The organism is Psychrobacillus sp. BL-248-WT-3, assembly GCF_012843435.1.
GTDB lineage: Bacteria > Bacillota > Bacilli > Bacillales_A > Planococcaceae > Psychrobacillus.
Genome location: NZ_JABAFC010000020.1, coordinates 1 through 57,671 on the forward strand (window position 1 = coordinate 1; position 57,671 = coordinate 57,671).

Below are 57,671 nucleotides of genomic sequence, written 5' to 3' on the forward strand. Positions count from 1 at the left end.
AATCAGAAAAGCGCAGGCGCCTATCTCTGCCCCGACAGGCAAATGGGGAAAAGCGAGGAGGCAGCTCCTCAGCCACCACAGCTTTTATCCATTTGACCCCGAGGGGCAAGGCGCCGGAGCTAGACAATCAGAAAAGCGCAGGCGCCTATCTCTGCCCCGACAGGCAAATGGGGAAAAGCGAGGAGGCAGCTCCTCAGCCACCGGAGCTTTTATCCATTTGACCCCGAGGATAGTTACAATCCAAATTAGTATAAAAAAAACAAGACCAATGAAACATATTAGTCTTGTTTTTTCATGGCTTTATCGATTAAGAAGACTTCCTACATAACGTAATAATTCATTGGCTGAAGTAGAATTATATCCGTGTTCATCAATCAATCTAGCAACTACTTCGTTTATCTTTTTCAAATGAGCTTCATCTGGCGTTTTCGTAGATGTAGTAATTTTCACTACATCTTTTAAATCAGCAAATAGTTTCTTTTGAATTGCTTCTCTTAGGCGTTCATGGGAATTATATTCGAAACGCTTCCCTTTTCTTGCATAGGCTGAAAGGCGAATTAATATCTCTTCTCGGAATCCTTTTTTTGCATTTTCAGATATGCCTATTTGTTCTTCTATGGAGCGCATTAATTTTTCATCTGGGTTCATCTCTTCGCCAGTTAATGGATCTCTCATTTTGTTCTTGTTACAAAATGCTTCAACATTGTCCAAATAATTATTCATTAGCGTTATTGCCGACTCCTCATATGAGTAAACAAAAGCCTTCTGAACTTCTTTTTTAGCAATCTCATCGTATTCTTTTCGTGCAATAGCAATATAGTTTAAATACTTTTCTCGATCCTCTTCAGAAATAGAAGCATGCTGATCAAGACCTTCTTTTAACGCACGTAAAACGTCTAATGCATTTATAGAAGGGATTTCTTTTCTTATAATGGCGGAGGAAATGCGATTAATCACATATCGCGGATCAATTCCATGCATTCCTTCCGTAGTAAATTCTTTTTTAAGCTCTTCAACATCAATTTCATTAAAACCTTCAATGTTTTCCCCATCATACAACTTCATTTTCTTCACTATATCGATTCCTTGTTTCTTTGGATCCTCTAATCTTGTGAGTATAGAGAATATAGCTGCCGCCCTTAAGGCATGGGGAGCGATATGGACATGGTTCATATCACTTTCTTTAATCATCTTTTCATAAATTCTTTCTTCCTGGCTAACCTTCAAGTTATAAGGAATTGGCATTACAATAATACGTGAATGTAGCGCCTCATTCTTTTTATTAGAGATAAACGAACGATATTCCGTTTCATTGGTATGGGCTACAATCAGCTCATCTGCACTGATAAGCGCGAAACGACCAGCTTTGAAATTACCCTCCTGTGTTAGAGATAGTAGATGCCACAGGAATTTTTCATCCAGCTTCAGCATCTCCTGAAATTCCATCATTCCTCTATTAGCCTTATTTAGCTCCCCATCAAATCTATATGCTCTTGGATCAGATTCAGACCCAAACTCAGCAATTGTTGAAAAGTCAATGCTTCCAGTTAAATCAGCGATATCTTGAGATTTTGGATCAGATGGAGTAAAAGTACCTATCCCTACCCTTTTGTCCTCTGAAAAGAAAATCCTCTCCACTAAGACATCTTCTACTTTACCGCCATACTCCTGCTCCAGCCTCATCGAGTTCAGAGGTGATAGACTACCTTCTATTCGAATTCCGTATTCCTCAAAAAAGTCTTCTCGAAGATGAGTTGGGATTAAATGAAGCGGATCCTCATGCATAGGGCACCCTTTAATAGCATAGACAGCACCCTTATCAGTTCTTGAATATTCCTCAAAACCTCTCTTCAACAATGTAACAATAGTAGATTTACCACCACTCACGGGACCCATCAACAATAAAATTCTTTTCCGAACATCTAAACGCTTTGCTGCCGGATGGAAATACTCTTCTACCAGACGCTCTAACGCTTCGTCTAAACCAAACATTTCCTGTTCAAAAAACTTATAGCTTTTCTTTCCATTTTCATCCGAATGCCCCGCACTTTTAATCATGCTGTATACTCTTGCATGTGCAGTTTGAGCAACTTCTGGTCTTTCTTTCAGAATCTCCAAGTATTCCCTGAACGTACCTTCCCATTTCAGCTGGTTTTCCGCTTCTCGATAACCTTTAACCTTACTTAAGATATCCATGTTTCCCTCCATTCAGGGGCATCTTTTATACATAATATGACGGGAAGGAATTAATGATACATATAACTTTGTAGTTGTCTCTTATTTGTTTATACCTATCGCTATTTCATCTCCTTAAATTTTTTCTATTGAATGAAGGTCATTCTTTATCTTTCCTTCTTTTTCTTATAAACCAAATACTCAAAAAGGAAACAATACCTATCACTAATAAGACTGGTAAATTGCCTAATAGAAACACTATAATCCAAGATCCAATCATTAATAGCGCATTCACACTTTGAACAAATTGCTTCTTTGTCTTCTCCCATGTGTTTAATTCCTTATTTTCAATACTTGGTACGATTACGCGATCCTCATAAAAGTTCAGCTCTATTGTGGAAAAGGAAGTTTGATTATCCAAATATTTAATCTTCCCAACTATTACTTCTATTTCTTCTTGTACTTTTGCCAAGTCAGCTGAAATCTTTAAAAGATCCTCCGTTTTTTCTGCACTTTCCATAAATACTAGCAATCGAGCTTCTACTGCTCTTTTTGATTTTAATCGGGACTCTAAGTCTACATACTGCTCTGTTACGTCTTCCCCCGTTATATTCCTCTCTAATACCTTAGTTACCTGTCCTTCAGCTTCTGATAAAAAAGTCTCAAAATGCTCCTCAGGTACTCTGACAACCATACGTCCATGACTACGAGAATCACTTTCTTGAAAATTATTAGATTCTACAATATATCCGTTATATTTACTTACTTTTTCTGTGATTTTTTCTTGAGCTACCGTTAGTTCTTTGACGTTTGCACTAATATTAGCCTTATGAATAATTTTCCTTTGAGAAATAGTTGGGTTCGTTGTACTTTCCTCTGCTTCAGTAATACTCTCTTCCTTTGAAGAGTCCTCTGCCTCACCGATATCATTTGAATACTCTACATCCTTCATAGACTCTGTTACAGCTGCCTTTTCCTCGTCTTGTGCACTGCAGCCAGCTAAAAATATAATAGCTATAAATACTAGAATAATATTAAGTCTAGACACTTCTAAAAACCCCCTTTGTTTTAAATAATAGACGTTTGTGAAGAAACTTCGTTACAACCCTCCCGTTTAGCACACTATCAAGACACTCTACTAGCATGTGAGAAATTTTTACTTTTCTTCTAAAAAAGCTTAATAAAATGGAATATTCCGATAGAATATAAGAAAAGCGCAGGCGCCTATTCCTGCCCCGACAGGCAAATGGGGAAAAGCGAGGAGGCAGCTCCTCAGCCACCGCAGCTTTTTTCCATTTGACCCCGAGGGGCAAGGCGCCGGAGCTAGACACCAAGAAAAGCGCAGGCGCCTATTCCTGCCCCGAAAGGCAAATGGGGAAAGCGAGGAGGCAGCTCCTCAGCCACCGGAGCTTTTTTCCATTTGACCCCGACGGAGCTAGACATCAAGAAAAGCGCAGGCGCCTATTTCTGACCCGACAGGCAAATGAGTAAAATACATCAAATAATTGATTTGAAAGCTATAAAAAAAGTAGGAGTGGAAAATATGATTCACTTAAAAGGATATGGCCTTACATTGGAACAAATGAGAGCCATTCTTTATAAAGACGAGAAAATAACATTAGATAAAGAAGCTATAAAAGCTGTACAAAACAGTAGAAGAGCCGTAGAGAAAATTGTTAGTAGCGGAGAAATCGTGTATGGAATTAATACGGGCTTTGGAAAATTTAGCGATGTAAGTATAAACGAGAAGGATGTTCATGCACTTCAATTACATTTGATACGTTCTCATGCTTGTGGAGTTGGAACTCCTTTTGAAGAGTTAGTTTCAAGAGCTATGGTCATTCTACGTTTGAATGCTCTGATGAAGGGTTTTTCAGGCATACGTCTCGAGGTATTAGAAAGACTGGCCTATATGATAAACCATCATATCCATCCCGTAATACCTTCCCAAGGCTCTCTAGGTGCATCTGGAGATTTAGCACCTCTATCACACTTAGCCCTTGTATTAATTGGCGAAGGATTTGTTTGGGAAGCTAACAAGCATATTCCTGCTGCAAATGTATGGAGTGAACATGGACTACAGCCAATTGTACTTGAAGCTAAGGAAGGGTTAGCCTTAATAAATGGAACTCAGGCAATGACTGCTCAAGGAGTGATTAACTGGCTAGAAGCTGAGACTCTTGCGTATCAAAGCGAGTGGATTGCTGCAATGACAATGGAAGCCCTCCATGGGATTACAGACGCCTTTCACCCTTCTATCCATGAAGCACGAGGTTACCTGGAGCAAATAGACGTCGCTAAACGAATGCTGTACTGGTTGGAAGGAAGTCAACTAGTCACTAAACAAGGGGAACAGCGAGTGCAGGATGCCTATTCCATAAGATGCATACCTCAAATACACGGAGCCACATGGCAAGTGCTTTCCTATGTAAAAGAAAAACTTGAGATAGAAATGAATGCAGCCACGGATAATCCATTAATCGTAGAAGACGGAAATATAGTTGTTTCCGGGGGAAACTTTCACGGTCAACCAATAGCCTTTGCGATGGATTTCTTAAAGGTGGGAATGGCCGAGCTTGCTAACGTTTCCGAACGTCGGGTAGAAAGACTCGTGAACCCACAATTAAATGTTGGTCTCCCGCCATTTTTAAGCCCAGAGCCTGGCCTACAATCAGGAGCAATGATTTTACAATACACTGCCGCTAGTTTAGTATCTGAAAATAAAACACTGGCTCACCCAGCATCTGTCGACTCTATCCCATCCTCCGGAAACCAAGAGGACCATGTCAGCATGGGAACCATTGGGGCTAGACATGCCTATCAAATCATTCAAAATGCCCGTGGGGTAATCGCTATCGAGGCTATTTGTGCAGTACAAGGAGTCGAGTATCGTAATGAGTTGCTGATGGCTCCAAAACTGCTTAAAAAGTGGCAGGAGATCCGTACATTTATTCCCTCCATAACTGAAGATCGGGTCTTTAGCAAGGATATCGAGTTAATGCAAAATTATTTGAGGACTTGAATATCTCTTAAGTGCGCTCTTCCTTTGTTTTAACAGTTTGCTTCTACTTGGAGGAGTGTATAGGCTACACCAAGGGAGCCCCTGCTTCCTCTATACACTTTTTCATAATGTATATAACCATTCATTTTTGGTTATCCATCTTACGAATCAACTCATATAATAAGAAATAATATATCGGGAGTTGATTTTTTGACACTTTGGATTGATGTATCAGTCACAAAACGTCAGTTGAAGCTTTATGACGGAAGCAAACTGTTAAAAACATACCCTATTGCAGTAGGAAAAGTCTTAACCCCTACTCCAACAGGTAATTATATGATTATAAATAAGGAGGTAGATCCAGGAGGTCCATATGGGGCATTGTGGATGGGATTATCTAAGCCTCATTATGGTATACACGGGACAAACGATCCAAGCTCAATAGGAAAAGAAGTATCACTTGGTTGTATAAGAATGTACAACAATGACGTTATAGAATTATCCTCCCAGGTACCTTTGCAGACAAATGTTTACATCCACAAGTAATGGTTCTTATAGCTCTCGCTAATAATTCTAAATTTGTTAGATTGCCTCTGTATAACTGAAATCACACACTATAGAATAGATTTAAAATTCTCCACACCAAGTATCCCATTTCACCTGCATATATCACTCTCCAAACTCGTGATCAACTCCATACAACCGCTCTTTCTACTTTCTAACCTTATAGTCAATATCATTTCTTCTTATAATTATTTCTATCTTATACACTATGGTTCCTATTCCTCTTTATAAATTTTAATTATAAGATGATGCTTACCCATCCTACTTACAATAGCTTTCAACTACATTTTAGATGTTTATTTCCTTCTACCAGAGGTATGTATTATTAAGATAAATTCTTTAATGAAAAATTATAAGGCACGGAGGTAACAAATATGTTTACTGAAAAAAATAAAGCAAAAATCGGAGCAGCTACATTCATCTCTTTAGGTCTACTTGGAGACGCCAATTATGCTGTAGACCACGATGACAATCAAGTTGACGACAAGGAAGAACAAGAAAAAGAAGAATTTTAATTAAATTTTTAAAAAATTTAATTATTTTATGTTTAAGCACATATTTTAACGGGTATTGATAAAAGGAAATATTTTGTTTTTCCATGTAATTAAGTAAAAAGAAAACTAAAAATTTATTAGATAGTAGGAAAAAAAATTATCATATAACATATGCGTTAAAGGAGCAGCTTAGATGTTAAAAATGATTTTTATTCCAAAAAGGTTTCGACAAAATTCGCCTTTTTCATTCTTTGTGGATAAGTTTACACACAGAATTCACACTAGATAAATATGATTTTGACAAACATGTAAACAACTTATTAACATCTTATACCCATATACTGTGGATAAAAAGAACGATTGTTCTTAATAGTACTTTTTGGTAAAGTAATGTTAATAACAATTATTTAATCTTAAAGCCCTTTCACATATAAGAACATTTAACTATTAGGAGGAAATGAAATGAGTAAAATGTCGGATGATCTATTATTAGAATCATATTTTACTGCTAAGGAACTTAACCTTTGCCCTGACTTTTTAGCTTTATTGAAAAGTGAGATTCAACGTCGCTCTCTTCAAGTTGAACTATAATCTTTTATATAAATGAAACTTTCTTTCCATTCTTTCGTAAATAGTATAAGGTAATACTGTAAGTCTAATCTAATAACTATTTTACGGAGGGTTTTAAATTTTGAAGAAAATTCTAGTCGCACTACTTACTATCACGCTTGTTTTTTCTTCAGTGGGCAATTTTGTCTTTCAAGACGATATAACTGCTGAAGCTAAGAAATACAAGTCAGGAAAAAAAGGTTTTAATTCTAATAATAATTCAAATGACAATACGAATAATTCCAATACGAATTCTAATATTCAAAAAGATAACGATAATTCTACAACAGCTACAAATAAATCATCTAACACAAACTCCAAAGGTGGATTTACGGCTGGTGGATTGATGAAAGGTCTTTTCATAGGTGGTCTCGCTGGATTACTCTTTGGTAGTCTTTTTGCAAACATGGGTATACTTGGTTCCATATTAGGTTTCTTAATTAATGCTGCTGCTATCGCAGTAATTGTTATTCTTATCCTTAAGATCATCAACATCTTTAAAGACAAGAAAAAGAAAGAGGAACCACATACATGGAAAAACTAGTAGTACCGGAACAAAATATTATTAATGCTATTTGCGTTCACTTTGGTCGTAAAGTAAATGCTAACCCGGAAGCAGTTGAAGTGGAGTTAATGTATGATGACGAAACTGGTTTTTCCGCTGAGGCATATGTAAATAATCAACAGTATAATTTAAGTACTCTAGACATTATTGAATCTTTACGCCAAACAATGAGAGAATTTTTAAACCTAGATCCTATCTCTACCGGTATAGAGCTTGTATTAGATGAAAAAGAAGGAATAATTGCAGTGGTAAGTTAAAAAAAGGTAACGAAGAATTTTCTTCGTTACCTTTTTTCTTACTTTTTTAGGCTATGTTAAAGGGTAGGGTTGATTTATAATGCAAAGAAATCTTTAAATCAGAGAGTAGAATTGATTTTTCGCACCAGCCGGACGCTTTTTCGCGGGGTGAGCTATAAGCCATCACCCATCGCTTACGCGCGTGGTTGTGATGTCTTATCTGTCTCACTCATCCCTGCTTATGTCGTCTGGGGCTCCAATTCAATACATGGAAACAGCTTGAGCATCTAAAGCGCAAATAATTTACTCGTATCAACAAAGCTTAAAACTGTCCCCAACCTCGATTTTATAATCTATTTATGTTCTTAATAGCCATTTGAATGTTCCTAAAGAATTATTAGTCAAAATCCACCAATAACTTTAACAAAGCTTTTTTTATGAGAAAGTATTCGGTATTACAAAACATAATTCAAAAACAAAAAACCGATGGCATAAAGCCACCGGTCTCAATTTAATTATTTTTGAAAACCGCTCATTTGTCCTTGAGCTTGAGCTACTAAACGCTTAGTAATTTCTCCGCCAACGGATCCGTTAGCACGCGCTGTAGATTCTCCTCCAAGTTGTACTCCAAATTCTTGAGCGATTTCATATTTCATTTGGTCAAGAGCTTGTTTAACACCTGGTACAAGTAGTTTGTTGTTGTTGTTTGACATTTCTCTCACCTCCTTGTGAGATTATATTGTGCCAAATCTTTTGATATATACAAGAAATAAAATTTTAGACAAAAAACTTTTTCAAACCTTTTAACTGCATTGTTCTAATGATTATGGTTATCCTTTATATCAAAACTAAAATTTTAAATGCAATATTTTAGGGATCCTTAAACTTTAGCTCGTTAATATTCACCTATTTCCTACTTCTTACATAATCTGAAGGGAAAGCTTAAAGGAGTGAATATTTATTGATTAAAGTGCACCCAGTTGACATCGATGGAAACACATTTATAGCTGTTTCAGTTGAGCTTCCAAAAACGACTTTGCTAACCGTTTCCAATGACAAAGGTTACATTATGTGTGGAGCATTAGATGTTGGCTTGCTCAATGAAAAGTTAAAAGATAGGAACATAATTGCAGGCAGAGCTGTAGGAGTAAAAACAATTGAACAGCTTATAAATGCTCCGCTGGAATCAGTTACTTTAGAGGCAGAGAAATTAGGTATTGAGACTGGAATGATTGGAAGAGAAGCATTACTAAGAATGCTTTAAAGCTGCCCTTCCAGCAAAAAGTAAAAGCCATATATTAAACTTCTCCTTAATTTCAGCACTCTTTAGGACATCATATCTAATACATGTACTTGTAAGAGGATGACCGTGTTTTTATGATCATCCTCCTTTTAGTTAGTATGTAGTTAAATTATATAAGTATTTATTTTTCCAGGTTTTTGATAAAAGGAAAACATCGATAACAAATAATCATAATTCCATAAGCGCTATTATTCATTCCAAGTTTCTACATGCTCAATAGGAACCTCAGCTGCCTTTACCCTCCACCTGATGCTTGATGCTACATCTAATACATGAGTGTTCTCTTTAATCGTAAACTTTTCTCCATTATTAAAGTAAAAGCTGTAATAAGGAAGTTCCTCAGATTTTTCGTCTACCATATAATAGGAAACCTTATTTAACTCTTCCCACTGATAAATTTCTTTTTCTGTTGAAAACATTTTTCTATAAGAAATTTGGTCCTCATTAAGTGAAATATATGACAAGGAAGCATAATAAAACGTTACCACGCTTAAAGCAAAAGCAATTAATGCAGTTGGAATAGAGATCTTCCAACTTTTTAATAATCCCAGAAGAACAAAGCACAAAGCAAACGTAAAAACACTTATCCCCAATACCCAATAATTAATAGATGGTACATAAGTAAGCCACGAGTTTCTATCATAATAGATAGTATCGGCTACAATATTTGGCATTAATAAAATATAAATTGGTGAAAATAAAACCACGCATGCAGCAATTACTAAAAAAATATGTTTTATATTATATTCTCTTCTCATACCTATCCCCTTTGTTTACATAATTTTCTATTATTCTAATATTATCATATTTTACCGAATGTTATGAATATTTTTAAAAACAAAAAAGTCAGCGAGGATATCTCACTGACTTTTTGTGTTAAATATTTCTTAGTTCTCTTCTGTTTCTTTTACAGGCTCTTCTAATTCAGCCGGTTTATCTACTGCTGGCTGTGAAGAGGTTGGAGCATCAACATTAATAAACAATTTACCTGCTGCTTTTTGACGTGTTTCATTTCCAAAGCCATCAATTGCTATTACTTCGATTACTGCTCCATTTGCTACTGTATCTGCTGGCACTGTCCAATAACCAACATAATGGCCATTACCAGTTTCCATCATTGGTAATTCTGTAGCATTTTGTACATCTCCAACATTTGTAAGTGGCATATGAATAACAAATGTAGGTTTTAAACCAGGCTCACTGTCAAATTCAATTTTAACACTACGGCCAGTTTTAAGATTTAAATCTGTTGCTGGTTTTAGGTTAGAGATTTCTGGAGCAATGGAGTCAGTAGTAACCTTAATTGTCTTAGTTTCTACATTTCCTGCTGCATCCTTCGCCTCTACAGTAATTTCATTTAATCCTTCTTCTAAAAGGATACGTTTAGAGAATTTGCCGTTAGTTACTGTTGCTGGTTGTCCATTTACATGAACATATTCCAAATTAGCATCTGCAATAGTACCTTCTACAGTAACACTTTCACGATTTGTTTTTTCTCCATCAACTGGTTTTGTAATAGTTAATTCAGGCTTTTGAGTGTCTAAAGTAACTGTTACTGGTGCAGACTCTCCAGTTTCACGACCATCTAAAGTAGATACAACTGTAAATTCATTTTCACCTTCAGTTAATACTGCATCAAGTGCGAATTTACCGTCATTACCAACCTCAGTAGATCCTACTACTTCACCATTTTGCTTCAACTCTATAGTTGTAGTTGGTGACGCAGATCCTTCTATTGTAATGTTTTCTTCGTTAGTCACTAAACCTTGTTCAGGTGAAGTGATAACTGGACCTACAACCTCGTAGCTTACACGAGCTCGGATCATATAGTTACCCTCAGCAGCAGGTGCAGGAGTCCATGCACCTGAAACTCCTTGGTAGCTTCTACCAGCATTTGGTCCATCTTCATCTGTAGCTAGACCTGGAGTGTTAGGGTTTGCAAATGTTTGGCGATACACCATATGGAAGTCTCCATTTACAACGATGTTGTGTTCCGTTAAGTCAACAACCGTCCAATCACCATTACGTAATGCTGTTGCATTAACAGGACCAGCAATCATTTTCCCTGGTGCTCCATCAATACCACTTGCATCCCAAACTTCTACTGCGAATGCTGTTCCACCTGGTACTGGCCATTCTGTTGTCCAGAATTTAAATACTCCATCTGTTACAATTCCACTTTCCTTACCTTCAGGAAGTGACATTTTTACAGACCATGCATTTCCAGCTGCGTTAAATGCTCTTGCATTTTCTGCAGTTCCATCATCGTAACCAATTTCCCCACCTGGATAAGTGTAAAAAGGTTCTAAAGCGATATCTTTTGTAATTGGCTCACCGTCAATTGTTACAGAAACTTCTTGACCATGGTAGCCACGAGCGATAACTTTTAACGTGTACTCTCCTACATATGCAGTAATCTCATAGTTACCATTTTCATCAGTAACGACTGGTGAGATATTTGCATCCTCTACTAGAAGAATAGTTGCTCCAGCAATTCCTTCTCCTGTAGAAGCATCTGTAATTGTACCGCTAATCGTATTTTGTTCAACTTCATCTAAAGTAAAGTTTGCAGTTGCTGTTTCATCTGCTTCAATCACTACTGATTTTTCTTCAGACTCGAAACCATAAGCTTCTGCTTTTACTGTAAATGTACCTGCAGCATGGGTCATTGAGTAAGAACCATCTGCTGGGTTTGTGTAAACAGAGCGATTTGTTTCAAGTACGCTAACTTGTGCACCAAGTGGTAGTAATGCAGGAGCATTTGTATCTTCCACTACTGGTGGCGCTGCCTTTACTTCAGGTAAAACAGGTTTAATTTTATTTGGATCTACTGCCGGTTTTTTCACGTCAATATCTTTTTGATTGTTATTTCCTTTACCGCCTGTGATAGCTGAATTTCCATTGTTGCTATTTCCATTGTTATTACCTTTTCCTTTTGAAACAGTACCAGTTTGAGAAACATCCGTTAAAGCTACGTCATCAATATACCAACCGTCTCTTTGTACACTTCCATCAGAAAATGCATTAAATCCAAGATAGATACGTTGACCCGCATATTCAGAAAGGTCTACCTCTACATCTCCCCATGCTGTAGATATTCCTGTAACCCTTAATAACTGTGTCCAGTTTACTTGGTCAGTAGAAACAACTATATGTCCATAATCCCAAGCTGTACCAGATGAAGCTTGTTCAAAATTATGCCACTGCTTGAACTGAAGATATGAATTTCCTTCTGGCAAATCAATTGGAGGTGCCACAAGTGTTGCGTTCATATTATTTGCATACTGACCAGCTAGATTAGTAGCATATACCTTTTCTCCAGATGCTGCATTTCCAGGACCAGATGTTGGTACGCCCCACTCCCAGCTGTTTTGGTTCCCAAAAGAGTACCATCCAGTTGGTTGTGCTTCAAAATCTTCTGAGTATCCTACAGTAACGCCAGGTTTTACTTCTATTGTATACTCTTCACTTGTTACTTCGTTGTTACCAAAATCTGTTGCAGTCCAAGTGTATTTAAAGGAAGTGCCTGTGATTAGATCTCCAGGGACCACTACTGTGTATACTCCAGACTTAAAATCACCAGATGAGCGCCCAGCTTCGATTTCTTGCCAAGCTCCGTTTTCATCTTGATATTTTAATACTACAGAAGAAACACTAATATCATCTGTAACATTTGCAGTTAAAGTTAAAGCCATACCTTCATATGTTTCAGAAGGAGCAGAGTGTTCAAGAACTGGCGCTTCATTATCCTCGCCCTCTTTAGTAACTTGTCCTTTTAAAGTACCAAGTCCAGTAAGAATAGAAGACACTGCAGCTTCAGCATCTACTAAACCATATCCATAGCCATGGTTTGGCACTGTTGTATATTGGGTATCTGTTAAAGGAATAGCTGTATTTAATAAAATCTCTTCCATTTGATCTACTGTAAGATTTGCATTTACCTGTCTAAGTAATGCAGCAACACCAGATACAGCTGGTCCTGCCATAGAAGTTCCATTCCAACCACCTTCATATCCGCCACCAGGGATAGAAGATCGAATGTTGACTCCTGGAGCTGAAATGTCAGGTTTAATCTCAGCATATGGAGATGGACCGCGAAGAGAGAAACTTCCAACTATATTGTTAATATCCGTTGCGCCAGTTGCGAAAGACTCAGGATAGTTAGATGGTGCCGCTACTGAACCAGGCCCACCTGGGTTAGAAAAAGTAGTATTTCCTGCAGAGAATTCTGGGAATATTTCAGCAGCACGCCAGTTGATTACAACATCGCGGTACCACTCATCTAGTCCTGCTCCGCCACCCCATGAGTTGTTGACAACATCTGGAGCTAAATCTACTCGTGTATTTCCACTTGCATCAGTAGGAGCTAATATCCACTGTGCAGCTTCTAATAAATCAACGTCAGAACCACCGGAAGCTGTAAATGCTTTAACAGCAATAAATTTAGCACCTGGAGCAACACCAATTTGATTAGAACCGTTTGGCTCACTACCTACCATCGTTCCAGTTACGTGCGTTCCATGATCTTGATCATCGAAAGGTGTTGGACTTGCTGAAGAAGTCGCATCAAACCAGTTAAAGTCATGTGATACTTGACCTGTTGCTTTGTTGTACCCACGGTATTTTTCTTTAAGGGCTGGATGATCCCATTGAACACCCGTATCAATACTTGCGACTACAGTACCAGATCCATCAATGCCCATTTCCCAGACTTGTGGTGCCTTAACTCGGTCGATATTCCATTCCACATTTGCAACCTCAGCTTTAGGTGCTACTGCGTCTTTAGTTTTAGTAACAAACAGCTGACGTGTTTCATTTGGAAGGATTTTTTCTACCTCAGGAAAGGTAGCAATTTTTTCAGCAATTTCTTTTGTCGTTGTTACAGACATTCCATTTACGATATAATAAGATTCTAAATCACTAGCATTTCCTTTGGAAACTTCTTGTTCAAGAAACTCCATCACAGTTTCTTGTGATTCCATGGAAGTGGTTTTTAGTTCTGACACAACTGCTGACCTCTGAATCAGCTTTGTGTTATGAGCTGAAAGATTTTTCGACTCGGCATTTTTTCTAGCCTCTGAAGCTACTTTTGCCGAGTCAGCCTTTTCTTTGAACTTTATCAAGAAAGTAACCTTTTCATCTTCTTTAAAGTCTTCTAGTAATCTACTGCTCATTTTATCCTTGACAGAAATACTGTTCGGACTTGAATCTCGCAATGACTGGTGCAATTTGCTGTTCGCTTCTGCACTAACTACATTGGGAGCGATCAGTGAAAATGTCATAAGTAAAGTTGCTGCGATACTGACGGCCTTGTTTCGTTTAGTTCGTCTACTGCTCCTACTCAACTTTCATTCCTCCTCTGATTTTAGCTGGATCTTTTACTCCTACTAATCTAGGTTCTTTACCACATAGGAAACACAAAAACACCCTTTCCCCCTTTCCTAATTGTAAGTTTAGGTAAACAGATTCCATGGTGTCTGAACAAAAGCTCTTGATGTATTTACAACTATATACTATAATCCAAAGGATTTTTGTCGAATTTTGACGCTAACTAGTTCAAATATTCCAATTTGATTGTATACGCCTACTTTACGCTTATTTTTTGTAGGTATTTAGATCTTTTCGGGAGAGACAAAATTTTAAAAATAATTCTTAAACCCTTTATTCTCAAAGGACAAGGTTATTTTAAAATTTTAGTAAGAATTAGTTTATTCTGAAAAATGAATAAATTAACCTAAATAGAGATCTTTTTTATTGCTTAATCACTCCATTTAATACCTTCTAGGTATATATACTTTTCATTATTAAATTAAAAAAGGGCATATATGAAAGGTTTCTTATGCGTTTTAATTATTTACAACGATTATTAAGAACCATTTTTTAATCATTACTTAATACCCAACACAAATTAATGTTTAACTATTTTTCTAAACAACTCTTTTTGCGTGAATAGTGCCTTTTAAACATTTCCACTATTTTGCAGAGAATCCGACATTTTAAAAAAACACAAAAAAGGAAGCAAATGGAGTTATTTGCTTCCTTACACATTATTCCTTCTAGGGATTTACAAGTGACCATATACGGACCTTCTTCCTCTTAGAAAAATGAAGAATAGGTGTATTGTTTTCTACAAAAATAGATTGATGAGATAACATTGTATTCAAATTAAAATTTGCTTCAGCTTTTTGCAATTGCCATGGCTCATGCAAAATGTCACACCGTTTGACTTCTTCACTTCCATTTACCGTGTATAGACAATAGCGTTCAGCCATCCATTCGTCAAATGAACCTTTTTGTGGATAATAAGGATCTGAAATTGGCTTATAGCTACAATTTAAAAGAGCTCCACTATCATCTAATCTTTTACTATCATAATTTACAAATTCCTCTTTATAACTGACATTCATATCAGCTACTACGTAAGGCAAATGATATAAGGTTCTTGCTCCACTCACCGCCAGTAAATTGGTGGTATCCATGCTTATGAAATACACACCTGGCTTACCATCTACTGAGACGTACGTTCTTACATTAAGTTCAGGAAAAGCTGATATTCCAGGAATCGGGGGTACTGCCTTCATCCTGCTTTTGGTAATTTGGAAAGGAACAATGCCAATCCATCCGACATCATCAAAAGAATCAATTGTTAAGGCCTCTGGGACTAAGCTTCGTAGTTTATCCATTTTAATCGGGTAGTGTGCAAATAAGAGATCGTTCCAAGTTTGTTGCATTACCCAGGGCAGGCTTGGAAGCGGCCACTGACGGTGACTGTCATCCCAACCACCTTCTTCTATTTTTGAGTGATATTTCATACTTTTATCACCTCATTAACATTTATTATTCTGTATAAGTACCCTGCTGAGTTTAAATTATTCGTGAGTTAGGGTATCGATTTATTTAATACCTAATTACTCCAATCAATATACTTATCTTGTTTAATTTTTAATATAAAAAAAGCCCCACTTCTTCAACAGTGGGGCCCGATTTTTTATATAAAATCGGATGAGAAAGACGAAGGGAGATCTTCTTCAGCTATCAACTGTTTCTCATACCAATATTATACCCATTATGAGCATTTTTATTTACTAGTAATTAATTACATTTAGTAATTAATATGGAATAAAAGGGTTTGAAATTACTTTATGTGTAATTATTATCCTTTGAATAACAAATACCTACCTATAATATTCCTCTTTTAACCAATAAAATAATATTTTTGTTTATCTTTAAAACTTTAGTCAAGTATTTTAACTTTCACCGATTGACGACCCCAGTTAATCGCATCATTATAAGAAGGCATGTAAACATCTATCTTATTTCCTTTTATTGCGCCTCCAATATCTCCAGCAATGGCTTCCCCATAACCTTCAACCCAAACTTTGGAACCAAGAGGTATGACAGTAGGATCTACTGCAACCACTTTTTGATTGGGGTTCGCATTTAAGTCGATCCCCGTTGAAGTAATTCCTGAACAGCCTTCACAGGAAGCAGTGTATGCAGTAGCGGTTACGGTTAATTCTTTTACATCCGTTGATGCTGCTGGTTTACTAGGGGTTGAGCTATTAGCTGAACTCTGAGATGCACTCACTTGTGGCTGCACCTTATCTCCACTAACGACTAGCTTATCACCGGGGTGTATTAAGTCATCTATAAGTTGGTTACTTGTCATTAGTTCGGTAACGCTCATCCCATACATAACCGCAACACCATAGATAGTGTCTCCCGAAACAACTGTATAAGTTCCTGTAGATTCCTCTACCTGTAATTGTTGTGATGGGTATATAATTGTTGAATCTAAATCGTTCCATACTTGTATATTTTCTACACTGACATTATTCTCTTGTGAAATTGACCAAAGAGTGTCACCTTTTTCTACCGTGTGAACACTTGATGCAGAAGCTTGTCCTGCTGTCCCTACTGATAGTGCCGCAATAGCAGTTAGTGCTACAATGTGTTTTTTCATAAAATGAATTTCCTCCTTTTCACTAACGACCCCTAGCTTAACATGTTAAGATGACAAAGGTATTTCAGGATAGTGTTAGGGAGATAATAAATTTATGACAGAAAAAAACTGCATGTTACAAATGACTACTCGCTGAAATCTTTCTAAAAATTTTAATTGTTCCTTCATATTCATTTGCTGTCGATGACATATTTCCCCTTTATTGCTTTTCTTTATCTAACACAAAAAACACCCTTACCATCTCTGGTAAGAGTGTCTATATATCTTGCTATAAAATTCTTATTAGGAAGCCGCCTTTGCCGTATCTTATATGAAAGTTTTAAACCACCACTCCTCAAAGTGGGTGTTCGCAGATACCTTCTTTGCATGTCTTCATTGTCTAAAAGAGAATGAAGCTTGTCATTCCGGCTCTATATAAAACTCCCTGTTACAGCATAAAGGTTAAAACTTAATATTCATACGCACAATGCAGCTTGTATTCATATATTAAACCTTTTGTACTCATATTTCAAGTGAAATTAATTCTTATCTTACCAATTAATAGACAACATTTATGTATAATAGATGTACAAGTTGCAATCAGTAAGGATGTGAGTAAGATGCCTGATGATCGAAAAAAGGAAAAATGGGAAGAGGATATTGATGATGAAGAATTGCAACAATTAGTTTTGGAGGCACAAGCTGAGGCACTGCTCAAAGCTAAAGAGGAAAAAAACCTTCCTACACGAAAGCGCCCATTTCCAAAGTGGATCTTTTACTTGATGGCATTGGTCTTATTTATTAATACTATTGGTATTATCTTGCAGGTTTACTCCATTCCGGCTATTGAATTCGTCAAAACGTCAGCTCGCCTATCAGCTCAGGAGAATATAGCAGAGTATAAGAAATCGGTTGTAGTTGTTCTCACAGACGATAGTAAAGGCACTGGATTTTCCATTTCAGAAAACGGGATCATTCTAACCAATTATCATGTAATTGAAGACAAAAATAATATTACTGTCGGCTTCCCTGATGATGGGCGATTTCGAGCTGATGTGATAGAATCCTATCCCGAAATTGACTTAGCCGTTTTGCAAGTCTCCAGCAATGAAGACTTCCCGTATTTAACCTTAGCTGAGCAAATGGAAGCTAAGCAAGGTGATCCTATCATCTTTATCGGCAATCCATTGCGCTTTACAGGGATAGCCAATGAGGGAACATTAATAGAACCCTACCAATTAAGTGACTGGGATGTACCTATCATGATGATGGAGGCCCCTGTGTACAGAGGCAATAGTGGAAGTCCGGTGTTTAATCAAGAAGGCCTTGTTATTGGTATAGTTTTTGCTACCCTGGAGCATGAAAGCCATGGTAAGGTTGGTTTGTTTGTACCTATAGAGGAATATTACAAGGCTACTACTAAATAGGTTAAGTTAGATAAGCTGATTATCATCCGGCCCACGACATAATGCAATGACTAGTGATAATTAAGTCATTTGCAAAGAGCTCTACAGACAATAATAACGCCCCCAGAATTTTACGGTTTGTAAAACTCTGGGGGCATCCTCAGTTTTTTTATAATGATTATAAAAATTTCTCTCTCCAACGCAGTCGTTCTTTTTCATTTAACTGCGTTTCTAGTGCTTCGTCCCATTGATCGGTCAGCGTATTCCATACTCTTGCGAAAAACAGGTCCTCCTGCTCATTATAAATAATGTATTCTAAGCACGGGATATCATCAATGTACATTTCAGTAGATGAGATAATTTCGGAAATGATTATTAATTCCTCTCCTTCATGATCTTCCATGTTAGATTGATGTAGAGCGTCTAACAGAATTGCTTGTTCTATAGCCAGCTTTTTTTCATCTTTAGCGTATCTATACACCTGGAGCAGCTCCTCACCTTCTGAGGCAGGCTTTATATCTCCGGTTAAAAAATTATTATGGGTAGGACTAAACAGTATATGATGTGTCCCAGGTTCCTGCTCCTCTTCGAAGATTCCCTGTTCTAGTTGTTGTTTACCTTTTGCCGTTAGTACAATATTAGCTTCTCTTTTTTCTATTAAACCTGACTTTCTCATAACCTCTATTAAATCATCGATGAATAGCTGCTCCACCATCAACAATTCACTAAGCTGGGCAGAGGTGTTAATATTCGCTTTTTGAAAGGAGATTAACATCATTTTCATCAGTACGTCCATTTTTGTACGCTTCACTCGTTTATATTCCACTTCAATTGTATGGACTGGAACACACCAATTTAGTGATTCCATTATTTTCACCTTAGAATTTTGGTAAATTTCTTTTTCTAAGCGTTTTTGTAATGATTGCATATTTAAACTCCTATGCGACTCCCTTGTCCAATCACATCTGGATCACGAAAGCCTTCCTTCTGTTTTACTATTGTTTTTAAACGACCATACATTTCTCTGGAGCTTTTTTGCTTAGCTCGTTTCGTAAACATTTCCACACTGCCTACTATGACTAGCAGCTCTCTAGCACGAGATAATGCTACATTCAGTCGACGATAATCATTAGCAAATCCAATGTCTCCACTCTTGTCCTGGTTGTTACGTACCATGCTCAAAAGGATGACGTCCATTTCCATTCCTTGAAACTTGTCTACCGTTCCAGTTCTAAAATGCAAATGCTTTAAGTTCATTTCCTGTTGAATGAGTCGATCAATTCTTTTTACTTGTTCACCATAGAAGCTAATAACTCCAATGCTTTTCTTTTCATGTTGCTCCATTCTTCCCTCTTGCTTAGCTTTCTCTGTAGCTTTGTCCAAGTCAATGAGAATCTTTCTAATTGAATCGAGCTCAGCTTGATTGAATCTACTCTTACCGTCCTTCATACGTTCTTCAAAGTATCGTTTTTCATTAGGCATATCAACCCATAGAAGATGGTCGGTTCTTTTGACAATCTCAGAATCTAATAAATGGTCCCTCATCGCATCAGAATCGGTTAGGCCACATTGTAACCTGTAGTTCTCTTCCTCATAAAACGGCGTAATAGTTTCCATAATACTCTCATGCATTCGATATTGAATCGCTAGCATTGTTTTATTGCTCTTAGGTAAATTTTTGAAGAGACGTTCGAAAAGAGACTCTTTGAGCAACTTTTTCAACTCTTCTTTTTCTTCGAAGCTATCGCTTTCTTCAAGAATAGCCTGAAGCGTTTCATCTAACGTATCCTCTCCAACTAATGGAGGAAGCTGATGATGATCACCTACTAGAATAATCTTCTTTCCTTTTAACATCGGCAACAAGAGTTCTGGTGGTGTAGCTTTGGATACCTCGTCAATGATGACAACATCGAAGGTTGGATAATTCTCCATAAATTCTTTTCTAGCAGATGCAACACAAGTAGTCCCAATCACATTCGCATGACGCACATATAGCTTTCTTATCTCATCTAAGTCATGATCGTTAGCTTCCTGTAAAAGAGAAAACCATTCCGTTTGAAGAGCTTGAGTTATAGGTAGGCGCTCTAATTCAATGTGTATCTGCGCACTTTCTTTTTCTAAAGCCGTGTAGCTCTCTTCCAATTTCTTTAATGCATTTTCTGGATTTTGGAGTATGATTTCATCTAAAATCTTTAAGCGCTTTTCCTGGTCTAGACCTTCTGCATTTACCATCTTAGCTTCTTGTTCATTTTTTTGTAGAATATCTTCTTGCTCCTGAAGTTGAGTTTTAAGCTTCTCTAATTCAGCCTTTTTGTGGCCTAACTTCGCGCTGTAAACCGATACTTTCTCCAATGTTTCATCCAGAGCTGCTCTCTTTTTTTGTTTATCTAACAAGCTGGTTTCAAGAGCCTCTTGTGTTGGAAGGCCTTCAAAGTCACCAGATTCAGCGGAAATGTCCTTAATTTGTTTCTCTAAATTGGTAAGTTGGTGTTTCTGATTTGTCCCAACAATTATTAACTCTCTTGTTTGGTTATTAATAGCTTTGAACCCGTTTTCCAATTCAGTGGCTACTTGGGCCTTGATAGCCTGATACTTGGTAATGGAATTGCTCTTAGACAGTTGAATGCTTGCTTGTTGCTTTAAAACAAATTTCTCTCTTACATAAAGACCCTCTAGCAGAATAGCTAATTTCTCAGTAGTCAGCTCTTCTTCATCTGAAGTCATAATATGCTTTAATCTGTTCATAAATTGGTGAATTTCTTTAACCGTGTAGTTGGAATCAAAAACGACACCACTTCTGCCCATATTGCTTTTGACTGACTCTACAGGGTACTTATGTTTTTTTAGTAGTTTTTCTATAAATGCTATGGCCGAGCTCAATCGAGCATTTAACTCCTGCCAATCACTTGAAGACTTTATGCTTTCAATTAACAAATCCAACTCTTCCATCTGGCGGTTAACAAGAAATGATGGAACAATCCCACATAGCTTTAGACGCTCCTTCAGTTCATCCACCTTACGGATTGTTTGGATTTCTTTTTTAAGAGCTTCTAATGCCCCTAATTTTTTTTGAAGTTTTTGATGTTGTTCTCTCGTGTTTTCTATTTCTTGTTGAGCTTTTTGTAAAGAACGTACTGATTTTTGATACAATATCTGATCTTGGATACTATCCAATTTCTTCGTTAGCTGCTCCGTTTGTTCTGTTAATTGATCTATTGAAGGATTAGCTTCCAGGAACTGCTCCATAGCCTTTATATCCTGAGCTAGTTGTTGAACTGCAGGACCAATACTTTGAATAGTGAGTTCAATTTCCTCACGTTCCTTTTTTAATGAAACTAAGGATTTTTTTAATGCTCTTATTTGTTGACTACGTTCATCATACTCGGTCTGTGCTATGACTTTCTTTTCAATAGCTTCTATTAAACGTTGCTTTTCTTCATCAAGACTCTTTGTCTCTAGGACAATATTATTCAATCTGTCTTTTAGTAGGTTTTCTTGAGAAGCATGATGCTCTATTACATCGGAAAGTGTTGCAAGCGTCTGTTCCTTCCAATACTGCCCCACATTTTCTTCTATAAATCTTTTCCCTTCTTCTTCTATGCTCTCCGTTCTACCAAACCGTAATATACGAATTTCTTTGTTAGATAGTAACCTACTAAGGGCATTATCTACCGCTAAGTTTGACTGAGAGGCTACAAGGGTGCGAAGTCCAGCTTTAGCATTCTGCTGACATATTTCGGAAATAACAGTTGTTTTACCCGTGCCTGGGGGACCCTGAATAACATATAAGTCTTCTGCAGACATAGCACCAACGACTGCCTCCTGTTGAAATTCATTAAGCCTATTATGGAATTCCAGTTCCTTTTGTTTATTCGTAATTCTAATTGTAGGACGATCTTCAAATAGAATTTTTTCTAGGTTGGCATTTGCTGCTAAGCCATTCTGAAGATCCTCAAAACCTTTTCGTAGTCGACGTATTTGACTAAGGGTTGCAAAATTACTAAAAACCACTTCCTTAGCTTTAGGGTTCAAACTATTTTTCCTTGCCATTTCCCTAATCCTTGGTCTTAGCTCTATTTCAATCGTGTTTTTATTCCTATTTGCTTTTAATACATCCCCAATGTCATTTTGGTAACCCTTGAAGCTAATGCTAAGCCCTCTTATTTTATTCCATTCGTTACCGTTAACTTCACAGCCTACTAATGACATCCTACTAAAATCTTCGTTAAATATAAGTTTAGAAAAGCTTGCAGTTATATCTGCAATATCCGCATTTCGTTCCTGTATTTTTAAATAACCTTCCCAGCTTGATATCCGCTTCTTCACGTACTCAGAGCGTTCCTCTGCTACAGGTAACTCTCGTATCTTTGTATGTAACTGTATCGGTAACCCAGCACCGTTATTTTTTGATGTAACGAATGATAGGTTAATTGGTAGCCTTCTATTTGTCTGCACCGGCACTCGAGATCCCCGTACATGAAATCCGGTTGCAAGAAACCCATTGTTCTGTAGAACACAGTCCATTATTGCTACCTTGCCATCCAGTTTTTCAGTAAGTTGCAAGTTCTCTATGTTGTCAAAGTATAAGGAAAGCGAGATATTTCCTTGTGCATTAACCGGACGTTTCTCAATGTAAACTTGAAACGATTTTTGTATATTAAAAAAGTCGTGTTCATCAGCTGACCACTCCTGTATTCCTTTGCGAGCATTATTAGTCATCATTAAATTGCAGCGCATTGTTTTTTCTAGAGTTGAAACATTACTCATGAACAGACCTCCTTTTAGATTTTTTAGTCCAACTTATATATGTTAGCATTTTTTAAGGATTACTTAAATTATCAATCACTATTTTAATTTGGTTATATTTAGAAAGGTTAATTTTTTATTGCACTCAACTAGTAAAACACAAACTATATACTCCTTAGTTATCCCTCTCATCCTGTAGAAAAATTCCATAAATACAATCTCGCCATGCACATGTTAACGTATCGTAAAAGTTCTCTGCACCCGTCCATAAGCAAAAACATTTTAGAAAAGAAAAAATTGTATTATATTAATATAATTTTCTAAATAATTACAATATTATAATTTTTTGTTTGTAATTTTTATTATTTTTCCCTATTATTAAAATACAGTTTTCTAACTTAATATTCAGAAAGCTAGTAAAGTTGAAGGAGGAAGGAAAATGCCAAAGAAAGCTGGAAGTGTATTAAACCCTGCTAGTCCTCAAAAAACCTCTAAAAAAGTGAAAAAAAGCGGAAAGGAACCACCACTTTACAACTATGAGGCTATTGCACACAGCCCTGAATTTGTTGCCTTAAAAAAGAAGAAAAGAAATTTTATCGTTCCAATAACGATTTTCTTTCTGCTATTTTATATTTCTTTACCAATTTTAACGTCTTATACAACTATATTAAACAAGCCAGCAATTGGAGATATAACTTGGGTTTGGGTTTTTGCTCTTGCTCAATTCATCATGACTTGGACCTTATGTATGATCTATGTTCGTAAAGCAGAGGGGTTTGATAAGGATGCGGAAGAAATAATCGAAAAGGAAAAGGCAGGTGATTATGTATGAATGGCATGAGTACAGTCGGTCTTATATTTTTTGTAGGAATCGTAGCTTTAACTCTATTTGTCACATACATTGCGTCCAAACGAACTAACTCTGCTAGTGAATTTTACACTGCCGGTGGAGGTTTGTCTGGCTGGCAAAATGGGATAGCCATCGCAGGAGATTACCTTTCTGCTGCATCATTCCTCGGAATTGCCGGAGCTATCGCACTTTTTGGTTTTGATGGTTTCTTCTATAGTATAGGTTACTTAGTAGCATATTTAGTTGTACTTTACATCGTAGCAGAGCCTCTAAGAAATTTGGGGAAATATACGCTAGCCGATATGATTAATGCACGCTTTAACCAAAAGAAAGTACGTGGAGCTGCCGCGATTAGCACTATTACAATCGTTTTGTTCTATATGATTGCACAGCTTGTGGGTGCAGGTGCACTAATACAACTATTACTAGGCATTGATTACTGGATTGCTGTACTAATCGTAGGAACAATGATGACCATCTATGTTCTTTGGGGTGGAATGGCTGCAACGAGCTGGGTACAGATTATTAAGGCTGTATTGTTAATGATTGGGACAGTCCTTATCTCGTTTTTAGTATTATGGAAATTCAACTTTAATATCCTTGGTATGTTCACTGAGATGAAAACGGTTACAGAGCAAGGAGAAAACTTCTTAAATCCTGGAGTAAAGTATACGAATGGCTTGGACACAATTTCTATGATGATCGCATTAGTATTAGGAACAGCGGGCTTACCTCATATTCTTATGCGATTCTTCACAGTAAAAGATGCTAAAACTGCCCGCTCTTCTGTGGTGTATGCAACATGGATTGTAGGTATCTTCTATGTTCTTACTATTTTCCTAGGTTTCGGAGCTGCTTACTTTGTAGGAGCTAGCGACATTATGTCTGCAAACTCAGCAGGAAACATGGCAGCACCATTACTAGCGCAGGCACTAGGAGGAGATATCCTCATGTCTTTCGTATCTGCTGTTGCCTTCGCCACTATATTAGCAGTAGTAGCAGGACTAGTGCTATCAGGTGCATCTGCATTTGCCCATGATATTTATGGACAAATCATAAAGAAAGGAAAAGCAACTGAAAAACAGCAAATGAGAGCGGCTCGTTTTGCTTCTGTTGGGGTCTCACTTCTATCTATTGTTTTAGCCTTAGGAGCACAAACGATGAATGTTGCGTTCTTAGTTTCACTAGCATTCTGTATCGCTGCAAGTGCTAATTTACCGGTGATCATCTACACCATCTATTGGAAAAAGTTCAATACCACTGGAGCTATGACAGCAATTGTCACCGGGCTAGTTACTGCTCTAGTATTAGTTTCCTTAAGTCCAAACCTTTGGGGAACAGATGGCACTCATTTATTTAATGGTACAGCTCTTTTCCCATTAACTAACCCTGCGATTTTTTCAGTACCTGCTGGGTTCTTGGGTGGCTATATAGGCACATTTATAGGAGCAAGAGCAGATCAGAAGAAATATGCAGAGGTCGATGTCAAAGCAAATATCGGGTTAAAATAAGAAAAAGGCGAAGAGAATTACCTCTTCGCCTTTTTATTCAGGTGAATGTGCGTCTGGGAATACACGGTGTACTGTATCATTAAACTCTTGAAAAAAGCCTTCAACCGGCTCCCCTTCTTTAATCTTTGTTCCGTACTCTTCCATACGGCCAACAAAATCAGGATCCAAAGATACATACACGTTCTCAAAATTTAAATTACCTTTACCTTCTTTAGCTTTTTCAGATATACGAGTTTTTAACTCATCGTTATCTTCTGTTCCTTCTTTCGCTTTAACAGCAACATATGCATTTGTATCCGTCACTAACACATGAGCAACATCTACTTCATCCAATTCTGCAATTTTTGCAGCCACGTCATCTGCTACATCAACCTTTTGATCTCCGTTTGTAGAAACGTCTTTTCCTTCTTCTTCACCAATTTCTCCATCGTTCCCAGTATCAACTGTTGCATTAGGATCCATATTCCCATCTTGTGTTGTATCTGTTGTCGTATCTGTTGCTTTGTCATCCTTAGCATCATCATTTCCACATGCTGTTAAGAACCCTATTATAAGAATAGCGATTAATATCTTCATCTTTTTTATCATTTTATTTTCTCCTTTTCAATAAATTATTACAGTCGTATGATGTGAGTTCTGTAAGAAAATATGCACCCTAATAAAAAATAGATTATTTAAATAATTTAAAATAGACTTTCTATTATCTGTTATAATTTTTAGAAGGAATTGGTTAACTAAAATTATATAAAAGAGGTGTTTTAAGATGACTAATGATTTATTTCGAAGATTAGAAGCAGGCTTTAATGACATGGTAACAATTAGAAGGTATTTACATATGCATCCTGAGGTATCCTTTCAAGAGACTAACACTGCCAAATATATTCAAAACTTTTACTTACAACTTGGTATACCTTTTGAAGCCAATGTGGGCGGAAATGGTGTTGTCGCAAGAGTCAAAGGGGCACGCCCTGGGAAAACGGTTGCTTTGCGTGCAGACTTTGATGCACTACCCATTCAAGATGAGAAGGAAGTTCCGTATAAATCTACAGTACCTGGTGTAATGCACGCCTGTGGACATGATGGACATACTGCTACACTGCTCATTCTTGCCCGTACTATTCATGAGTTAAAAGATGAACTGAGTGGAGAATACGTATTTATACATCAGCATGCGGAGGAATATGCACCAGGTGGCGCAAAACCAATGATAGAAGCTGGCTGCTTACATGACGTAGATGTAATTTTTGGTACCCATTTATGGTCTCAAACTCCCCTTCACACAATTGCCTATCGCTCCGGCCCAATTATGGCTGCAGCAGATCGTTTTATCATCAAAATTCAAGGGCGCGGTGGTCATGGCGCTAATCCTCATGACACAAAAGATGCCATTTTGGCTGCTTCACAACTAGTAGTTAATTTGCAGCAAATTGTCTCAAGAAGAGTCAATCCGGTAGAGTCGGCTGTTCTTTCTGTCGGTTCATTTGTTGCCGACAATGCATTTAACATTATCGCTGATTCGGTTAAATTGAGCGGAACCATTAGAACATTTACTTCTGCTGTAAGAGATTTAATGGAGAATGAGTTACGACGCGTGTTAGACGGAACTTGTCTGACTGCAGACTGTACCTATACACTCACATATGAAAGAGGATACCCTCCAGTCATTAACCATAAAGAAGAAACAGAATATCTTGCTGAAATAGCAAGACAAATCCCAGATGTCAAAGAGGTAAAGGAATCGGAGCTTTTAATGATTGGTGAGGATTATGGCTATTATCTCGAACAAATTCCAGGGACGTTTTTCTTCACCGGAGCTATGCCTGATGGAGATGTCTACCCACATCATAGCCCGATGTTTGATTTTGATGAAAAGGCCATGCTAACAGCAGCTAAAACGTTAGGGCATGCCGCTATTCTCTATCAAAAGAAATAAAGCTCGGATGAAGCAACAAGTGACTCACACTTAACTTCTGCGTGGCTCTGCTTGAAAACTTCAGGAGAAAGCAGAAACCGAATTTAAATTGTCACAGTCTTTGTTCTGATATCGGCTTATATATTTCCAATTTCCCATGTAAACCGTTAAAATATATTAGTATGAATAACGATAAAAATTTTATTACTTAATGAAACTATTTAAGCGGTAGTTACGTAAAATTAATTAAATAAAGAAATTTGGGGAGGTTTATCAATGGCTATTAATCTTGTAAAAGGACAAAAAATTGATCTTACTAAAGGTAGGTCTTCTTTAAAAAGTGTCATGGTTGGACTTGGATGGGATCCAGTAAGTCAAAAAAGCGGTGGGTTTTTAGGTAGTCTTTTTGGCGGTGGTTCTAGTGGCGCTGCTATAGACTGTGACGCTTCAGTTCTACTTTTAAACGAAAATGGAAAGTTATCTTCCAAACAACAATTAATATATTTTGGAAACAAAACTTCTAACAATGGCAGCGTGGTACATATGGGTGACAACCGTACCGGAGATGGTGACGGAGACGATGAGGTAATTAACGTAAACCTTAAATCAGTTGCAAGTTCTGTTCATAGACTTTTATTTGTCGTTAATATTTACCAAGCAAAACAACGAAAACAAGATTTTGGCTTGATAAAAAATGCATTTATTCGTTTAGTGGACAACGATACAAGACAAGAATTAGTACATTATAATCTTTCTGATAATTATTCTGGGAAAACTTCACTTTTCCTTGGGGAACTATATCGCGATGGTGAAGAGTGGAAATTCTCGGCTATTGGAGAAGGTACAGCAGACACTGATATTTCATCTATAGCAAACAAATACTTATAAGGAGTGGGATATAAACATGGCTATTAATTTATCTAAAGGACAAAAGGTAGACTTAACTAAAGGTAATCCAGGGTTAACAAACATTATTGTAGGTCTAGGCTGGGATACAAACAAATATGACGGCAGAAACGACTTCGACCTTGACTCTTCCGTTTTCTTACTAAATAGCAGCGGAAAATGTGCATCTGAGGCTGATTTTATTTTTTATAACAATACTTCAGGTAGTAATGGAGCAGTTGTTCATACAGGAGATAATCGCACAGGCGAAGGAGATGGCGATGATGAGCAAGTTAATATAAACCTTGCAAACGTTACAAGTTCTATTGAAAAAATTGCTTTTAGCATTACTATTCACGATGCAGAAGCTAGAGGTCAAAACTTTGGTCAAGTAAATAATTCATACGTACGAATTATCAATGCAGACACTCAGGAAGAACTAATTCGCTACGATTTAGGAGAAGATTTCTCAATTGAAACAGCAGTAGTTGTAGGTGAATTGTATCGCCACAATAACGAGTGGAAATTTAATGCAATTGGTAGCGGCTACCAAGGTGGATTAGGAGCTTTAGTTTCTGACTTTGGCTTAAACTAGTTAAATCTTTTCTAAAGCAAGGGTTTTCTCCTTGCTTTTTTTTTACAAAGAGTATATTTAATAGAACTTGGGTGACCTATAGCCCCTTCTTCTTTCAAGGAGTGATTACCATCAGACATTTTAAGGGTTTAAGTGAAAATGAAGTGAATAATTTTTTTCATCTACCTCCTAAAGAATTTTCAAAAACGACAGACAAGCTAAAATTGGGGATTGCTATGGGTGCCACTTTATATATTCCTGGCCTAATGAGTAATTTTTCTTCAAAACTAATCAAGAGATCTTTTGAAAATCTTACTAGTGTAATTATGTGTTTAGAGGATTCTATTTCAGATAACGCGCTAACAGAAGCCGAAAACAATGTAGTAGAACAACTGCACACCTTAGCTGAAGCGATCAGCGCAAATGCTACCCTACAGTATGATTTGCCCCTCCTATTTATAAGAATTCGAAGCGTAGACCAGTTACAGAGAATTGCTAGTCAGTTAGGAAATGACTTAGACCTTATCACGGGTATAGTCTTCCCTAAATGTAATTCTACTAATGCTAATGATTTCTTTTCATGCTTGGATTCCTTAAACCAAGCAAGATCCGTTACGCTATATGGTTTGCCTATTATTGAATCAAAAGAGATTATTTATAAAGAGTCTCGACAAGAGGAGCTCCAAAAGCTTTATAAGATTTTCTTGAATTACGAACGTCTCATATTAACCATTAGAGTTGGGGCAACAGACTTCTCTAGCCTTTTTAGCCTTAGACGGCCATATAATAGAACTGTTTACGAGCTACAATTAATTGGAGATTGTTTAACAGAAATTCTAAACACTTTTAGACGCTATGAGGATAACTTTATAATTTCAGGTCCTGTATTTGAATACTTTGATGATAAAAGTAAGGACATCTTATGGGAAGAAGTTCAACTAGACCTTTTGAATGGATTTTACGGTAAAACGTGCATTCATCCAAGCCAAGTAGATATCGTTAATGCTGTCTATCCTGTTTCTAAGGAGACGTTTGACGACGCTAGCATGATCGTTGGAAACAGATATGGAAATAATGGAATTTTAAGTAGCCCTTCAAAAAATAAAATGAATGAGGTTAAACCTCATTATAGTTGGGCTTTAAAAATACTGGCGCAAGCAGAAATATATGGGGTGCTAAATGAAAATGTTACCACACACGACTTTATTGGCTACATCAAGAACATATAATTTACATGGAAATTTAAAGCTAACCATTGATGTTCAAAATAATCCGTACAACCTTAATCCAGATAAGCTTTTTGAAATGGGAGTAAGAATAAATAAAAAAAGACAATTTCTCTTTATTAGTCGCCTGCTCGGGAAACACCTACCAGTAGACCCTTCTCTTTCACTAGGAACTGGGACTGTTCTTGCTTCTATGTTAATGGAAAATGAAGGTTTACCTGCTCATCCACAGTTAATGGATATTATTCAAATGATTGATTCCGGCCAGTCAGACCGCACGCTTAGCCTTAGCTCTTTAAAATATAAGGTTAAATTACCGTCTAATACTGTCTTTATAGGCTTCGCAGAAACTGCCACCGGTTTAGGTCATGCTGTTTTTAATCATTTTGATGAGGCTCAGTACATTCATACTACGCGTGAAGAAATCATCAATCTCTCCCCTTCTTTTGTTTTTGAAGAAGAGCATTCTCATGCTACCTCTCACCGAGTATATGCTTCAGAGAACGTGTTAAAGGAAGCGGAAACGATTGTACTTATCGATGATGAAATAACCTCTGGCCTCACACTTTCCAATTTAATTATATCCTTAAACGAAAAGTTCCCAAAAAAGCAGTTTAAAATATTGTCTATTCTGGATTGGAGAAGTGTAGAAAATATAAACAACTTTACTGACTTAATGAAACAAAATGGGATTCATGCCGAAATAATCTCCATTCTTTCTGGTCAATTCACTCTACACAATACAGCTACCATCAAAGAGGAAGTCATACCTTACCTAAAAGGGGGAGAAGAAGTTCATGTGTCTTTAGAGGATGACATCCCCTCTCAGTGCACCACTCCCTATTTTAGCGAACATGCAATTTATAGCACTCTCACTGGTAGATTTGGCCTGACGAGTGAAAGCCATGCAGCAATGGACGACTGGATACATAAATTACTTGAAAAGCTGAAATTAGATAGGGATAAACCAACGCTTGTAATAGGCATAGGAGAAAACATATATATTCCAAGCCGTATTGCTCTCGCACTAGGTAAACATACCAAGATCCAAACAACGACTAGAAGCCCAATCTTTGCAAAAAATGAGGAACACTATCCAATTAAAAGTAAGTGTAAATTTATTTTGCCTGATTCAAATGATGTTGAACAATACTTATATAACGTTGCAGAACATGAATTTGAACAAATCTTAGTAGTAGCAGAGTCTGTAAAAAATAAAGAAACCTGGTCTCCTTTACTAAGCTATTTGCACAGCAAAGGATTGGTCACATGGTTATCCCTTACATCGCCAGCTAACAGAGGGGGATTAGAGGATGCTTAAGACTGATCACTTAGTTAAAACTAGTTACTCACCAGAAGACATTACCTTCTTACTAAAGGATATGTCCAAAATTCAAATTGAATCGAACATAGATAATCGAGAAAAGGCATTTTCTTTAGGGCATCATTACTCTGAGTCCTTACCTATAGAATATCGACCCTCTCCAGAGTATCTACGTCTATACAATCAGGCTATGAACCAGCTTTCTAGCTATATAGCTCAATTAGTAGGCATTGTCACTAGACGCGTCCACAAATATGCAGGAACGGATCAAGTCGTCATCATTTCCTTGGCACGCGCAGGAAGCCCAGTAGGAATTTTAATGAGAAGATATGCTCGTACTTTTTTAGGCTTAGACTGGCCACATTTTAGCGTATCCATCTTAAGAGGAAAAGGGATTGACGAAAATGCTATAAAAACAGTGCGTGATCTATACCCGAACCATCATTTACAATTTGTAGATGGTTGGACAGGAAAAGGTGCCATTCAAAAAGAGTTGACCAAATCCGTTCAACAATTGAATGAACAAGGTCTTCACTTAAACGATGACCTTGCAGTCCTTTCCGATCCTGGTGGATGTGCAACGTTATATAGCACAAGAGAAGATATTCTAATACCTAATGCCTTTTTAAATTCTACAGTATCTGGCTTAATCAGTAGAACTATTCTAAATAACGCCTATCAGTCACCAGAGGATTTTCATGGGGCCAAGTATTACGCGGAGCTTGAGGATGAGGATGTTTCCAACTCTTTTGTCGATCAAATAACTGCTCATTTTTCTACTGAAGAGGAAAATATCCTAAAGCAGTTCAATGAATTCCCTATTAAGAACGAAAGAACCTGGTCAGGCATGCAGGTAGCTCAAGAAATCGCACACAAATATTACAAAAACTCTGACCTCACCAAAGTAAAGCCTAGTATTGGGGAAACGACTAGAACGTTATTAAGAAGGAAACCTCATAAAATTCTCTTAAGAGATGAAAATGAGGAAGCTGTTAAGCATATTTTAAGCTTATGCCAAGAAAAAAATATACCTATTGAAATAATCCCTGACCTTTATTACCGTGCTATTGGGCTTATAGAATCGGAGGAATTAATATGACTATTCTATTTGCGAGTGATTTAGATCGAACACTCATATATAGTAAAAAATCTAGAGGTCTCGAAGTAAGTGAACAGGATCTAGCCATAGTAGAGTGGCGTGAGAACAATCCGACAGCATTCATGACCAAGGAAGGACTAGAAATTTTTAAAGAACTCTCCTCTTCCATTGAATTTTTGCCAGTCACAACTAGAACTAGTAAACAATATGAACGCTTGTTTAGATTGTATAATCCTCAGGAGAAGCCAACATACTCCATTGTCTCCAATGGAGCTGTAATATTAGAAAATGGTAAACCTATTCCGGAATGGTCTGATAAAATAGAGGTACAGCTTGAGAACGACTGTACCTCTGTCTCTCACGTACTTTCACAGATTGAACCTTATATTCAAAGAGGCTCCGTCTTAAAATCCTTACAGGCAGAGAACTGGTTTGTGTATATGATTATAGATGAGGAGAGATTTACAGTTGAGGACTTGGAAGACCTATCCCAACTCTTTTACAAGCAAGGCTTCACCTTGTCTAAACAAGGAAGAAAGTTGTACGTAATGCCTAATTGTATTAACAAGTCTCTCGCTCTTGAGTTTGTAGCTGATCGAGTAGAGGCAGAAACAGTAATTGCAGCAGGTGATTCATTATTAGATTTAGATATGGTTTTAAGTGCTGATTACGGTTTCATCCCTCAGCATGGAGAAGTTATATTAAATAATTCGCACCTCCCATCTCACGTCCAAGTAACCGATCAAACTGGTGTATTGGCAGGTGAGGAAATAATAAAAAAAGTTCATAATATTTGTTATAATATGTATTAACAGGAGGTAAAACCCATGGTGAAGTTAAATCCAATAAGGATGCAGTCGTGGGATTCATCTAACATTGGGAAATGGCTAAAAAACTCTTTAGAAGACCCTAGCATAGTGACAGTCGATCAAGATAGCCTGACATATCCCCAGTTATTATGCCAATTTATTGGTGTTTCTATGGATGAAGATGAGTATTTTACTATTTTGCATACACAATTAAATGATTCTGATGGTAAGCTGATTAATCTTACTAATTCTCTTAATAAAAATATTGCACCTGATAAACTACGTGCTATTAATCAGCTTTTTGAAATACATCGGCAGGAAAAAGGACTGTCTCCTAATCGAATGGTTGCCTTTTTGGAAGGTCATTTTTTACTCCCAAAACTCAATGATACCGATTTAAATAGACGTATAAGGATTGTTTTAATCGATTTATTAAAACAGCTCCAATCTAACTATGTTGAAGGGACACAGCACCATGAGTATCGACGGATAACGATTGATATGATTAAATGGATATTCAATCATGTCGAGCCTGTTTTAGAAAAATTAGACTTTCAAACTGGTCTGCCCGGCTTCCTCTGGTACGGTGATGCTACTCCTAGTGAGAGATGGTTTCTAAAGTTTTTAGGAGCTTATGGATTTCATATCGTCATATTTAATCCCTGCGATGAATCCTGGCCAATGCAAATGCTTGGAATAGATGAGGAACATTCCTTTAAATTTCCCAAAATAGCAAGCAAGCCAAGTGAATTTCCAAATGAGATGCCTAAAATTGCTGGTACAGTTGCTTTTAGAGCTACTCAAGAAATAAATGAACTCTTGCATCACGATGATTCAGGTCTTTATAAGCCTTTTCAATTTAAATCATATTCCATAAATTCCTTAAGGTTAAAAACCACCGAGGATGAAGCATTCTTAATAGCTAAAGAACGTGCAATGATTCGTCCTCACTTTCAAGTAAGCAGTCAGCAAGTAACTATTCCCGTCGTTTTTGCTAAATACATGGGAATAGACCGCAATCGAAAGCGTTTTTGGAACAACGTGCATTCCTTAACCTCTCGAGAGGATACCCATGTGATTCGTCAATTCCCATTTACTAAGGAACAAAAGGCAAATCCAGTTTTTCATTATCGAAATGCTTTAAACTCTGACGGAATGTTAGATCCTGAGATTATGAAATCTTCTAATTGGTGGTCTTATGGTAAGCTACCTTCAGGTACACAAACAGCGATAGGTGAAGCCATTGCTAAGCATGTGCGTGATCCCATTCTTATTCCTCAGGGAAACGAAACACATGAGGAATTACAATTATATGCGTTCTCTCAATCCATGTTTATACCTGATTTTGTTATACGTCTGTTTCAAACGTTTGATTACCCTCAATATGTTCCAACTATCTTCCTTTATAATGAAGAAAAGGGACCCGAGTTGAGTAGAGCAGATGCAAACGCTCTATGCATCATGCATCATCTTGGTTTAGATATTATATTGGTAAATCCGCAAGGACATTTGGATATAGAAAAATGGGTTCAAGAAGGAATGTTTGATCTGCACTGGATGGATGATAGATCCTTCAATGAGCCTTTTAAAGAAGAGAATGTAGTAAGTAAGATTTTTAAAAAATTTAGATGATATAGGGGTTGAAGTAGTTTGGAACTAGAAAAATTAGAAATGGACCAAAAGGAACAGCTTTTAGAGGAAAGCAATGAACTCAAAACACAATTGAAGAGAGATCCTCAGGTTTTACAATTGGTTGCGAAAATTGATCCTAAAAACCAAGTAGAGTTGTTAGAGTTTGGTCGCGAGCCAGCAAACGAAATCTCTGCTTTTACAGGAAGAATTTTAAACACAATAAAATCTAGTAGTATGGAAGAATCCAGCGAGCTTTTAAAACAGCTTGGTAAAATTATGGATAAGTTCGATAAAAAAGATTTTGTAGAAAAGCCATCTCTATTGAGCAAGGTGTTCAAAAAGGGTGAGAAGCTAATTGAAAAGCTCTTCAATAAGTATCAAACAATGGGGAAAGAAATAGACAAAGTCTTCATTGAAATTACGAAATATGAAAAAGAGATGAAAGCTTCTACTCAAACGTTAGAAGAACTCTACGATAAAAACTTCACTTATTTCATGGAGCTAGAGAAATATATTGTTGCAGGTGAATTAAAGCTTAACCAGTTACGCCAGCAGCTCCCTGCCCTACAGGAAAAAGCAGAGAGAGGCGATCAGCTTGTTTTAATGGATTTAAATTCCCTTCAAAATGCCATTGAGCTACTAGATCAAAGAATTTATGACTTAGAAATGGCTAAACAAGTTGCCTATCAGTCTGCCCCTCAAATCCGAATGCTGCAACGAGGTAATACCAAGCTTATAGGGAAGATTAACTCTGCATTTGTGACTACCATTCCTATATTTAAAACTGGTCTAATCAATGCTATTTCTGCCAAACGACAAAACTTGGTTGCCCAATCGATGAGTGAATTAGACCGTCGAACAAACGAAATGCTGTTAAGAAATGCGAATGACATTTCTAGGCAAAGTGTAGATATCGCCAGAATGTCAGGTCAGCCTAGTATTAAAATTGAAACGATTGAGCAAACGTGGGAAACGATTATGCGTGGGATGAACGAAACAAAGGCGATTGAAGATGAAAACCGTAAAATGAGAGAACAAGGTCGTCTTCGATTAGAAGAGCTTCAAAAGAAATATGAAGATGGTCAAAGAAAATAAACACTTACTCAGTACTCACTAATTTAAAGGAGGAATTGAAATGTCAGTTATTAACCTATCTAAAGGACAAAAGATTGATCTTACAAAAACGAATCCTGGATTAACAAAAATTATGGTTGGATTAGGTTGGGATACAAATCGCTATAGTGGTGGTCATGACTTTGATTTAGACGCCTCTGCTTTCTTAGTTGATTCAAATGGAAAGGCACTAAGCGATAAAAGTTTCATCTTCTATAACAATCTTCAAAGTGAGGATGGCTCAGTTGTTCATACTGGAGATAATCGCACAGGTGATGGCGATGGTGACGATGAGCAATTGTTAGTGAACCTTCAACAAGTCCCTAGCGGTGTGCATAGAGTAGTTTTTACCGTTACTATTCATGATGCAGAGGCTAGGAATCAGAACTTTGGTCAGGTTTCTAATGCCTTTATCCGGATTGTAAATGACGAGACGCATGAAGAAATAGTTCGATACGATTTGGGAGAGGACTTTTCCATTGAAACGGCACTTGTTGTTGGTGAGATATACAGACACGGAAATGAGTGGAAGTTTAACGCAATTGGGAGCGGTTTCCAAGGTGGCTTAGCCTCTTTAATAACGGAATTTGGTCTTAGCTAAGCAATTTAATAAGTGCATGACAAGCTTACAAGAAAGATTGAACTTTATATCTCAAGCCCGCACAGTAAAGGAAATCTCTCGAGTTCATATGAAACTTGGGAGATTTCTATTTTGAGCCATTAAATTCCTGATATATATGTTTAGATGTCTACTTTGCATACTAATCTACCACCGTTCCAGAAAGAGATTCATGAGAAAGGAGTTCAACTATGCTGAAAGATTTATCTTCCCTCTTTCCTTCCTATCATAAATTTTCAGAATACCCAAATAACACAGATAAGGACGTTCATACTTTTCATGATCCTTCTAGTAATCAGTGGATACAAATAAAGAAGAATGAAGTATCCTCTCGGGACTTTTCGCTACTCTCTTCTTTCTACACAGTAGTAGATTTAACGTTGCCTTCTGATTACTCACTTTCTGAAAGGTGGACTCGTTTTCTTCAAGGCTCTGGTGAGCTACCTATTGAGGCAGGCAAGAAAATTCGTATTATACAGCTTGTGATAAAGAGTAATAGCTTTCAAAATACAGACTTGGCCAAGGCCGTTCAATTATTTTTCGAGGATGCTGTGCAACTTGTTTTCGTAGCCCCCAACAATGCCTTACTGATTGAACAAAAGTCTACTTATACTCAGTCTCCAGAGGACCTGGCTTCCTTTATCTCAGCTTTAGAAAGTGATTTTTTTATAAAAGCCCAGCTCTTTATCGGGAAGTTCTATCCTGTAGATGAACAAACACCTTCACGTTATGCTTTAGAAAGAGAATGGTTTTCTAATGGAATAGGCAACTATTTTCCTGGACGAATTTATACACTCGAAAGCATATTTCCGACCATCCTAACCAATGAAATGTCGGAAAGCTTGAGACAAATCATCCACCACGAAGTGTTAATTCCAATTGAATTTGACACGGAGCTACTGCAAACCGTCCGTGCCTTTTTCGAAAATGGCTTCAACGCCTCTATCACTTCAAAAAAATTACATATTCACCGGAATACACTTCATTATAGATTGTCAAAATTTCAGGAAATCACAGGTATATCAGTCCGTGACTTTGGCGGAGCCCTCATTGTATATTGTGCTAGCTTGCTCGTAAACTATGAATAACAACATGCACAATATATTTCTAAAAACCTTGTGCATATCATCTATATAAGCCATTAATCTCTATTGTTAAACTTAATGTATGGAAAAAACAATTTGGGGGGATTTACAATGGAAAAAATGGTTCTCGAAAATATTTATAAGATATATGATGATACTTCTACTGCAGTTTCAGACTTCAACTTACACGTACAAGACAAAGAATTTATCGTTTTAGTTGGGCCATCTGGTTGCGGTAAATCGACAACACTTCGTATGATTGCAGGCCTAGAGGAAATTTCTAAAGGTGAGCTTCGTATCGAGGGTAAGCTTATGAATAATGTGGCTCCTAAAGATCGCGACATCGCAATGGTGTTCCAAAACTACGCACTTTATCCGCATATGTCTGTCTATGATAATATGGCTTTCGGGTTAAAACTAAGAAAATTCCCTAAAGCTGATATTGACAAGCGAGTGAAGAATGCAGCTGAAATTCTAGGTCTTGAGCCACTTCTAAATAGAAAACCAAAAGCTTTGTCTGGCGGTCAGCGTCAGCGTGTAGCATTAGGACGTGCAATCGTCCGTGATGCTAAGCTGTTCTTAATGGATGAGCCATTATCTAATCTAGATGCCAAATTACGTGTACAAATGCGTGCTGAAATTATTAAGCTTCACCACCGACTTAAAACAACTACTGTATACGTTACCCATGACCAAACAGAGGCAATGACAATGGCTTCACGTTTAGTAGTTATGAAGGACGGCCTTATTCAACAGGTCGGTACTCCGAAAGACGTGTATGAAAACCCAGAAAATGTTTTCGTTGGAGGCTTTATTGGATCACCTGCCATGAACTTCTTCCAAGGGCAAGTAAAGGACGGTTACTTTGTAGCCGGCGAGAATAAGATTAAATTATCTCCAGAAAAGGCTTCTCTTCTAAATGGGCAAGGCTACAACGGTAAAGATATTATTTTCGGAATCCGTCCAGAGCATATTTCTGCAGACCCAGAGGATCTGACTAGAACACCAGAATCCGTAGTGAACGCACATGTAGATGTATGTGAATTAACAGGTGCTGAGTTCATGGTGTACTCCACTCTAGGAGAACAGCAATACGTTGCTCGAATTAATGCAGATTCTCTTTTAGAAACAGGGCAAAACATACAGCTTACATTTGATATGTCTAAGGCTCACTTCTTTGACAAGGAAACAGAAAGCCGCATACGATAATATAAATTATAAATTTGCCCACAGCCCATTAAAGGGTTGTGGGCTTTTATAATGCTATGCTGTAGAAAATATCAGTAAAAAAAGTGCTATGTTTAGCACTTTTTTTCACCCACCTAATATGTTTTCCAGATTTTATTCCTTAATGATAAACTCTTCCGATAACGGCACCATATTCTCCTTTATCTTCTTACCTTCCCACGCAGTTACTTTTAATTGATACCCCTTAATGTTTTTAGGCATCTTAAGCTTTGTCGACATTTTCATCGTCTTACCTTTTGGGATTGTTCTTGAGCTTTGATCTTGATCAACTACTTTTCCATTCTCATCAAGTAACTCCATTAATACTAAAATATCTTGATTTTTATTTTTAGTATTTTTAACCTCTATGGCAGCTGTAATCTTGTTTTCCTTCGTAAGCTTTTGTATTTCCTTTCCTTTTTCATCTTGGAATTTCACATTCACTTCCATTGCATATTCCGGAACCTCTGCTTGCTGCTCCCATTGAATACTATATGTTTTCTTTGACTTACCGTCTGGAGCAGTGACTGAAATAGTAGTCATTTGTCCTTCATCTTTTATATCTACATTCGCTTCTGTCTGATTTGCTATAGCTTGTAAGCTTGATCTTTCTTGTTCCGGTAAATTATATTGGCTTTTCCCTGGTGAAAAATTAGAAATAGTCTTCCCGCCAATTAAAATAGATTTTAGTGTAGCGTCTGTTTCAGGTACTGCAATCATTTGTAGCTTGTTGCCTTGTGCGTAATAAATGCTTCCGTTCATCCCTACCGTCATATTATTCATAAAGCGATCTACGATAACTTTATGTGACAAAGTTTCTGGATCAATAGCAACTAACTTTCGAGAAAGTGTCGTATAAAGCATTCCATCTGGTGCCCATTCTAGTCGGTAAGGTAGCCACTTACTGCTATTATATAAGCTTGGATGAATGGTTTTACTCTTAACCACTTCCTTCGTTTCTGGATCCATCGCAAATATTGTCCCATCAACTATGCCCCACAGGTTACCATCAGGTCCAAATGAGATCTCACCAATCATTCTTGGAGTTTCATCTATTCCAGGAATAGCAGGTGTAAATTCTTCTATTTTTTTGGAAGTAGCTACATCCCATACAAATATCTTAGCCTCTTTTGCTTTTGGGTCCAAGCCTAGTCCACCCCAAATGGATGTGCTGCCATATAGCTTTCCGTCCTGATAGGCTAATCCAATAATACTTTGATCTTCTACTACATTTCTATATTGTGACCATTTACCGGTGTCTTCATCGAATATGGCTAGAACTCCACCTAATACCCCGTAATCTGGTACCGTACCAACGAATAGCTTATTATCTCCCGATGTAAGTGTAAAAGGTCTATCTTGATGATCAGTAATATCATATTCTAGCTTAGGGTTACTATTTAAATCTATCTCCTTGTTCGGATCATAGCTATAAATCATCGCTCCTACATATGTTCCATAATATACTTTGTCATTTAGAAAGCCGATGCCTTCTGGTTGGGCAAAGGAAGGTATATTCACTTCCCTTTCATTCGTAAATGGGTTATATATACTTAGTCCACGTTGATAGCCACCCATATATAATTTTCCATCTTGACCAGCTTCCAGAGCCTGAATCTCTACGGATTGTGAGGCAATATCCATGTCAATAAACGTTATTTCATTTTTTATTGGCTCGTATAATATATATTCGCCATACTGCGTAATCATAGCAAGAACTGTCTCTCCATTGCTTAATGTTATCCATTCCATATCTTTAACTCGTACTGTGTCTGGTAATAAAGGAATACCTTCAATCTCTTTTGTTTCATTTTTACTAAAATCGTACTGATACAATTTCTTTTCAAACTTAAAGTAAATTAAATTGTTATTGTGTGGAGAAGGGTCTGAAATCATATTGCTATAACTAAATTGATTAATCACTTCATGCGTCTCTCTATCAAGAACTAGCATAGTTACTGAACCAGCGGAAACAAACAGCTTATCATTTACGATAAAAATATTTTCGATCATGCCATCTGTACCTGTTTGGCCTTCAATTATTATTTCTTCTTTTTCTCCTGTAGATCTATCAATCTTGATCAAATGCTTTTTAGTACCTACTCCGACGTAAATAGAGTCATCACTTACTCCAATTCCTCTCGCATATTGCTGACCTTCCTTTGCAGTACCAAAGTTACGGAAAGCACCGCTTTCTATGTCATATTCGAATACAGCTGCATGAGGATAAGTGGACCCATAAATCTTCCCATCAGCGGTACCTTCTAAATCCCATACCCAGTTATCAGATGGATTGACCCCTAATTCTTCTACTTTCTTCTCCTCTGGTAAATATCGATAAAGCTTACCATCACCTGTTCCTGCAAAATACACATTTTGATCGGAACCAATTGTGATTGCCCATAAAGCCTCTGTTCCTTCTATTACTTTAGAAAATTTAAGCTCTCCTGTTTCAGCATTTAAAACAGAAAATGTTCCCGGAAGGCCATTAGAATGATAATATACTTCATTTTCTCCAAGGCTATTTTTTTGAATAACTGCTGCTTGTCCTAACTGCACGTTAACCATTTCACCTAAATCGACTGGAGAAGCATATTCTCTTTCTAATGGAATGTCTTCTACTGCTTGCTCCCAAGTAACGTCATCAAAGTAAGCCTCTGTTAAGCTAATTACGCCAGAGTAGAAGGCTAGCCTTGCATATGCTGCATTCGCAGGAACCTCAGTAAAGACTTTTAGTTCTGTCCAATTGTCTTTAGGTAAGTTTCCAAATAACTCTGTTTTGACATTGTTAGTGAGCTTTCTATTGTCTTTGTCGTAATAGTGCACCTCATACACAATATTATGAGTTTGCTTTACCACATTTGTCATGACCTTTGCAGTATAGGATTTACCAGGAGTGACCGATACTCTGTCACTAAATATCCTACTACCTGCTTTGTCCGATTCGTCTTTAAAGTGTAGGCTATGACTCCCCTCGTGAGAAATAGTGTTGGTAATAACTGCTGGAGTACTACTGTTATTTTCCATCGACCATCCTGGTATAGTAGAAGGGTCATTATTTACCTCTTCAAATCCAGGATTTCGTATCTCACTTGAAGCTTCCTCCGCATGAGATATGGATAATGGCGTAAAGTTTCCTAACGCCACGCTTGTACAAAGAACCGTAATCATTACAATTTTAAAGAATTCTCTCATTTATTTTTCCTCCTATTTATATAGTTATTAGTACTAGTCTTAAGAATAGTTTTTGCTATGATTAGTGAGGGTTGTCGACTTTGAATGAGTCTAAAATCGAGTACTTCTTTCTTCTGTAAACGCTATTTCAATTTGTACCTGCTAAATCCTTTAAATAAATCCCATATCCTTTCCAAATATCAAAATCTAGTTTTTTATAAAAGTCTACTAATATCGTCCAATCGATAATAATAGTTTCGACTTTTCTTTCCTGTAATAGAACCATTGCAGCCTGTACAATTCCTAATCCATATCCTTGCTTTTGTTCGCTCGAATCTACTCCAAGGGGTCCAATCCCTCCAACCTTAGTTGTAAAGGAAGGACTCCAATAAACATTCTGCGCAATCGTTGGGGATGCATCATCATTGATTCGACAAAATCCAATGATACGTCCATTCTTTTTGAGTACTACAAACTCTCTTCCATTTCCATTCGATTCAAAATATTTGATCGCCTCGTATTCCCATCTGCCAGGAAAAGAATTGTTTAAAAAGGTAAGAAACTCTTCCTTTTCATCCGGTTGTAAGGCTGAATAAGACACTGTCTTGTCTTCGGGCATGGAATAGTTCTTACTTAGATGATTAATCATGTCATATGTGTCGATTCTTTTCACATAGCCCTTCTTTTCAACCCACTGTTGTGTCTCCCCAAATTGTAGAGGTACTCCAGAGAAATAATGAAAAGGATCTCCGCCTAACTGAACCTCCTCTATACCATGATCTTTTAAAGTTTCTTCGGCCTTATTAAGTAACTTTGTCCCTAACCCTTTATTCCGGTAATTTGTGTCAACCAAGATTACCTGAACCCACCCCCTTTTAGAATCCATTTTTATATCTACGTTCTCCTGCCATTTTTTAGCTACAATAAACCCTATTATGTTATTTTGGTCGTCTACCGCCATGGCACAACCATCTTCTAGGACATTCTTGTCTTCCAAACTATTTTGGTTAAAAAGTTCTTGACGCATTGGATATTCTTCTCCCAATTCTTTGTTCCAGAGCTCAACCACTTCCGCTAGTCTACTAACATCCCAAGGTATGGTTTTCATTTCACGTCATCCTTTCTACTATTGTCCGAATGTCTCTTGCATACGTTTAATAGGGTCATCCTTCATGTCGCTACTCCATTCAACTACCTGGCTTACTTTCATCAGTTCTTGTTTTAGTTCCTGATAATCTATTTCTTGGACAGATGTATTATGCTTAATAGCTAAATTGGCTGCAACACTTGCAGATTGTCCAAGAATCATGAATACTGGCTCCATTCGTATAGATCCAAAAGCAATGTGAGAACTGGATAAACAAACTGGAACAAGCAAATTAGTACACTCCTCTACTTTTGGACGTATGGAGCGGTAGGATATCTCAAATGGAGAAATCGGGACCTGCACATCTCCCTCATTTACACATCTTCCATCAATCACCACACGTCGGCAGTTATGAGAATCCATATGGAAGGAAGCCAATCCAATTGGGTCTTCAACAAAGGATTGTCCAAGACAGTTATGGTCTGTCATGACGTAATCTGATATCATTCTTCTTGCTTCTCGGATGTATAATTGATGCGGCCAATGTCCCGTTTCCATAAATTCGTCCTTTGGTAGCCCCCAAGATGCTACTTCCTCACGGATTGACTGTGGGACTCGTTCATCATTAGATAAAAAATAGAGCATCCCAAGATCATAATTTACGTGGTCCTGAAAAATCTCCTCTCGTCTTTCGTAGCTACCCTCTGGCCATTCATAATTCTTACCAATATTATCAGTGGAGATTGCACCGTGGTTATTTAAATCCGATTTGTCATTTGGGAGTGGAGTATGTAGCTTCATAGCATCCCACACGCCCGACTTAATATAGCGTAATAAAAGCTCATAACGCTGAGGTTCATAGTTAGGGGGTTTTGGAAAAGAAATTCGATTTTTAGGGTTATTTGTTAAACAAATTCGAAAGTTATAGGCTTGAATCCGATGATCCCCCTGTCCCTGGTATCCTAGAGACTCTTTACTATCTACACTTATACCTGGTAATAGTCCACTGTCCTCCTGACCCTCTATCTTATACGGGTCAATCCACTTCTCAAATTTATGATGTGGTGCACCAAATTGAACGCCATTATAGATTTCCTTATAAGTGGCATTCGACTCTCTACCTACAAAATAGGAAACGTCCGCTAGCGCAAGTAAGTCTCCCTCATAGCTACAATCCATAAAGATTTTACCTTTAAATCTATTACCACTCTCCATAATGATTTCATTTATTTTCCCATCCTCTTTAAGGACTTTTTGTAAATGCTCATTAAGAAATACAGGAATATCGTACTTATCCATCCATGAGGCAAATATAGATTGTGCAGCCTTAGGTTCGAATCTCCATTGTTTTTCCTTATGGTAGTATTTAGCTACCTCTTCGTAAAACTCCTTAGCAAGTCCACCAATTGCCTTTTCAGCACCAAGATCTGTTGCTCCTAACCCACTGGCAGTCATTCCCCCGATATTTCGGCTAAATTCTACTACTGCAACAGTCAATCCGTTTCGACGAGCCTGAACAGCTGCCGTCAAGCCAGCGGGAGTTGCACCGTAGATGATTAGGTCTTTCTCCACAATTTTAGATTCTTTATTTTTTGGTGTAGGCTTGTAATAGTAAAGTTTTTTAAAATTCATTCGCTTCCCTCCTTCTCTTATTTCTCGTTCCATTCTTTTAGAGTTCTTGCAGCTACTGTTTTTAAAAAATAGAAGTATATGTTGGCTAATTCTGTTGGTGTATAAGATTGAGGAACATCTTTCGATTGAGTAGAGAGCAGCCTTTCTGTCTCTTCAAAATCCGTCTGACCAAGATGCTTACCGATCTCGTTTAGAAAGCATACAACCCCCTGCCGTTCTGCCGTATCTGTAATCTTTTCTGGATCGACGACTCTAGCTGGAAATAGTGGTACATTCCATTTAGTATGAGGAGAGATTATTTCTTCTAAAAAGAGAAATGCTTCTTTAATCTGTGTCGAATCAGAAGCATAGATCTGAAAATATTGTTCTAGAGACTCACTTAAACTCTGTCCCCAAACAAGCTTCGTATATATATAATTATTAAAATGTTGGGCCCACATCCATGGGTAACTTTTGTCTAATTCCGTAGAGTGGTCTTTCACATGTGGCGGGACAATGAGATTTAAAATTCCCGCTACGTTTTGACGTCGATAATCCCTTACGTCTTCATCAATTCTTTTTGCCAGAGGTGGGAATAGCTCACTTAGCATGAAATGGTCGCTATAATATTCTAAAACGGTTAGATTTCTACCATTCTGTGTGGCTCCCGCGTTCCAATCCTTTAATGAATGATTAGCTCTTTGCTGATTAATCTCCTGTGATTCTATACTTTCTGCGTAATTTCTTCCCCAGTATGCAAATAGAATATCAACTTCTGACGAGATATTCGTGTTATTGTCGCGTTCTAGCATGCTCCACGAAAGTCCAGCGTTGTAGACTATATGCTCTACCTCTACCTGCAGCCCACTTCTCTTTAAGTATTTATTTAAATTTTCAGTAAATAAAATGTAACTCGACATAAAGTCACTGGCGTTTTTCTCTCCAATACCAACATCCTCTGGCCATAAGGATATTCTAGAAATCACCTCATTCTCTTTACAAATGGCTACAATTTTTTGGATGACCTTCTCCTGTATTATCTTATCTCTTGTAAAGAATTGAATATTTTCTTGCTTAGCACTCTGAATACCTATCTCGTTTAATAAAAATTGAAGTGAATGGCCGCCTAATGTTACCTTTACTCCTCTTTTTTTTAAGGTCGGAGCTACATACCTTTTTACTTTTTCCCATAAAAAGAAAGTAAAAAAATATTCATTATGGCCATTCTTTACTCCCCAATCTATTAACGAGTTAATAAATGTTGAGTTATCAATGGTTTCAATAATATTTCCTCTTCTTTGAAAAGTAGGATTAAAGGTAGAAAGCTCTTCTTGCTCTTGAAGCGGCGCTTGAAATATTTCTTCTTGGTCCAACTGAGTCCATCTGTAGCCTAAAACCATTTCACAATACTTATAAACTCCATATAAAACAGAGCGTGGCTCCTCCCCAATAATCCAGATATTGGTACCTTGTTTTACTATGGCAAAGCCATCTAGGTTTAATTCCACAGATAGCTTGGAATCAATCGATAATGATTCGTATCGTTCTCTCGTAATTAATAAAATTTGATGATCATCGCTATCTTTAAAGCATTCAACAAGTTGCAAGGAGCCTTCGATACCGGCTTTTTCTAACAGCCTTTTTAACTCTTCTCCTGCAAATAGAATTGGCTCTTGTTTGCTAAAGTAAGTAATCAAATTCATAATATCACTGCCTTTTAGATTAATATCTTGATTTCTAGCTACAGTAAAAGGCCCATGTTCTTCTAGACACGTGCCTGTAGAATTCTATAATTTAATTGGTTGCTTTAATTTACTAGACTCATATGCAGCCAAGGCAACTTCAAGCGACTTTAAACCATCATAGCCAGTAACCGATGGCTCTCTTCCTTCTTTTACACATTGAACAAAATCTTGTACTAACCCAAAATCCATATCATTTCCATAGAAAACGTGTTCAAGAGATTTTTCTCCACTAACAAACATACGGAAATGCTCCTTGAAGGCATCTACCTTAACTATTTGCTTGGTACCAATGACTTCAATCGTTGCATCACCCCAAGTGGGATATTGAGCAAATCTTGACCAGCTAGGATCATGAGAAGCAATTACACCGTTTGCAAATTCTAACGTAAGCAGACCCGCATCATCTATTGCAATATCATGATAATAGGAGTCAACTATAGCAGACACTTCTGAAACTTCCTGTCCTATATACCAACGCATTATATCTACCATATGTACCGTATGATCAAGCACTGCTCCTCCTCCAGCCGCTTCTTCTTCTATAAACCAACCACCAGGGTTTTGTCCTCTATTAGTGGTACGAAAAGCAATAATCTCTCCTAGCTCTCCTTTATCAATTAACTCTTTTAAATGGCGAATTGGAGTACTAAATCTTACGGGGTAAGCTATTTGCAAAATGACCGACTGCTCTTTACATACTTCAATCATTTCCTTTGCATCCTCTATATTAGTAGCAATTGGCTTTTCACATAAAATATGCTTTTTAGCTTTAGCTGCATTGATTACCATCTCTTTATGTCGATTATTTTCGCTACAAACGATCACTGCATCCATGTCTAAGGAGAGAAATTCCTCTTGATTGTTAAAATAGGGCGCACCAAACAAAGCAGCTGCCTGTTGCCCTCTCTCTGCCGACTCATCAAAGATACCAACAATCTGCACGTCTTTCATTTTTGTTAGAGCGTTCGCGTAACTGTTTGCATGCATATGAGCAAAACTCATCATACCTATTTTCATATAAGTGTACCTCCAGCTATGAAATCCCGATAGAATTTCACTTTTTCAATCAGTACAGCATCTACCTTTTTTGCAGAGCGCAATACATCATCTGCATTGTATTGTAATGGAAGAAGCTGACCGTTCAACTCCTCACTATCAAATTCAACAATACGCTTCATTCCACTCCATTCCACTTCAACTCGTTCCACATTTGCAATCGTAAATTCGACATGGGCCATGGCTCCACTTTCAAAACGGATCATGAGAATCATATGACTTATACCAGAATCTCGCTTAGACCTTTTTATTTGTCTCACTTTAGGTTCACCAAATAATAAGGAAAGTACATAGAGGTCTCCTGCCATAATATCTAGGTTATACTCTCTTACCATTCTTCGAAAACGAAATACGCCATTTGCCTTGCTGCCATTCTCTATTACTTCTTTTATTTTTTTGTAGAAAGGATAACACTCCAATTCAAAATATACCTTGGCGTCACTATCCTCATTTACATAACTAAGTAAGTCTGCTGGAATGAAAATATTATATCCACTTTTCTCTAGAGCTCTTAAGTTTTTCTCTGTAGCGTCCATAACAAAAGAAACTTGTTCACCGTTAATCTCCACTAGCTTTTCAACAGACTGAAGCCTACTTGCCTGTCCTAGCTCTACTTCAGTAAAATCACCTAAAATAATTCTCATGATTAATCACTCCTCAATTCAACAGCTTTCTAAGTCGACGCACCGCCTCTTCGTTAGCTAGCTTCGCATCCTCAAAGCCTTCATACTCAATAGAAAGCCACCCCTGGTAATCCTGTTTTTTAAGTCCTTCTACGATATAAGTTAAATCTACTTTCCCGTCACCTGGGATAACCCCGATTAGCTCTTTTCCTTCCGTTGAACGAAAGCCTTTTACGGTTTCATGAACTTCCTTCTCTCTGAAATCCTTAAAGTGCACATGAGCTATTTCAGTCTTAAGCCGGTCAAATGCCTTCGTAGGCTCTTCGTGGACTAATAAAAAATTCCCCGTATCAAAGGTAGATTTCACATACGGACTGTTGACTGCTTTAATAATTTCCTGAATCTGCTGACTTTTTCCCGCTAAAAGACCATGATTTTCAATAGCCAACACTATCTTTTCCTGTTCAGCTACCTTTGCACTTTCCTTCAAGCCCTCGATGATCCAATCAAAACAATCTTCATAGATAAGGCCCTCTCTAATATCTCCACAAAAAACACGAACTGTATTAGCATCCAAAGCCTTGGCGACACGAATGCCTTCTACTACTTTCTCAACTTCCGCTTTTCGTTCAATCTTGTTTTGATGAACAAAGTTATTTGTAATATCATAAGCTGATACTTCTAGATTGGTTTTGTGCAGTTTCTCGACAACTTTCTGTATCTCTTCATCCTTGTTAACAGGATTTTGCCAGTAAATATCTAAAAGCTCTACGCCATCCAAAGATATATTTTTTGCATAATCAATAAAATCTGAAACTGACCAATTCTCTCCTCGAAGAGTGGAAGCTAAGCTATACATACTTATACTAACTTTCATTTGTTCCCCTCCTATATCTATCCCTTCAGCTCCAATATTTTCTGACAAAAGCTAACTTCTTTTCTTCATGAAAAGGGTTAACCTCATGTGCATATTGAGGGTAGACTTCTATTTCCTTACTTGTTGTTCGTAAATAGTTATAGGCTGCAAAGACAGTGGATGGTGGTGTTACAGAATCCTCTAATCCAATAGACATTAGGGTCGGGCAATTAATAGATTCACAGAAATGTACACAATCAATATAGCCAAGTGTATTCATCAATGTTTCATAGGTGTCATATTGTGGGTCTGTATACTTGAAATAGTTGATAAACTCCATATACGGTCCTGCCAAAGACACCTCTAAGGCTCTTTCAAAATTTGCGAGGAATGGATAATCAGAGACTACTAGTTCTATTCTTTGATCCAATCCTGCAATTGCTAAGGCTAAGCCCCCTCCTTGAGAGCTTCCTACAACTCCTAGTTTTGTTGGGTTAAAAAGAGCCTCCGGTGAATTAATCCATTCAAGCTGTATTAGTAAATCCTTAAGCACATTCGTATAATAATATTTATCTGGATCATGGATACCATTTAGCATCCAACCAAGACTTCTACTTCCATTATTGTATTTAGCGTAGTCCGGTGAGCTTCCTTGCGCTCGAACATCAAAGGCATACACAGCTATCCCCATAGAAATCCACTTTAAATAGTCTAAGGGCAGTCCACGGCTACCTGTATATCCATGGATATTTAATATAACAGGACATCGTTCAACACCTTTAGGCTTAATAGCCCATCCCTTTAATGGTGTCCCATCCCAGCTTTCGAACACTAAATCTGCTACCTCCATAGTAGGAATCACGTAATCCTTCCAAACAACTGTGACACTTGGTTGGATATTGCTTATTTTCTTCTTTTGTTCTTCCCAAAACACCTGAAAGTCTACCGGCTTACGAGTAAGCATTGGCTGGTATGCCTTTAAATGGTTTAAAGAATAGTCTCCAATTTGTCTACCCAAATCGATTTAGCTCCTCCTTTCTAAGCAAACTTTGTCCTTACAAATAAACTTCTTTACCTGTTTGAGCAGATTCATAGATAGCATTCAACATTTTCATTACTTCGACCCCATCTTCAACAGGTGCAACAGGCGATTTCCCATCTAAGCAGCATTCTACAAAATGGTTTATCTCATTAGTAAAAGAGCCTGCAAAGTCAAAGCTTTTGTTGTCAACCTGCGGAAGAATATTTAAAATAGTATCATTCTGCTCCGTCACAATAATTAGCTCTGGTTCTATTTCAGCTCCTCCTTTGTCTCCAAACAATTTAACGCTTACTTGATCCTCTTTTGCCTGAAGCGTAAAGCTTACATCTACCGCCAAAGATGCTCCGTTTTCAAAACGAATTAATCCATTTGCTAAATCTTCCACGTTGTTTAAAGAAGAGTCGTAGTCAGCAGCCTTGTAAAAGGAAAGGTTTTTGACATTACTTCGATTACCGAGTTTGGAATACGTGTTGCCACTGACAGAAACTGGTCTAGGCCTCCCCATCAAATACCAGCAAAGATCTATCATGTGAACTCCTAAATCCATAAGGGCTCCTCCTCCAGATTTAGATTTATCACTAAACCAGCCACCTGGATTTCCTAGTCTTCTTAAACAAGATGCTTTTGCGTAATAGATTTCCCCCAAATATTCCTGATCGATAAATTGCTTTAAGATATTAGAGTTGTTACCATGTCTTCTAACAAATCCGACGAGTAAAACTTTGCCTGACTTTACTGCCGCAGCCTCGACTGCCAACGCCTCCTCGACCGTCATGCATAAGGGCTTTTCAACTAACACATGCTTCCCTGCTTCCAGTGCAGCAATAGCAATTTCAGCATGCGTATTGTTCCATGTACAAATGCTTACTGCATCTACATCTTTGTTAGCTAATAAGTCTTTATAGTTGGTATACATATGAGTAACACCATATTGATGACCACATTCCGTAAGTCTTTGCTCGTTTTGATCGCATAATGCTACTAGCTCTACCCGATTATGTAAGAGATAAGGGGTAATATGAAATTGTGAAATAGATCCTCCACCAATCACGCCAACCTTCAACATTAAAATGCTCCTCTCCAGTTATAAAACTACTTCCTAACGAAAACGTATTAGCTTCGTCAGGGTTTTAGATTTCTTGTCAGTCAAATCTTTATATGCAGCTGGCGCCTGATCTATGTTCACTTCTTCCGTTATAAATGAATTAATCTTAATACGCTTTTCATTCACTAATCTTAAATATTCAGCTACATTTCTTCCCTCTGTCCACCGCACATATCCATAAGGATAATCCACTGCCTGTTTCTCATAGACAGGGTCATATCTCCCTGGCCCCCCTGCTCTAGAGATGAGGATTTGAGCTTCCTTCCCAAACATTAACTCTCGTGGAAAGTCCGGCTCAATATCTCCTACAATAACGACCTTTCCTTGGTTGCGTATCCATTCCAAGCTTTGACCAGTAAGCGTTGACCGTTTGCCTCCCGCACAAAGCAATACAGCGTCTGCTCCTCGGTTGAATGTACGCACATTAATCTCTTCTTTCATGTCCTCTAACTTCGAAAAGGAGGTAATTTCTGATTCTTCTTTTAACATAGCTCCTCTTTCAGCTTGTACATCGTATGCAAGAACATCATAGGCAGCAGCATGAGCTACCTTTGCAATCATCTGCCCTAACAATCCAAGCCCAACAATCACCACTGTTTCTCCAAATGCTAATTTCGCTTTTCGAAGTGCATGAATAGCTATTGCTCCAATTCCAGCTAGAGATGCTTCTTTTGGATCCATACCAATTGGAACCTTGGCACATAAGGTGGTTGGTACACATAAATACTCAGAATGCCCCACGTAGGGTGCACCGTAGCAAGCAACTATATCTCCTTCTTGAAAGTCAGTGATTTCGTTCCCGCATTCCTCAACAATACCAACAGCACTATACCCTAATGAAATCTCTCGGGCATTGCTCGCTGATATTAAACTCAACTCGGTCCCGGGAGATATAGCGCTATACAACGTTTTGATCATAAGATAGGAAGGTAAAATATCCATCTTAGGCCTTTCTTCTATATAAACCATTTGATCTTTAGCAATAACTGACTTCACTTCAATCGCTCCTTACATCAAAACCTATTTGGTTAGAATTCATCATTTCAAACCTGACATTTGAATTCCCTCTGTAAAATATCGTTGGAAGAATAGGAAAATAAGAAAAGTTGGTATAAAAGAAACTGCAGAACCTGCCATTTCTATCCCAAAGTTTCCTTCCTTTCCTAACATCGAAGCCAAGCCAAGTGTTACTGGGAACATTTTTTCCTGAGTTAAATAAATTAGTGGCTGAAATAAATCGTTCCAGTTGGAGATAAAGGCAAAAGTTCCAACTGTAGCGACTACCGGAATAGAGAGAGGTAAAATAACTTTAAAGAATATCTGTAAATCATTTGCCCCGTCTATATATGCAGCCTCTTCTAAATCATTTGGTATTCCCTGTAGAAACTGTCTTACTAGGAAAACCCCCATTATTCCCCAGAGCTCTGGAACAATAAGCGCCCAATAGGTATTGATCCATCCAAAGTCAGAGAACATAATATATTTTGGTATGATCAACAATTGTTGAGGAATCATAATAACCCCCATAAACACCCAAAATATAACCTCTCTCCCAAAGAATTTTTTCTTTGCGAAAATATAACCTAGGATTGCACAAAAAATCATCTGACTCGCTACGGGTATCACAGTAATAACAACTGAGTTAAAAATCCATCGGAGAAATTGGCCATCTCTCATAATATAAAAGTAGTTTTTTAGAGTTGGTTCATCTGGAATCCAAAAAAGCGGGTCTAATTGTGCGTATTCTACATTTTTAAAAGACCCTAAAATCATAATGATAAAGGGCATTAGAAAACAAAAACCCAATATAAACAAAGCAACATAGGAAATTACCTTTTTCAAACACTTTCATCCCCTTCTAGTAGAGATTAGACTCTTTCCCTAAAAACCTTCTTTGTAAGAGAGAGATCATTAGGATGATGAAGAATAGCACATAGGAAAGTACTGCAGCATAGCTTAAATTCAGGCTAGTAAAGCCTTGATTGTATAAGTAATAAACAATAGTCGTTGTTGCATAGTTTGGTCCTCCGCCTGTTAGCAAGTAAGCTGAGTCAAAAATTTGGAACGACCCGATAGTAGTAGTGATCGCTACATAAAAATGAATAGGCTTTAATAGAGGAAAAGTTACTTTCCAAAAGATTTTACTTGTCGATGCGCCATCCATTTTAGCCGCCTCATATAGCCCCTTGTCTATCGATTGGAGACCAGCGAAGTAATAAATCATAGTGCTCCCGGCAACCTTAAAGACACTTAATGCGGCTAAAACAGGTAAAGCCTGACTAGAATCAGATAAGAATAGCTGAGGCTCAATACCGATTAGCCCTATTAGATAGTTAATCATTCCTTCCTCTGTCCCTCTGAATAACCATCCCCATATGCCAGCGATAATTACAAAAGATGTGACAACAGGTAAAAAGAAAATCCCTTTAAAAAATCCAGCCATCTTAACACCCGAATTAATAATTAAGGCTAGTATTAAGCCCACTGCCATTGTCGGGACAATATAATAAACCGAAAACATCACAGTATTCCATAAGGCCTTCCACGCTATACTATCGCTTAAAAAGTATTTCCAATGCTTAAGCCCTACAAATTCTGGATCACCAATTACCTTCCAATCCATGAATGTTAAATAAAAGCTTAAAAGGAATGGGTACACTTGGAAAATAGCAAAATGTATTAAGATCGGAATAAGAAAAATATAGACGATTGCATTACGATCCCATTGTCTTTTTAATCTAGCCCTTAGCGTCATCCCATTTTTCTTGGACGCTAAAGGTTTACCTATTGTATTTACCAGTGTAAACACCCTTTCATATGTAGATTAATCATATAGAGAGCTTGATCTGTCAAAGACCAAACTCCCTATTAGATTTACTTTACTTTTCCTTTAATTGCTTCAGCAGCTGCATCAGCAGCCTCTTTTGGAGTTTTCTTGCCTTCCATCATTGTTTGAAGCTCCGCTTGAATCAAAGGCATAATGTTGCGTCCCTCTGGATGTATAACTCCTGGTAAAGCAAACTCAGTATAAGTCGCTAGCTGTGCTAAATATTTTTGCTCTTCAAAGATATCCTTTGCAGATTCACGCGTTGGGATATACTGAGTAACCTGATTAAATTTACGTTGGTTTTCAGCATTCGTCATAACTTTTACAAATTCAGCTGCTGCATCTGGATTCTCAGAGTTAATAGGCACTACGAACATACCAGTAGTTCCATACGTAACTTGTTCTTTATTTTTTAATGGGGGTGCAATAACAAATTCAAATGTGTCTTTACTTAACATACGGCTAATAGATGCTCCAGATCCTTGGACAGAAAGCAGTTTACCACCGTCCCATAAAGCATCATGCTCTAATGCGGTAATAGAATCCTTTGGAATCCACTCGTTTTTATACATTTTGTTGATAAACTCGAACGCTTCTACACCAGCATCGCTGTTAATCTTTACTTCATTGTCTGCTGTAAGTACTTCTCCACCAGCCTGCCAAAGATATGGATATAATGTACCGTTCATAGAACCTCCACCTTGGAAGCTAGATGCGTAATACCCTTTTGCTTTAGCTTTTTCTGCCCATTTCTCAAACTCTTCCCATGTTGCTGGCAGTTTGGATGGATCTTCACCGATTTCCTTGATGATGTCTACATTGTAAAGGAAGGTATATGCTTCTTGTAGAATAGGTAAACCGTATACTTTATCCTTCCATGTAGTGGAAACTAGAGCACTTTCAACAAAGTCCTCCATATCGTTGTCCTTTAAATATGGGCTAAGATCCGTTAGCATCCCTGCTTCGGCATATTGTGGCATTTGGTCAGGGATAGCATAAAATACATCCGGACCATTGTTAGCAGCTAAAGCAGTAAGAACCTTTTGGTCACGATTTGCCCAAGGAATTTGTTCAAAGTTGACCTTTACTCCTGTAGCCTCTTCATAAGAAGCAATAATTTCATCCCACATTTTACCTTCTACTTCCTGGTCCCCTGTATACGGATGTGCCCAAACAGTTATTTCTCCTGAAAAACCATCCTTTCCAGCTTCTCCAGACGTTTCTATTTTTTCCCCTGCCTCATCATCACTACAAGCTACCATTAAGGCGCTAAATACTAACAATATTAAAAATAACCACAGCTTTTTCATATATTTACCCCTTCCCCTTTTTAAAATATTTTGTTTGGATTATAACTGTTACTTAATTACTAAATCCCTCCTCCTAATAAACTGCTCTGGCTCGTTCTTTCTCCGTAACGTCTCCAACATTCACAGATATAAATTGTAAAAACTTCGAGTACATTTTAAGAAAGCGCTATCAAGTTCAAATTATAAAACTATTTACTTTCTTAATAGCCTAAAATATACTGAAATTACAAAATAATAAGTTAACTTTTACTTATCTTATATGATTAACAATAAAGAGACAATGTCTATAAATAGTCTTTAATTAATAGACTTCTGTTTGAGAGGAGAAAATGAAGCTGAACTGGGATAATTTTAATAAAGTTGCATATTGGATGTTGTCACTAATTTACTTGAATTTATTGTGGATTATGTTCACTGTTTTAGGCTTAGGGATTTTAGGTCTATTCCCTTCAACTGTCGCATTATTTGGGGTTGTAAGATTGATGGTCATGAAGGAGGGCAAAGAACCATTTAAAGTCTTTCAATCTTTTTGGAGAATCTTTAAAAAAGACTTCTGGAAGGCAAATAGTTTTGGCTTATTTTTTGCTTTCATTTGTTATTTTTTAATTTTTGACTTTCAATTTGTTCAATTAAGTAATGGCCAATTTAATTTTTTATTACCTGCTCTATTTTTCATCCTAATCTCTAGTATTCTTACACTACTATTTTTCTTTCCTGTTTATGTTCATTTTGAACTAAATTACTTTCAATACATAAAACAGTCGTTTCTTATCGCTATTACGTCTCCCTTAGAGCTTTTTGGCATCTTAGCAAGTACATTAGCTATGTATTTTTTTCTAACATTTTTACCTGGAGCCATACCACTTTTCTCAGGAAGCCTTCTAGCCTACGCAATAACCGTGTTAAGTTTTAGAGCCTTTAGAAGAATTGAGCAAAAACAAAAAGTACAACAAGAAAAACCATTAGTTAGTAAAGACATGTTGGTTGAGGACCTGAAATCTTAAAAAAGAGAGCGGGATCTATTCTTTAGATCACGCTCTCTTTTCTTGTTACTTTAGCTTTCCTTCAATAGCTTTGGCTGCTGCATCTGCCGCTTCTTTAGGAGTTTTCTTACCTTCTAGCATGGTTTGAAGTTCTGCTTGTATTAACGGCATAATATTACGCCCTTCCGGATGAATGACTCCTGACTGTGTAAACTCCGTGTAAGAAGCTAATTGGGCGAGATATTTTTGATCGTCATAAATATCTTTTGCTGACTCTCTAGTAGGAATGAATTGAGTTTCTCTATTAAATTTCCTTTGGTTTTCAGCATTTGTAATTACTTTAATAAACTCTGCAGCTGCATCCTTATTATCTGAATTTACCGGAACAACAAACATGCCAGTGGTACCATAGGTAGCTTGTTTTTTATTCTTTAATGGCGGAGCAATGACAAACTCAAAAGTCTCTTTTTCTAGCATTCTACTTACTGATTTTCCTGCTCCTTGAATAGATAACAGTTTTCCGCTATCCCATAAGGCATCATGGTCTAAGGCAGTAATCGAATCCTGCGGAATCCAACCATTACCATATAATTTGTTAATAAATTCAAATGCCTCTACGCCACTTTCATTATTAATCATTACTTTATTGTCTTCCGTTAGTATTTCACCACCAGCCTGCCATAAATAAGGATACAGAGTACCATTCATTGAGCCTCCGCCTTGGAAGCTAGAAGCATAATAACCTTTTTCTTTAGCTTTAGCTGCCCATTCTTCAAACTCTTCCCACGTAGTTGGAAGCTTGAAAGGATCTTCCCCAATCGCTTTCACAACTTCAACGTTGTACATAAAGGTTTCGACTGATTGTAAAATCGGTACACCATACATTTTCCCCTTCCACTTAGTTGGAACCAGGGAGCTTTCCACAAAATCGTCCATATCGTTGTTTTCCATATAAGGGCTAAGGTCAACTAGCATTCCCGCTTCAGCATATTGAGGCATTTGGTCAGGGATGGCATAAAATACATCTGGACCATTATTTGCTGCAAGTGCAGTCAATATTTTTTGATCGCGATTAGCCCAAGGAATTTGTTGGAAGTTAACCTTCACACCAGAGGCATCTTCATAAGAAGCGATTAACTCCTTCCACATTTCCCCTTCTTTTTCCTGATTGTCCGTGTACGGATGAGCCCATACAGTTATTTCCCCTTTACTTTGAGAATCCGTTGTTCCAGTATCATCACTACAACCAACCATCAGTAACCCACTTACCAGCAATAAAAAAAGTAACTTTTTCAATTGACCTACCCCTTCGATTTGTTTTCTAGCTGCTCTTCTCTTTTCGATT

At 37.4% G+C, this 57,671-nt stretch carries 48 protein-coding genes and 1 other RNA gene; 24 read left to right on the forward strand and 25 right to left on the reverse strand.

The annotated features are described in order from the left end of the window. Positions 1 to 92: 92 nt before the first annotated feature. Positions 93 to 221, forward strand: coding sequence for a hypothetical protein (locus HF876_RS19160; protein ID WP_277347109.1), 129 nt, complete (start codon positions 93 to 95; stop codon positions 219 to 221). A gap of 79 nt (positions 222 to 300) precedes the next feature. Here HF876_RS19160 and HF876_RS11310 read toward each other — a convergent pair whose 3' ends face one another. Then, positions 301 to 2,196 (reverse strand): PrkA family serine protein kinase, encoded by a 1,896-nt coding sequence (locus tag HF876_RS11310; protein ID WP_169360167.1) that lies wholly within the window; start codon positions 2,194 to 2,196, stop codon positions 301 to 303. 139 nt (positions 2,197 to 2,335) lie between these two features. Continuing rightward, positions 2,336 to 3,223 carry a DUF4349 domain-containing protein gene (locus HF876_RS11315; RefSeq protein WP_346764073.1) on the reverse strand — a complete coding sequence of 296 codons (888 nt, stop codon included), beginning with the start codon at positions 3,221 to 3,223 and terminating at the stop codon, positions 2,336 to 2,338. A 495-nt stretch (positions 3,224 to 3,718) separates the two neighbouring features. Here HF876_RS11315 and hutH point away from each other — a divergent pair, with 495 nt between their 5' ends. The 6 genes from hutH to HF876_RS11345 all read left to right on the forward strand — a co-directional run bounded on the left by hutH (position 3,719) and on the right by HF876_RS11345 (position 7,665). Then, positions 3,719 to 5,197, forward strand: a complete 1,479-nt coding sequence (gene hutH, locus HF876_RS11320; RefSeq protein ID WP_169360168.1) for a histidine ammonia-lyase — start codon at positions 3,719 to 3,721, stop codon at positions 5,195 to 5,197. 189 nt (positions 5,198 to 5,386) lie between these two features. Further along, on the forward strand, positions 5,387 to 5,722 hold the full coding sequence (locus HF876_RS11325) for a L,D-transpeptidase (RefSeq protein WP_169360169.1): 336 nt from the start codon (positions 5,387 to 5,389) through the stop codon (positions 5,720 to 5,722). A 392-nt stretch (positions 5,723 to 6,114) separates the two neighbouring features. Then, on the forward strand, positions 6,115 to 6,255 hold the full coding sequence (locus HF876_RS11330) for a hypothetical protein (RefSeq protein WP_169360170.1): 141 nt from the start codon (positions 6,115 to 6,117) through the stop codon (positions 6,253 to 6,255). Between the two features lie 441 nt (positions 6,256 to 6,696). After that, complete coding sequence (sda, locus tag HF876_RS11335) at positions 6,697 to 6,825, forward strand: sporulation histidine kinase inhibitor Sda (RefSeq protein ID WP_169360171.1); 129 nt, start codon at positions 6,697 to 6,699, stop codon at positions 6,823 to 6,825. A 100-nt stretch (positions 6,826 to 6,925) separates the two neighbouring features. Then, complete coding sequence (locus HF876_RS11340; RefSeq protein WP_169360172.1) at positions 6,926 to 7,387, forward strand: hypothetical protein; 462 nt, start codon at positions 6,926 to 6,928, stop codon at positions 7,385 to 7,387. Beyond that, positions 7,375 to 7,665 (forward strand): DUF2653 family protein, encoded by a 291-nt coding sequence (locus HF876_RS11345; RefSeq protein WP_169360173.1) that lies wholly within the window; start codon positions 7,375 to 7,377, stop codon positions 7,663 to 7,665. The genes HF876_RS11340 and HF876_RS11345 overlap by 13 nt, the downstream gene beginning before the upstream one ends. Before the next feature lie 494 nt (positions 7,666 to 8,159). Here the strand turns inward: HF876_RS11345 and HF876_RS11350 are convergent, their stop codons facing one another. Further along, positions 8,160 to 8,357: an alpha/beta-type small acid-soluble spore protein gene (locus tag HF876_RS11350; RefSeq protein ID WP_169360174.1), complete on the reverse strand. Its 198-nt coding sequence runs from the start codon at positions 8,355 to 8,357 to the stop codon at positions 8,160 to 8,162. Positions 8,358 to 8,605: 248 nt separating this feature from the next. Here HF876_RS11350 and HF876_RS11355 point away from each other — a divergent pair, with 248 nt between their 5' ends. Next, complete coding sequence (locus HF876_RS11355; RefSeq protein ID WP_169360175.1) at positions 8,606 to 8,908, forward strand: YunC family protein; 303 nt, start codon at positions 8,606 to 8,608, stop codon at positions 8,906 to 8,908. A gap of 227 nt (positions 8,909 to 9,135) precedes the next feature. Here the strand turns inward: HF876_RS11355 and HF876_RS11360 are convergent, their stop codons facing one another. The 5 genes from HF876_RS11360 to ssrS all read right to left on the reverse strand — a co-directional run bounded on the left by HF876_RS11360 (position 9,136) and on the right by ssrS (position 17,388). Next, on the reverse strand, positions 9,136 to 9,705 hold the full coding sequence (locus HF876_RS11360; protein ID WP_169360176.1) for a hypothetical protein: 570 nt from the start codon (positions 9,703 to 9,705) through the stop codon (positions 9,136 to 9,138). Between the two features lie 129 nt (positions 9,706 to 9,834). Then, positions 9,835 to 14,229, reverse strand: coding sequence for a S8 family peptidase (locus HF876_RS11365; RefSeq protein ID WP_169360217.1), 4,395 nt, complete (start codon positions 14,227 to 14,229; stop codon positions 9,835 to 9,837). A 774-nt stretch (positions 14,230 to 15,003) separates the two neighbouring features. Further along, positions 15,004 to 15,759, reverse strand: a complete 756-nt coding sequence (locus HF876_RS11370) for a YqjF family protein (protein ID WP_169360177.1) — start codon at positions 15,757 to 15,759, stop codon at positions 15,004 to 15,006. Positions 15,760 to 16,181: 422 nt separating this feature from the next. After that, positions 16,182 to 16,910 carry a LysM peptidoglycan-binding and 3D domain-containing protein gene (locus HF876_RS11375; RefSeq protein ID WP_169360178.1) on the reverse strand — a complete coding sequence of 243 codons (729 nt, stop codon included), beginning with the start codon at positions 16,908 to 16,910 and terminating at the stop codon, positions 16,182 to 16,184. A 283-nt stretch (positions 16,911 to 17,193) separates the two neighbouring features. After that, a non-coding RNA gene (gene ssrS, locus HF876_RS11380) (6S RNA) lies at positions 17,194 to 17,388 on the reverse strand. 121 nt (positions 17,389 to 17,509) lie between these two features. On the opposite strand from ssrS, the gene HF876_RS11385 reads away from it, so the two are divergent. After that, positions 17,510 to 18,316 carry a S1C family serine protease gene (locus HF876_RS11385; protein ID WP_169360179.1) on the forward strand — a complete coding sequence of 269 codons (807 nt, stop codon included), beginning with the start codon at positions 17,510 to 17,512 and terminating at the stop codon, positions 18,314 to 18,316. A gap of 157 nt (positions 18,317 to 18,473) precedes the next feature. Here HF876_RS11385 and HF876_RS11390 read toward each other — a convergent pair whose 3' ends face one another. Both HF876_RS11390 and HF876_RS11395 read right to left on the reverse strand, forming a co-directional pair. After that, complete coding sequence (locus HF876_RS11390) at positions 18,474 to 19,223, reverse strand: hypothetical protein (RefSeq protein ID WP_169360180.1); 750 nt, start codon at positions 19,221 to 19,223, stop codon at positions 18,474 to 18,476. Positions 19,224 to 19,225: 2 nt separating this feature from the next. Then, positions 19,226 to 23,062, reverse strand: a complete 3,837-nt coding sequence (locus HF876_RS11395; protein WP_169360181.1) for an AAA domain-containing protein — start codon at positions 23,060 to 23,062, stop codon at positions 19,226 to 19,228. A gap of 418 nt (positions 23,063 to 23,480) precedes the next feature. Between HF876_RS11395 and HF876_RS11400 the strand changes: the two genes are divergently transcribed. Both HF876_RS11400 and HF876_RS11405 read left to right on the forward strand, forming a co-directional pair. Then, positions 23,481 to 23,873, forward strand: a complete 393-nt coding sequence (locus HF876_RS11400; RefSeq protein WP_169360182.1) for a DUF485 domain-containing protein — start codon at positions 23,481 to 23,483, stop codon at positions 23,871 to 23,873. A 5-nt stretch (positions 23,874 to 23,878) separates the two neighbouring features. After that, positions 23,879 to 25,402, forward strand: coding sequence for a solute symporter family protein (locus HF876_RS11405; RefSeq protein ID WP_169360218.1), 1,524 nt, complete (start codon positions 23,879 to 23,881; stop codon positions 25,400 to 25,402). A gap of 33 nt (positions 25,403 to 25,435) precedes the next feature. Here HF876_RS11405 and HF876_RS11410 read toward each other — a convergent pair whose 3' ends face one another. Beyond that, positions 25,436 to 25,990, reverse strand: coding sequence for a YhcN/YlaJ family sporulation lipoprotein (locus tag HF876_RS11410; protein ID WP_169360183.1), 555 nt, complete (start codon positions 25,988 to 25,990; stop codon positions 25,436 to 25,438). Between the two features lie 175 nt (positions 25,991 to 26,165). Between HF876_RS11410 and HF876_RS11415 the strand changes: the two genes are divergently transcribed. From HF876_RS11415 to HF876_RS11470, 12 genes are all read left to right on the forward strand, one after another. Next, positions 26,166 to 27,335: a M20 family metallopeptidase gene (locus HF876_RS11415; protein ID WP_169360184.1), complete on the forward strand. Its 1,170-nt coding sequence runs from the start codon at positions 26,166 to 26,168 to the stop codon at positions 27,333 to 27,335. Between the two features lie 255 nt (positions 27,336 to 27,590). Continuing rightward, the gene (locus HF876_RS11420; protein ID WP_169360185.1) at positions 27,591 to 28,202 is read left to right on the forward strand and encodes a TerD family protein; all 612 of its coding nucleotides are present in this window, start codon (positions 27,591 to 27,593) and stop codon (positions 28,200 to 28,202) included. Positions 28,203 to 28,218: 16 nt separating this feature from the next. Next, positions 28,219 to 28,794: a TerD family protein gene (locus HF876_RS11425; RefSeq protein ID WP_169360186.1), complete on the forward strand. Its 576-nt coding sequence runs from the start codon at positions 28,219 to 28,221 to the stop codon at positions 28,792 to 28,794. Positions 28,795 to 28,937: 143 nt separating this feature from the next. Beyond that, entirely contained in the window at positions 28,938 to 30,002 is a 1,065-nt protein-coding gene (locus HF876_RS11430) for an HpcH/HpaI aldolase/citrate lyase family protein (RefSeq protein WP_251556372.1), read from the forward strand. Beyond that, complete coding sequence (locus tag HF876_RS11435) at positions 29,953 to 31,320, forward strand: phosphoribosyltransferase family protein (protein WP_169360187.1); 1,368 nt, start codon at positions 29,953 to 29,955, stop codon at positions 31,318 to 31,320. The genes HF876_RS11430 and HF876_RS11435 overlap by 50 nt, the downstream gene beginning before the upstream one ends. Continuing rightward, the gene (locus HF876_RS11440) at positions 31,313 to 32,422 is read left to right on the forward strand and encodes a cysteine protease StiP domain-containing protein (protein ID WP_169360188.1); all 1,110 of its coding nucleotides are present in this window, start codon (positions 31,313 to 31,315) and stop codon (positions 32,420 to 32,422) included. The genes HF876_RS11435 and HF876_RS11440 overlap by 8 nt, the downstream gene beginning before the upstream one ends. Further along, positions 32,419 to 33,234 (forward strand): HAD family hydrolase, encoded by an 816-nt coding sequence (locus HF876_RS11445; RefSeq protein WP_169360189.1) that lies wholly within the window; start codon positions 32,419 to 32,421, stop codon positions 33,232 to 33,234. The genes HF876_RS11440 and HF876_RS11445 overlap by 4 nt, the downstream gene beginning before the upstream one ends. Before the next feature lie 15 nt (positions 33,235 to 33,249). Further along, a complete protein-coding gene (locus HF876_RS11450; RefSeq protein WP_169360190.1) occupies positions 33,250 to 34,863 on the forward strand; it encodes a YceG family protein in 1,614 nt (537 codons plus the stop codon). A 39-nt stretch (positions 34,864 to 34,902) separates the two neighbouring features. Next, on the forward strand, positions 34,903 to 35,958 hold the full coding sequence (locus HF876_RS11455) for a toxic anion resistance protein (protein WP_169360220.1): 1,056 nt from the start codon (positions 34,903 to 34,905) through the stop codon (positions 35,956 to 35,958). 40 nt (positions 35,959 to 35,998) lie between these two features. Continuing rightward, positions 35,999 to 36,577 carry a TerD family protein gene (locus tag HF876_RS11460; protein ID WP_169360191.1) on the forward strand — a complete coding sequence of 193 codons (579 nt, stop codon included), beginning with the start codon at positions 35,999 to 36,001 and terminating at the stop codon, positions 36,575 to 36,577. 209 nt (positions 36,578 to 36,786) lie between these two features. Continuing rightward, positions 36,787 to 37,683: a PucR family transcriptional regulator gene (locus HF876_RS11465; protein WP_169360192.1), complete on the forward strand. Its 897-nt coding sequence runs from the start codon at positions 36,787 to 36,789 to the stop codon at positions 37,681 to 37,683. 108 nt (positions 37,684 to 37,791) lie between these two features. Beyond that, a complete protein-coding gene (locus HF876_RS11470) occupies positions 37,792 to 38,889 on the forward strand; it encodes an ABC transporter ATP-binding protein (protein ID WP_169360193.1) in 1,098 nt (365 codons plus the stop codon). A 132-nt stretch (positions 38,890 to 39,021) separates the two neighbouring features. Here the strand turns inward: HF876_RS11470 and HF876_RS11475 are convergent, their stop codons facing one another. The 13 genes from HF876_RS11475 to HF876_RS11535 all read right to left on the reverse strand — a co-directional run bounded on the left by HF876_RS11475 (position 39,022) and on the right by HF876_RS11535 (position 55,343). Next, positions 39,022 to 42,102: a carbohydrate binding domain-containing protein gene (locus HF876_RS11475; RefSeq protein WP_169360194.1), complete on the reverse strand. Its 3,081-nt coding sequence runs from the start codon at positions 42,100 to 42,102 to the stop codon at positions 39,022 to 39,024. A gap of 127 nt (positions 42,103 to 42,229) precedes the next feature. Continuing rightward, positions 42,230 to 43,189: a GNAT family N-acetyltransferase gene (locus HF876_RS11480; protein ID WP_169360195.1), complete on the reverse strand. Its 960-nt coding sequence runs from the start codon at positions 43,187 to 43,189 to the stop codon at positions 42,230 to 42,232. Between the two features lie 18 nt (positions 43,190 to 43,207). Continuing rightward, positions 43,208 to 44,800 carry an FAD-dependent oxidoreductase gene (locus HF876_RS11485; RefSeq protein WP_169360196.1) on the reverse strand — a complete coding sequence of 531 codons (1,593 nt, stop codon included), beginning with the start codon at positions 44,798 to 44,800 and terminating at the stop codon, positions 43,208 to 43,210. A 17-nt stretch (positions 44,801 to 44,817) separates the two neighbouring features. Beyond that, positions 44,818 to 46,482 (reverse strand): alpha-glucuronidase family glycosyl hydrolase, encoded by a 1,665-nt coding sequence (locus tag HF876_RS11490; RefSeq protein ID WP_169360197.1) that lies wholly within the window; start codon positions 46,480 to 46,482, stop codon positions 44,818 to 44,820. Between the two features lie 84 nt (positions 46,483 to 46,566). Then, positions 46,567 to 47,541, reverse strand: coding sequence for a Gfo/Idh/MocA family protein (locus HF876_RS11495; protein ID WP_169360198.1), 975 nt, complete (start codon positions 47,539 to 47,541; stop codon positions 46,567 to 46,569). Next, a complete protein-coding gene (locus tag HF876_RS11500; RefSeq protein ID WP_169360199.1) occupies positions 47,538 to 48,224 on the reverse strand; it encodes a hypothetical protein in 687 nt (228 codons plus the stop codon). Before HF876_RS11500 ends, HF876_RS11495 begins: the two co-directional genes overlap by 4 nt. A 13-nt stretch (positions 48,225 to 48,237) precedes the next feature. Further along, positions 48,238 to 49,080, reverse strand: a complete 843-nt coding sequence (locus HF876_RS11505; RefSeq protein WP_169360200.1) for a sugar phosphate isomerase/epimerase family protein — start codon at positions 49,078 to 49,080, stop codon at positions 48,238 to 48,240. Between the two features lie 25 nt (positions 49,081 to 49,105). After that, entirely contained in the window at positions 49,106 to 50,077 is a 972-nt protein-coding gene (locus HF876_RS11510) for an acetylxylan esterase (protein WP_169360201.1), read from the reverse strand. A 37-nt stretch (positions 50,078 to 50,114) separates the two neighbouring features. Then, positions 50,115 to 51,167 (reverse strand): Gfo/Idh/MocA family protein, encoded by a 1,053-nt coding sequence (locus HF876_RS11515; RefSeq protein ID WP_169360202.1) that lies wholly within the window; start codon positions 51,165 to 51,167, stop codon positions 50,115 to 50,117. Between the two features lie 33 nt (positions 51,168 to 51,200). Then, positions 51,201 to 52,202 (reverse strand): zinc-binding dehydrogenase, encoded by a 1,002-nt coding sequence (locus tag HF876_RS11520; RefSeq protein WP_169360203.1) that lies wholly within the window; start codon positions 52,200 to 52,202, stop codon positions 51,201 to 51,203. A 42-nt stretch (positions 52,203 to 52,244) separates the two neighbouring features. Next, the gene (locus tag HF876_RS11525; protein WP_169360204.1) at positions 52,245 to 53,048 is read right to left on the reverse strand and encodes a carbohydrate ABC transporter permease; all 804 of its coding nucleotides are present in this window, start codon (positions 53,046 to 53,048) and stop codon (positions 52,245 to 52,247) included. 16 nt (positions 53,049 to 53,064) lie between these two features. Next, positions 53,065 to 53,961, reverse strand: a complete 897-nt coding sequence (locus HF876_RS11530) for a carbohydrate ABC transporter permease (RefSeq protein ID WP_169360205.1) — start codon at positions 53,959 to 53,961, stop codon at positions 53,065 to 53,067. A 119-nt stretch (positions 53,962 to 54,080) separates the two neighbouring features. Next, a complete protein-coding gene (locus HF876_RS11535; protein ID WP_169360206.1) occupies positions 54,081 to 55,343 on the reverse strand; it encodes a sugar ABC transporter substrate-binding protein in 1,263 nt (420 codons plus the stop codon). Positions 55,344 to 55,672: 329 nt separating this feature from the next. Between HF876_RS11535 and HF876_RS11540 the strand changes: the two genes are divergently transcribed. Next, positions 55,673 to 56,347: a YesL family protein gene (locus HF876_RS11540; protein WP_169360207.1), complete on the forward strand. Its 675-nt coding sequence runs from the start codon at positions 55,673 to 55,675 to the stop codon at positions 56,345 to 56,347. A gap of 45 nt (positions 56,348 to 56,392) precedes the next feature. Here HF876_RS11540 and HF876_RS11545 read toward each other — a convergent pair whose 3' ends face one another. Then, positions 56,393 to 57,622 (reverse strand): sugar ABC transporter substrate-binding protein, encoded by a 1,230-nt coding sequence (locus HF876_RS11545; RefSeq protein ID WP_240949742.1) that lies wholly within the window; start codon positions 57,620 to 57,622, stop codon positions 56,393 to 56,395. Positions 57,623 to 57,671 lie beyond the last annotated feature (49 nt).

Coding starts and splice junctions, on each gene's coding strand:
- HF876_RS11450 (WP_169360190.1), top strand. CDS start 33,250: ATGGTGAAGTTAAATCCAATAAGGATGCAGTCGTGGGATTCATCTAAC.
- HF876_RS11405 (WP_169360218.1), top strand. CDS start 23,879: ATGAGTACAGTCGGTCTTATATTTTTTGTAGGAATCGTAGCTTTAACT.
- HF876_RS11495 (WP_169360198.1), bottom strand. CDS start 47,541: ATGAAAATAGGTATGATGAGTTTTGCTCATATGCATGCAAACAGTTAC.
- HF876_RS11365 (WP_169360217.1), bottom strand. CDS start 14,229: ATGACATTTTCACTGATCGCTCCCAATGTAGTTAGTGCAGAAGCGAAC.
- HF876_RS11440 (WP_169360188.1), top strand. CDS start 31,313: ATGCTTAAGACTGATCACTTAGTTAAAACTAGTTACTCACCAGAAGAC.
- HF876_RS11360 (WP_169360176.1), bottom strand. CDS start 9,705: ATGAGAAGAGAATATAATATAAAACATATTTTTTTAGTAATTGCTGCA.
- HF876_RS11490 (WP_169360197.1), bottom strand. CDS start 46,482: ATGAATTTGATTACTTACTTTAGCAAACAAGAGCCAATTCTATTTGCA.
- HF876_RS11435 (WP_169360187.1), top strand. CDS start 29,953: ATGAAAATGTTACCACACACGACTTTATTGGCTACATCAAGAACATAT.
- HF876_RS11485 (WP_169360196.1), bottom strand. CDS start 44,800: ATGAATTTTAAAAAACTTTACTATTACAAGCCTACACCAAAAAATAAA.
- HF876_RS11460 (WP_169360191.1), top strand. CDS start 35,999: ATGTCAGTTATTAACCTATCTAAAGGACAAAAGATTGATCTTACAAAA.
- HF876_RS11445 (WP_169360189.1), top strand. CDS start 32,419: ATGACTATTCTATTTGCGAGTGATTTAGATCGAACACTCATATATAGT.
- hutH (WP_169360168.1), top strand. CDS start 3,719: ATGATTCACTTAAAAGGATATGGCCTTACATTGGAACAAATGAGAGCC.
- sda (WP_169360171.1), top strand. CDS start 6,697: ATGAGTAAAATGTCGGATGATCTATTATTAGAATCATATTTTACTGCT.
- HF876_RS11540 (WP_169360207.1), top strand. CDS start 55,673: ATGAAGCTGAACTGGGATAATTTTAATAAAGTTGCATATTGGATGTTG.
- HF876_RS11425 (WP_169360186.1), top strand. CDS start 28,219: ATGGCTATTAATTTATCTAAAGGACAAAAGGTAGACTTAACTAAAGGT.
- HF876_RS11500 (WP_169360199.1), bottom strand. CDS start 48,224: ATGAGAATTATTTTAGGTGATTTTACTGAAGTAGAGCTAGGACAGGCA.
- HF876_RS11400 (WP_169360182.1), top strand. CDS start 23,481: ATGCCAAAGAAAGCTGGAAGTGTATTAAACCCTGCTAGTCCTCAAAAA.
- HF876_RS11310 (WP_169360167.1), bottom strand. CDS start 2,196: ATGGATATCTTAAGTAAGGTTAAAGGTTATCGAGAAGCGGAAAACCAG.
- HF876_RS11330 (WP_169360170.1), top strand. CDS start 6,115: ATGTTTACTGAAAAAAATAAAGCAAAAATCGGAGCAGCTACATTCATC.
- HF876_RS11465 (WP_169360192.1), top strand. CDS start 36,787: ATGCTGAAAGATTTATCTTCCCTCTTTCCTTCCTATCATAAATTTTCA.
- HF876_RS11375 (WP_169360178.1), bottom strand. CDS start 16,910: ATGAAAAAACACATTGTAGCACTAACTGCTATTGCGGCACTATCAGTA.
- HF876_RS11505 (WP_169360200.1), bottom strand. CDS start 49,080: ATGAAAGTTAGTATAAGTATGTATAGCTTAGCTTCCACTCTTCGAGGA.
- HF876_RS11530 (WP_169360205.1), bottom strand. CDS start 53,961: ATGACGCTAAGGGCTAGATTAAAAAGACAATGGGATCGTAATGCAATC.
- HF876_RS11420 (WP_169360185.1), top strand. CDS start 27,591: ATGGCTATTAATCTTGTAAAAGGACAAAAAATTGATCTTACTAAAGGT.
- HF876_RS11470 (WP_169360193.1), top strand. CDS start 37,792: ATGGAAAAAATGGTTCTCGAAAATATTTATAAGATATATGATGATACT.
- HF876_RS11455 (WP_169360220.1), top strand. CDS start 34,903: ATGGACCAAAAGGAACAGCTTTTAGAGGAAAGCAATGAACTCAAAACA.
- HF876_RS11345 (WP_169360173.1), top strand. CDS start 7,375: ATGGAAAAACTAGTAGTACCGGAACAAAATATTATTAATGCTATTTGC.
- HF876_RS11410 (WP_169360183.1), bottom strand. CDS start 25,990: ATGATAAAAAAGATGAAGATATTAATCGCTATTCTTATAATAGGGTTC.
- HF876_RS11395 (WP_169360181.1), bottom strand. CDS start 23,062: ATGAGTAATGTTTCAACTCTAGAAAAAACAATGCGCTGCAATTTAATG.
- HF876_RS11390 (WP_169360180.1), bottom strand. CDS start 19,223: ATGCAATCATTACAAAAACGCTTAGAAAAAGAAATTTACCAAAATTCT.
- HF876_RS11415 (WP_169360184.1), top strand. CDS start 26,166: ATGACTAATGATTTATTTCGAAGATTAGAAGCAGGCTTTAATGACATG.
- HF876_RS11385 (WP_169360179.1), top strand. CDS start 17,510: ATGCCTGATGATCGAAAAAAGGAAAAATGGGAAGAGGATATTGATGAT.
- HF876_RS11515 (WP_169360202.1), bottom strand. CDS start 51,167: ATGTTGAAGGTTGGCGTGATTGGTGGAGGATCTATTTCACAATTTCAT.
- HF876_RS11535 (WP_169360206.1), bottom strand. CDS start 55,343: ATGAAAAAGCTGTGGTTATTTTTAATATTGTTAGTATTTAGCGCCTTA.
- HF876_RS11480 (WP_169360195.1), bottom strand. CDS start 43,189: ATGAAAACCATACCTTGGGATGTTAGTAGACTAGCGGAAGTGGTTGAG.
- HF876_RS11350 (WP_169360174.1), bottom strand. CDS start 8,357: ATGTCAAACAACAACAACAAACTACTTGTACCAGGTGTTAAACAAGCT.
- HF876_RS11370 (WP_169360177.1), bottom strand. CDS start 15,759: ATGAAATATCACTCAAAAATAGAAGAAGGTGGTTGGGATGACAGTCAC.
- HF876_RS11475 (WP_169360194.1), bottom strand. CDS start 42,102: ATGAGAGAATTCTTTAAAATTGTAATGATTACGGTTCTTTGTACAAGC.